At 63.7% G+C, this 51229-nt stretch carries 52 protein-coding genes (1 of these 52 running past the window's edge); 37 read left to right on the top strand and 15 right to left on the bottom strand.

Going from position 1 to position 51229, the window contains the following annotated elements:
- Positions 1-211: 211 nt before the first annotated feature.
- Together AWB70_RS08760 and AWB70_RS08755 are read left to right on the top strand one after the other, a co-directional pair.
- Positions 212-586: a phage holin family protein gene (locus AWB70_RS08760; RefSeq protein ID WP_014252427.1), complete on the top strand. Its 375-nt coding sequence runs from the start codon at positions 212-214 to the stop codon at positions 584-586.
- Positions 583-888: a hypothetical protein gene (locus AWB70_RS08755; RefSeq protein ID WP_045460887.1), complete on the top strand. Its 306-nt coding sequence runs from the start codon at positions 583-585 to the stop codon at positions 886-888. The genes AWB70_RS08760 and AWB70_RS08755 overlap by 4 nt, the downstream gene beginning before the upstream one ends.
- Before the next feature lie 30 nt (positions 889-918).
- On the opposite strand, the gene AWB70_RS38970 is transcribed toward AWB70_RS08755, so the two are convergent.
- From AWB70_RS38970 to AWB70_RS08735, 5 genes are all read right to left on the bottom strand, one after another.
- Positions 919-1095 (bottom strand): hypothetical protein, encoded by a 177-nt coding sequence (locus AWB70_RS38970; RefSeq protein ID WP_167351017.1) that lies wholly within the window; start codon positions 1093-1095, stop codon positions 919-921.
- 3 nt (positions 1096-1098) lie between these two features.
- Positions 1099-1641, bottom strand: coding sequence for a hemerythrin domain-containing protein (locus AWB70_RS08750; RefSeq protein ID WP_053571420.1), 543 nt, complete (start codon positions 1639-1641; stop codon positions 1099-1101).
- Between the two features lie 62 nt (positions 1642-1703).
- Positions 1704-2480 (bottom strand): alpha/beta hydrolase family protein, encoded by a 777-nt coding sequence (locus AWB70_RS08745; protein WP_053571419.1) that lies wholly within the window; start codon positions 2478-2480, stop codon positions 1704-1706.
- Positions 2477-3607, bottom strand: a complete 1131-nt coding sequence (locus AWB70_RS08740; RefSeq protein ID WP_053571418.1) for a DUF3182 family protein — start codon at positions 3605-3607, stop codon at positions 2477-2479. The genes AWB70_RS08745 and AWB70_RS08740 overlap by 4 nt, the downstream gene beginning before the upstream one ends.
- Before the next feature lie 72 nt (positions 3608-3679).
- A complete protein-coding gene (locus tag AWB70_RS08735) occupies positions 3680-4357 on the bottom strand; it encodes a dihydrofolate reductase family protein (RefSeq protein ID WP_053571417.1) in 678 nt (225 codons plus the stop codon).
- Between the two features lie 82 nt (positions 4358-4439).
- On the opposite strand from AWB70_RS08735, the gene AWB70_RS08730 reads away from it, so the two are divergent.
- From AWB70_RS08730 to AWB70_RS08715, 4 genes are all read left to right on the top strand, one after another.
- Positions 4440-4691 carry a hypothetical protein gene (locus tag AWB70_RS08730; RefSeq protein WP_053572086.1) on the top strand — a complete coding sequence of 84 codons (252 nt, stop codon included), beginning with the start codon at positions 4440-4442 and terminating at the stop codon, positions 4689-4691.
- 203 nt (positions 4692-4894) lie between these two features.
- On the top strand, positions 4895-5182 hold the full coding sequence (locus tag AWB70_RS08725; RefSeq protein WP_053572085.1) for a DUF3649 domain-containing protein: 288 nt from the start codon (positions 4895-4897) through the stop codon (positions 5180-5182).
- 47 nt (positions 5183-5229) lie between these two features.
- On the top strand, positions 5230-6807 hold the full coding sequence (locus tag AWB70_RS08720; RefSeq protein WP_053572084.1) for a PepSY-associated TM helix domain-containing protein: 1578 nt from the start codon (positions 5230-5232) through the stop codon (positions 6805-6807).
- On the top strand, positions 6804-7079 hold the full coding sequence (locus AWB70_RS08715) for a DUF3325 domain-containing protein (protein WP_053571416.1): 276 nt from the start codon (positions 6804-6806) through the stop codon (positions 7077-7079). The genes AWB70_RS08720 and AWB70_RS08715 overlap by 4 nt, the downstream gene beginning before the upstream one ends.
- Here the strand turns inward: AWB70_RS08715 and AWB70_RS08710 are convergent.
- Together AWB70_RS08710 and AWB70_RS08705 are read right to left on the bottom strand one after the other, a co-directional pair.
- Entirely contained in the window at positions 7067-8191 is a 1125-nt protein-coding gene (locus tag AWB70_RS08710) for a DSD1 family PLP-dependent enzyme (protein WP_053571415.1), read from the bottom strand. The genes AWB70_RS08715 and AWB70_RS08710 overlap by 13 nt on opposite strands.
- 12 nt (positions 8192-8203) lie before the next feature.
- Entirely contained in the window at positions 8204-9106 is a 903-nt protein-coding gene (locus AWB70_RS08705) for a DMT family transporter (RefSeq protein ID WP_053571414.1), read from the bottom strand.
- 168 nt (positions 9107-9274) lie between these two features.
- On the opposite strand from AWB70_RS08705, the gene AWB70_RS08700 reads away from it, so the two are divergent.
- The 13 genes from AWB70_RS08700 to AWB70_RS08640 all read left to right on the top strand — a co-directional run bounded on the left by AWB70_RS08700 (position 9275) and on the right by AWB70_RS08640 (position 23086).
- On the top strand, positions 9275-9580 hold the full coding sequence (locus AWB70_RS08700; RefSeq protein WP_045460867.1) for a non-heme iron oxygenase ferredoxin subunit: 306 nt from the start codon (positions 9275-9277) through the stop codon (positions 9578-9580).
- Positions 9581-9605: 25 nt separating this feature from the next.
- Positions 9606-10850, top strand: a complete 1245-nt coding sequence (locus AWB70_RS08695; RefSeq protein WP_053571413.1) for an NAD(P)/FAD-dependent oxidoreductase — start codon at positions 9606-9608, stop codon at positions 10848-10850.
- Complete coding sequence (locus tag AWB70_RS08690; RefSeq protein WP_053571412.1) at positions 10837-12129, top strand: aromatic ring-hydroxylating dioxygenase subunit alpha; 1293 nt, start codon at positions 10837-10839, stop codon at positions 12127-12129. Before AWB70_RS08695 ends, AWB70_RS08690 begins: the two co-directional genes overlap by 14 nt.
- The gene (locus AWB70_RS08685; protein ID WP_053571411.1) at positions 12130-12639 is read left to right on the top strand and encodes an aromatic-ring-hydroxylating dioxygenase subunit beta; all 510 of its coding nucleotides are present in this window, start codon (positions 12130-12132) and stop codon (positions 12637-12639) included.
- 31 nt (positions 12640-12670) lie between these two features.
- Positions 12671-15076, top strand: coding sequence for a xanthine dehydrogenase family protein molybdopterin-binding subunit (locus AWB70_RS08680; protein WP_053571410.1), 2406 nt, complete (start codon positions 12671-12673; stop codon positions 15074-15076).
- Complete coding sequence (locus AWB70_RS08675) at positions 15073-15909, top strand: FAD binding domain-containing protein (RefSeq protein WP_053571409.1); 837 nt, start codon at positions 15073-15075, stop codon at positions 15907-15909. Before AWB70_RS08680 ends, AWB70_RS08675 begins: the two co-directional genes overlap by 4 nt.
- 10 nt (positions 15910-15919) lie before the next feature.
- Positions 15920-17110, top strand: a complete 1191-nt coding sequence (locus AWB70_RS08670; protein WP_053571408.1) for a xanthine dehydrogenase family Fe-S subunit — start codon at positions 15920-15922, stop codon at positions 17108-17110.
- A 72-nt stretch (positions 17111-17182) separates the two neighbouring features.
- The gene (locus AWB70_RS08665) at positions 17183-18148 is read left to right on the top strand and encodes an amidohydrolase family protein (protein WP_053571407.1); all 966 of its coding nucleotides are present in this window, start codon (positions 17183-17185) and stop codon (positions 18146-18148) included.
- A 34-nt stretch (positions 18149-18182) separates the two neighbouring features.
- Positions 18183-18935 (top strand): maleate cis-trans isomerase family protein, encoded by a 753-nt coding sequence (locus AWB70_RS08660; RefSeq protein WP_053572083.1) that lies wholly within the window; start codon positions 18183-18185, stop codon positions 18933-18935.
- Positions 18936-18948: 13 nt separating this feature from the next.
- Positions 18949-19797, top strand: coding sequence for an alpha/beta fold hydrolase (locus tag AWB70_RS08655; protein WP_053571406.1), 849 nt, complete (start codon positions 18949-18951; stop codon positions 19795-19797).
- Positions 19784-20818, top strand: coding sequence for a 2,5-dihydroxypyridine 5,6-dioxygenase NicX family protein (locus AWB70_RS08650; RefSeq protein WP_053571405.1), 1035 nt, complete (start codon positions 19784-19786; stop codon positions 20816-20818). The genes AWB70_RS08655 and AWB70_RS08650 overlap by 14 nt, the downstream gene beginning before the upstream one ends.
- 17 nt (positions 20819-20835) lie before the next feature.
- A complete protein-coding gene (locus AWB70_RS08645) occupies positions 20836-21459 on the top strand; it encodes an N-carbamoylsarcosine amidohydrolase (RefSeq protein WP_053571404.1) in 624 nt (207 codons plus the stop codon).
- Between the two features lie 31 nt (positions 21460-21490).
- Entirely contained in the window at positions 21491-23086 is a 1596-nt protein-coding gene (locus AWB70_RS08640) for an MFS transporter (RefSeq protein ID WP_053571403.1), read from the top strand.
- A 12-nt stretch (positions 23087-23098) separates the two neighbouring features.
- Here AWB70_RS08640 and AWB70_RS08635 read toward each other — a convergent pair whose 3' ends face one another.
- Positions 23099-23605 (bottom strand): MarR family winged helix-turn-helix transcriptional regulator, encoded by a 507-nt coding sequence (locus AWB70_RS08635; protein WP_200826401.1) that lies wholly within the window; start codon positions 23603-23605, stop codon positions 23099-23101.
- A 383-nt stretch (positions 23606-23988) separates the two neighbouring features.
- On the opposite strand from AWB70_RS08635, the gene AWB70_RS08630 reads away from it, so the two are divergent.
- Positions 23989-25314, top strand: a complete 1326-nt coding sequence (locus AWB70_RS08630) for an MFS transporter (RefSeq protein ID WP_053571402.1) — start codon at positions 23989-23991, stop codon at positions 25312-25314.
- A gap of 71 nt (positions 25315-25385) precedes the next feature.
- On the top strand, positions 25386-26594 hold the full coding sequence (locus tag AWB70_RS08625; protein ID WP_053571401.1) for a benzoate/H(+) symporter BenE family transporter: 1209 nt from the start codon (positions 25386-25388) through the stop codon (positions 26592-26594).
- A 22-nt stretch (positions 26595-26616) separates the two neighbouring features.
- Here the strand turns inward: AWB70_RS08625 and ptsG are convergent, their stop codons facing one another.
- Positions 26617-28398: a PTS glucose transporter subunit IIBC gene (gene ptsG / locus AWB70_RS08620; RefSeq protein ID WP_053571400.1), complete on the bottom strand. Its 1782-nt coding sequence runs from the start codon at positions 28396-28398 to the stop codon at positions 26617-26619.
- Between the two features lie 24 nt (positions 28399-28422).
- Positions 28423-30954, bottom strand: a complete 2532-nt coding sequence (gene ptsP / locus AWB70_RS08615; RefSeq protein ID WP_053571399.1) for a phosphoenolpyruvate--protein phosphotransferase — start codon at positions 30952-30954, stop codon at positions 28423-28425.
- Positions 30955-31241: 287 nt separating this feature from the next.
- On the opposite strand from ptsP, the gene AWB70_RS08610 reads away from it, so the two are divergent.
- Positions 31242-31457: a hypothetical protein gene (locus AWB70_RS08610; RefSeq protein ID WP_053571398.1), complete on the top strand. Its 216-nt coding sequence runs from the start codon at positions 31242-31244 to the stop codon at positions 31455-31457.
- 67 nt (positions 31458-31524) lie between these two features.
- Here the strand turns inward: AWB70_RS08610 and AWB70_RS08605 are convergent, their stop codons facing one another.
- Positions 31525-32325: an SDR family NAD(P)-dependent oxidoreductase gene (locus AWB70_RS08605; protein WP_053571397.1), complete on the bottom strand. Its 801-nt coding sequence runs from the start codon at positions 32323-32325 to the stop codon at positions 31525-31527.
- Between the two features lie 246 nt (positions 32326-32571).
- Between AWB70_RS08605 and AWB70_RS08600 the strand changes: the two genes are divergently transcribed.
- From AWB70_RS08600 to AWB70_RS08590, 3 genes are all read left to right on the top strand, one after another.
- The gene (locus AWB70_RS08600; RefSeq protein WP_053571396.1) at positions 32572-33825 is read left to right on the top strand and encodes a CaiB/BaiF CoA transferase family protein; all 1254 of its coding nucleotides are present in this window, start codon (positions 32572-32574) and stop codon (positions 33823-33825) included.
- A gap of 71 nt (positions 33826-33896) precedes the next feature.
- Positions 33897-34823, top strand: a complete 927-nt coding sequence (locus AWB70_RS08595) for a LysR family transcriptional regulator (RefSeq protein ID WP_053571395.1) — start codon at positions 33897-33899, stop codon at positions 34821-34823.
- A 324-nt stretch (positions 34824-35147) separates the two neighbouring features.
- Complete coding sequence (locus AWB70_RS08590) at positions 35148-36425, top strand: MFS transporter (protein ID WP_235024174.1); 1278 nt, start codon at positions 35148-35150, stop codon at positions 36423-36425.
- Positions 36426-36456: 31 nt separating this feature from the next.
- Here AWB70_RS08590 and AWB70_RS08585 read toward each other — a convergent pair whose 3' ends face one another.
- Positions 36457-37281, bottom strand: coding sequence for an alpha/beta fold hydrolase (locus tag AWB70_RS08585; protein ID WP_167351024.1), 825 nt, complete (start codon positions 37279-37281; stop codon positions 36457-36459).
- A gap of 33 nt (positions 37282-37314) precedes the next feature.
- On the opposite strand from AWB70_RS08585, the gene AWB70_RS38965 reads away from it, so the two are divergent.
- Together AWB70_RS38965 and AWB70_RS08580 are read left to right on the top strand one after the other, a co-directional pair.
- Positions 37315-37536 (top strand): hypothetical protein, encoded by a 222-nt coding sequence (locus AWB70_RS38965; RefSeq protein WP_167351013.1) that lies wholly within the window; start codon positions 37315-37317, stop codon positions 37534-37536.
- Between the two features lie 64 nt (positions 37537-37600).
- A complete protein-coding gene (locus AWB70_RS08580; protein ID WP_053571393.1) occupies positions 37601-38014 on the top strand; it encodes a YybH family protein in 414 nt (137 codons plus the stop codon).
- A gap of 20 nt (positions 38015-38034) precedes the next feature.
- Here the strand turns inward: AWB70_RS08580 and AWB70_RS08575 are convergent, their stop codons facing one another.
- Positions 38035-38928 carry an alpha/beta fold hydrolase gene (locus tag AWB70_RS08575; RefSeq protein ID WP_053571392.1) on the bottom strand — a complete coding sequence of 298 codons (894 nt, stop codon included), beginning with the start codon at positions 38926-38928 and terminating at the stop codon, positions 38035-38037.
- Between the two features lie 283 nt (positions 38929-39211).
- Here AWB70_RS08575 and AWB70_RS08570 point away from each other — a divergent pair, with 283 nt between their 5' ends.
- Positions 39212-39817 carry a TetR/AcrR family transcriptional regulator gene (locus tag AWB70_RS08570; protein WP_087086251.1) on the top strand — a complete coding sequence of 202 codons (606 nt, stop codon included), beginning with the start codon at positions 39212-39214 and terminating at the stop codon, positions 39815-39817.
- Positions 39818-39857: 40 nt separating this feature from the next.
- Here the strand turns inward: AWB70_RS08570 and AWB70_RS08565 are convergent, their stop codons facing one another.
- On the bottom strand, positions 39858-41246 hold the full coding sequence (locus AWB70_RS08565) for a spinster family MFS transporter (RefSeq protein ID WP_235024170.1): 1389 nt from the start codon (positions 41244-41246) through the stop codon (positions 39858-39860).
- A 337-nt stretch (positions 41247-41583) separates the two neighbouring features.
- Here AWB70_RS08565 and AWB70_RS08560 point away from each other — a divergent pair, with 337 nt between their 5' ends.
- Genes AWB70_RS08560 through AWB70_RS08535 form a run of 6 tightly spaced genes read left to right on the top strand, consistent with a single transcriptional unit; the run spans position 41584 to position 47334 of the window.
- Positions 41584-42471: an HpcH/HpaI aldolase/citrate lyase family protein gene (locus AWB70_RS08560; RefSeq protein WP_053571390.1), complete on the top strand. Its 888-nt coding sequence runs from the start codon at positions 41584-41586 to the stop codon at positions 42469-42471.
- 29 nt (positions 42472-42500) lie between these two features.
- A complete protein-coding gene (locus AWB70_RS08555; RefSeq protein WP_053571389.1) occupies positions 42501-42962 on the top strand; it encodes a MaoC family dehydratase in 462 nt (153 codons plus the stop codon).
- Positions 42963-42989: 27 nt separating this feature from the next.
- Positions 42990-44156, top strand: a complete 1167-nt coding sequence (locus tag AWB70_RS08550; RefSeq protein WP_053571388.1) for an acyl-CoA dehydrogenase family protein — start codon at positions 42990-42992, stop codon at positions 44154-44156.
- Between the two features lie 37 nt (positions 44157-44193).
- Complete coding sequence (locus AWB70_RS08545) at positions 44194-45432, top strand: CaiB/BaiF CoA transferase family protein (protein ID WP_053571387.1); 1239 nt, start codon at positions 44194-44196, stop codon at positions 45430-45432.
- A 2-nt stretch (positions 45433-45434) separates the two neighbouring features.
- Positions 45435-46601 carry a CaiB/BaiF CoA transferase family protein gene (locus tag AWB70_RS08540; protein ID WP_053571386.1) on the top strand — a complete coding sequence of 389 codons (1167 nt, stop codon included), beginning with the start codon at positions 45435-45437 and terminating at the stop codon, positions 46599-46601.
- 46 nt (positions 46602-46647) lie between these two features.
- A complete protein-coding gene (locus tag AWB70_RS08535; protein ID WP_053571385.1) occupies positions 46648-47334 on the top strand; it encodes a nitroreductase family protein in 687 nt (228 codons plus the stop codon).
- A 40-nt stretch (positions 47335-47374) separates the two neighbouring features.
- Here the strand turns inward: AWB70_RS08535 and AWB70_RS08530 are convergent, their stop codons facing one another.
- Positions 47375-48304, bottom strand: a complete 930-nt coding sequence (locus AWB70_RS08530; protein ID WP_053571384.1) for a LysR substrate-binding domain-containing protein — start codon at positions 48302-48304, stop codon at positions 47375-47377.
- Between the two features lie 111 nt (positions 48305-48415).
- On the opposite strand from AWB70_RS08530, the gene AWB70_RS08525 reads away from it, so the two are divergent.
- The 3 genes in view from AWB70_RS08525 to AWB70_RS08515 are tightly spaced (at most 21 nt apart) and all read left to right on the top strand, a layout consistent with a single transcriptional unit that may run on beyond the window.
- Complete coding sequence (locus tag AWB70_RS08525; RefSeq protein ID WP_014252382.1) at positions 48416-49588, top strand: acyl-CoA dehydrogenase family protein; 1173 nt, start codon at positions 48416-48418, stop codon at positions 49586-49588.
- Positions 49589-49609: 21 nt separating this feature from the next.
- Positions 49610-50359 carry an electron transfer flavoprotein subunit beta/FixA family protein gene (locus AWB70_RS08520; RefSeq protein WP_053572081.1) on the top strand — a complete coding sequence of 250 codons (750 nt, stop codon included), beginning with the start codon at positions 49610-49612 and terminating at the stop codon, positions 50357-50359.
- Between the two features lie 18 nt (positions 50360-50377).
- Positions 50378-51229, top strand: the 5' portion of a protein-coding gene (locus AWB70_RS08515; RefSeq protein WP_053571383.1) for an electron transfer flavoprotein subunit alpha/FixB family protein. Its footprint extends 93 nt past the window's final position; 852 of the gene's 945 nt are visible here — the first part of the coding sequence; the start codon lies at positions 50378-50380; the stop codon falls past the right edge of the window.

The raw sequence follows: 51229 nt of genomic DNA, 5'->3' as shown, positions 1-51229 counted from the left end.
GCTGAGTCCTGTGATGTACAGAACTCAGCCCTTAGCGGCCTAGCCCAAAACTGTCCAACTTTGCGGGGTCAGTTCAGCGCCGGGGCTTTTTGCGTGAGCGCGAAGACGCTTCGATACCCCGCGTCAAAAGCGAACGAGGGCGCTGGCATAGCCGGTGCTGAGCGTCATGGCATGCCCGCTCTCTCCCTTCAACTTCGCTGGAGACGCAACGATGACCATCCAGAGAAAGATCTCGAACTGGCGCAGGATCGGCCATTTCTGCACGACGCGCCTCGTCGATTATGGCGAGCTGATTCCGATCGAACTCGCCGAAACCAAGAAGCGCGTGCTTCACGAAGTCGTCGCGATGGTCGCGCTCACGATCGGCGCGCTGTTCACGTTGTCGTTCGTGTCGATCGCGGTGATCGTGACCGCCGTCGGCACGCCGCATCTCGTGCTGACGGCGTGGTGCGTCGCGGGCGCGTGGCTCGCCGTCGCGGTGATCTCCGTCATCGTCATGATGTCGCGCAAGCCGGCCGAGCCGTTTCAATTGCTGCGCGACCAGTTGCGGCGCGATGTCGACACGATCAGGGAGGTGGCGCAATGAAGCATGCCGTGCAACAGGAGATGATTCTCGCGCGCATGGCGGAATCGCGCGCGGAACTGGTGGCGGCGCATGCGCTCGACGAACCGGTGCGCATCGCGCGCGTGCCGCGTGTGCGGCCGCCGGCTTCGGCGAATGCCGCGCCGTGGTTTCTGCGCACGCCGAATGCGGAACTGATCGCGCTCGCGCTCGTCGGCGTGGCGATTCTCGGGCTGCGGCGCACGGTGCAGACGGCGGTGGGCGCGGGACTGAGCGCATCGACGCACCGCGCCTTCGGCGATTTTCTGAACGCATTGCGCGAATAAAAATTCGCGCAATGCAAAGAATAAAGCGCCTCAGCGTTTGCTGCGGCGCTTTTTCGGCTTGCCCGGCGCGAGCGCCGCCGACCACAGGGAAGACGCCTGCCGCTTCGCTTGCGCGCTCGCGCGGCCTCGCGTCTTCCCGATGACCGCGTTCGCGCCGGAAAGCCACATGCTCAGAAAAGGATTCTTCTTGACCCAGGGATTTCGCATGAGTCAGTGCAGGCGCATGGTGTTGTCGCCCGCGTCCTTCGGCAGTTTCGATTCGAGCGCTGCCTTGCGCTGCATGAGTTTTTTGCCGAGCGCGTCCAGATCGGCTCCGGACTTGCGCAGTTTCGGAAATAGATCCGACTCCTCCTCTTCGATGTGATGGCGCACCATCTCGCTCATCACCTTGAAGGTCGCGTCGAAACCCTTATCGCCCGCGCGCAGCGTGGTGAACTTGTCGATCAGCACCTTGACCAGAAAGTGCTCGACATACGCTTCTTCCACGTCCGGCCGGTCGTCTTCGTCGAGCGCTTCCTGCGCGGCGGGGTAGAGCAGTTCTTCCTCGATCATCGCGTGCACGGTCAGCTCTTCGCAGGCGCGACGCACCAGCGTGGCCTTCGCGTCGAGATCCTCCTCCTTCGCTTTTTCGAATGCATCGAACAGCTTTTCGACGGCGCGATGATCGTCCATCAGCATTTGAATCGCGTCCTGGCTCGGGGCGGCGCGGCTCGTCGCGGAGGTCGAATTTTGTGTGGGGGTCTGGCGAGGCATCGTGTTCTCCTTGATGGTGTGGGGTGCTCACCATCCACAGCAAATGGCGGACCCGAGACCCGCTAGCGCGCCGCGAGTCCGGGCGCTTCGCCGCGGCTGCCCGCGCGCCGTCCGCCGATCATTTCCGCCAGCCAGTTGATGAGGAGCGCCGTGTACGCATGCTGGCTGCCTTCGTCGGACAAGCCGTGATCCGCGCCGTCGATGACGCGATACGTCAGCGAATGCGCGCGCAGAAACGCCTGAAGATAGCTCGCGAGCACCGTATGCGGCACGATCTGGTCGTGCTCCGATTCGACCAGCAGCACGTCGCCGTGGAAATCCGCGGCTGCGCGCAGCGCGCGGTTTTCGCTCGCGGCCACGATGCGCCTGCGGTACGCGACCAGATCGTGCTCGGTGTGCAGCGCGCGCTTGGCGATGGTCCATCCGTCGTCGAGGTAGAGCGCGGGCACGCGCAGGCCGAGCCAGCGAACCGGCCTGAGCGACGTGACGATCGACGCGAGATAGCCGCCGTAGCTGCTGCCGATCACGGCGATCGACGTCTGATCGACGAGCGGGTGCGCGGCGAGCGTGTCGTAGGCCGCGAGCACATCGGCGAGATTGGTTTCGCGCGTCACTGTTTCCTGCGCTTCCCGGGTGCGCGCGTGGCCGGTGAGATCGAAAGTGAGACAGACGCAGCCGAGCGCCGCCGCCTGCCGCGCGCGCTCCATGTACTGCGCCTGATCGCCGCCCCAGCCGTGCACGAACAGCACGCCGGGAATGGTCGTCCCGGGCGTGACCACCGTGCCGTCGAGATAGCCGCGTTCGACGGGAATCTGAATCTCCTGCCGGTCTGCCGTCATGCGCTCGCTCCTCCGGCGGTCGTATCGACCGTATGGAACTTCGTGAGCGGACCCGTGCGCGGGTCCGTGCCGCGATAGTCGATGCAGGCGTGCGCGGGCACATCGACGTCGTCGCCATACGCTTCGACCGTCGATGCGCGCACGCGCCGCAGCGCGGGATCGTTCGCGAAGACGCGCAACGCGCCGATTTCCGCGCCGCTCGCACCGCCGATGCGCCACGACTGCTCCAGCACGCCGCAGACATGATCGCCGTTGCCGGCCGCGCCGCAGGCGACGTCGTAATTGCGGCGCGACGCGAAAAAATCCGGAAAGGCGTCGTGAATGGCGGCATCGAACGCGCGTGCGCGCCCGATCGCCATGCGCGCGTCGTCCGGCATGTCGATGCCTTCCAGCGCGTCGAAACCACCGCGCACGACGACCAGATCGGAGCCGCCGTACACGCTGTGCCCGTGATTGTTGCGCGTCAGATGTTGCACGCCGAAGTAACTCGCTTCGTGGGCGCGCACGCGCACGTGCCCCACGCTGAACGTGGCGATGTCGCGCAAGTCGCGCTCCAGCACCACGCCTTCGGCGCGAAGCGTCGCGTCGCCGATATCGTCGAGCTGCGCGGCGAGCTCGCTTTCATTCGCGATGACGGACTGCCCGCTTCCGCCGATTCCCGACGGACGCTTGAGCCGAACCGCGCCGTCTTTCCACAGCAGCGCGGCGGCGGCGTGGGCATCGTCGCGGGAGAATGCGGAATATCCCGGCAGAACCAGATTGCTGATCCGTTCGCCGAGCGCGTCGGGCCATCCCGCCGGCTTCGCACGCGCGCCGGGCGGCAGTCCGTGCGCGATGACCTTCGTCGCGACGAACGGATACGGCACCACGCCGCCGAAGAAATCGTCTTCGCGCGCGATGCCCATGCGGGCGGCGTCGTCGAGCGAGAGCGTGTCGTCGGGTATCAGATAGGGATGCGGATGCCGCCGCGCATCGTCGAATTCGCCGCAAAAGGGCGCGTCGAGCAGCCGGGCGATCTGCACGGCGAGGGAGCGCTGCGTATCGATTTCATGTTGTCCGCCCGCGGCCTTCTTGCCGCCGCAGTGGACGAACACGACCAGACCGTGATCGACAGACGGTGCCTTCATGCGCGCGCTCCGGTGTTAGCCGCTTGCAGTGTGCTTACAGCAAGCTTCGTTCCGGGCTGAGGGGCCGAGATGCTATGTGCGCGTATAACGCAGCCAGACGACGTCGTTATCGAGCGTTTCGACCGAGTCGAGCTTCAGATACGTGGGCTTGCGCCACGCATCCATGGCGATTTCGAACGACGACGTATGGGCTTCGCGCCCGTCCACGAGCGGGATCAAAAGCACGCTGACTTCATCGGCGAGTTGCGCATTCACGAACGCGCCGGAGACATGCCCGCCACCTTCGACGATCAGTTTGCGAATCTTCAGTTCGCGTTCGAGCGTCTCGACCACGCGCTTCAGTTCGATATCGTCCTTGCCGCCGAACACATACGACGCGCCGATCGATTGCAGATACGCGAGGTAATCGTCCTCGACGCTTTCGGCGAGCACTTCGACGATATGCGAATCGAGCGCCGTGCTGCGCTTCCAGGCGACGCGCCCCTTCGGGTCGATCGATATCGCGTACTGGCTTGCGTCGCGCGTCGCGAAGTGGTCCGTGCGCGGGATCGGGCCTTTCGCCAGTCCGCGCGGATAGTCGCGATCCTTGCCGTGCGAAATTTCCTGCATCGTGACGCGGCCGCATGCCCACGCATCGGCCTTGAAGCGCGCGGCCGTCTCTTCGTACGTCGGCGAGGCGAAATCGAGATTCCAGTTATCGGTGAGACTGCGTCCGTCGATCGACGACATCATGTGGCAGACGATGTGCATGCGAAAGCTCCAAAGAAACGGGAATGCGTTCGCGCGTGCAAGCGCTATTCCCGCGGCGGCGCGTTATGCGAAAATTGCTGATATGAAAAAGACCACTTCGCTCGTCGTTCCGATCCTGCTGATCGCGCTCAGTCCGCTCGCGCACGCGAGCCTGGAGTCGGGTGCGCATCAGTTCAAGGAGGATGTCAAATACGCCGGCCGCCAGACCGGGCATGCGGCGCGCGACGCCGCCCACGCGATCGGCGACGGCGCGAAATCGGCCGGCCATGCGATTGCGGATACCTCGAAGCGCGGCTATCAGGCCACCAAGAAATGGGTCAAGGGCGAAGACTAATGTCGCCTTCGATGCCCGGACACTTCTAAGCGTTGACTTGACAACGCACCCGAGCGCCTGTTATTAATAATGGTTATCATTTACACTTTTCGAACGCCGGCTTGACCGGCGCTCGCATCAATGACGTCCACGCGCGAGCTTCGGATTGCGCGACCGTCTCCTTCATCGAAAATTTGAACGCTTCCTTCCAGAAAAACGGGCCGATGACCGCCGTCGCCAGGCGCGTGCCGCTCGTGTCGCGCATCGTGGCCGCACTATTCGGCGGCTACGCGCTCGCCGCACTCGCCAGCGTGGCGGCGCTCGCCTTGCCGATGGACAAGCCGCAAGCCGTGCTGACCGGCATGCTCGCGAGCTTCATCGTCTATGCGTGTGCGGTGGTCTGGGTCTTCGCGGTTCGAAGCGCCGGGCGCGCGTGGGCGGGGCTCGCGATCGCCGCCGTGCCGCTCTTGCTCGCGGCATTCAGCGTGTGGACCGGAGGGCGCGTTTCGTGACGCGCGTCGCCCCCGCGAAGCCGCAAGGCCGCGGCATTCGCCAGAGCATGTCGGACCTGCATACGTGGGCAGGCCTGCTCGCCGGCTGGATTCTCTACGCGATGTTCCTGACCGGCACCGTCAGCTATTTCAAGGACGAGACGTCGCAATGGATGCGTCCCGAGCAGCCGCATCAGCGCGCGACGGCCGATCCGGCGCTCGTCGCGCAACGCGTGAGCGCGACGCTAGGCAAGATCGCCGCGGGCAGCCCGCAATGGAGCTTCGAGTTGCCGAACGAGCGGTCGAGCGTCGCCGGCGCGTTCTGGCGCTTGCCCGGCGTGGCGAACGGACGACGCGCGTTCGAGGAAGCGAGCTTCGATCCCGTCACGGGCGAGCGCACGAGCGCGCGCAAGACCCTCGGCGGCGAATTTTTCTATCGATTCCATTTCCAGTTTTATTACATGCCGGTGCTCTGGGGACGCTGGCTGGCGGGACTCTGCGCGATGTGCATGCTGGTCGCGATCGTGAGCGGCGTCATCACGCACAAGAAAATTTTCATCGACTTCTTCACGTTCCGATGGGGCAAGGGACAGCGCTCATGGCTCGACGCGCATAACGCGCTCTCGGTGTTCGGCCTGCCGTTTCACGCGATGATCACCTACACCGGTCTCGTCACGCTGATGGCCATGTATATGCCCTGGGGCGCGCAGAGCGCGTTCAAGACGCCCGCCGAACGCCAGACGATGCAAGTGCAGCTCAGCGCGTTCATCCAGCCGGGCAAGCCGGGCGGACAGAAGGCCACGCTTGCGCCCGTCGATGCGATGGTGCGCGAGGCGCAGGCACGCTGGGGCGCCGGCAAGGCCGGCCGCGTGACGATCACGAATCCTGGCGACATCACGGCGCGCGTGGCCGTCTCGCGCGGCGAGGCGTCGCGTGTGTCGATGAGCCCGCAGTACATGCTCTTCGATGGCGTGACGGGCAAGCTCATCGACGTGAAGGACGGCGTCGGCGCGGCGGCGGAAACGCGCGGCGTGCTGTACGCGCTGCACCTCGGACGCTTCAGCGACCTGCAATTGCGCTGGCTGTATTTCATCGTCAGCCTCGCGGGCACGGCGATGGTCGGCACCGGTCTCGTCATGTGGACCGTGAAGCGCCGTCAGAAGCTGCCCGATCCGGCGCGGCCCTACTTCGGCTTCTGGCTCGTCGAGCGTTTGAACATCGCGAGCATCGCGGGGCTTTCCGTCGCGATGACGGCCTTTCTGTGGGGCAATCGGCTGTTGCCGCTCGACATCGCCGCACGCGACAACGCGGAGATCAACCTGTTTTTCGCGGCATGGGGCGCGACCTTGCTGTACGCGTTGCTGCGACCCGCGAAGCGTGCATGGATCGAGTTGCTATGGCTTGCCGCCGCGATGCTCGCGCTGCTGCCCGTGCTCGATGCGCTGACGACCGATCGACCGTTCTGGCGCAGCGTCGCGCAGGGCGACTGGGTATTCGCGGGCTTCGAGCTGACGATGTGGGCCTTCGCCGCGCTGCATGCGTTGCTGGCGATACGCGTGACGCATCATCGTCCGCGTGTGAAGCCTGCGGGAAAGCGCGCTGCCGTGCGCCCGCTCGCGATCGAGCGCGAGAAGGAAAGCGCATGACGATTGCATTCTGCGTCACCGCATTCGCCTTTCTCGCGATCTCGATGGACCGCCATCAAACGGCCTTGTTCGGGCGCGAGTTTGCAGACGGACGATCGCGCGTGTTTCGCATCGCCGGATGGTGCGGCCTTGCGCTCGCGTTGCGCTTCGTCGTCGGAAATGAAGGATGGGCGCTCGGGCTCGTCACTTATAGCGGCTGCACAAGCCTTGCGGCGGGGCTCGTGTATGGCGGACTCATCCTGTACGCGCGTGTGGCGCATCACCAGCCGTGAAAGCGCGGCCATGTGAGGGTGCTGCCGTCTGACGCAAGCGCGCGATACTCGGGATACTGCGCGCCCGTCGCGCATGCATGATTCGGCAGAATGCGCAGCTTCATGCCGAGCGGAAAGCGCCGTGCGAGATCGTCGGCATGTTCAACCGCGATAATGCCGTGCTCCTGATTCGCGCCGATTAGCGCGCAGCCTTCGAGCGGCGTGCCATCGAGCGCGCAGGCGAGACCGTAGCCATAGTCGCGCGCCTGCTTCGATGTGCCCCGGTCGCGGCTCATCGCCATCCATCCCGCATCGACGATGACCCAGCCCTTCTCGGGTTGATGACCGATGACGCTCGTGAGCACGCTCAACGCGATATCGCTCGTCGCGCACGCGCCGACATTCGCCATCACCAGATCGAAGAACACATAGACGCCCGCGCGCACTTCGGTGACGCCTTCGAGATGCTTCGCGGCAAGCGCGGTCGGCGTGGAACCGACGCTGACGGTCTTGCAGGCGATGCCGTCTGCGCGGAGACGTTGCGCCGCGCGCACGCAGCCCGCGCGTTCCTGTTCGGCGAGCGCGGCCAGCGCTTCGGGGTCGTTCAGTTCGTAGCTGGAGCCGGCATGCGTCATCACGCCGCCGACGTCGATGCCGCCATCGCGAAGCACGCGGGCTATCGCGAGCAACGCATCGTCGTCGGGCGAGAGGCCTGAGCGATGTCCGTCCGTGTCGATCTCCAGCCAGACTTCGAACGTGATGTTGGCGGTCTTGCAAAACTCGACGATCGCCGATGCCGCCGTCACGTTATCGACGATGATCTTCAGATCGCAGCCTCGCTGCTTCAGCGCCATCGCGCGCGGCAGTTTTGCGGGAACCATGCCGACTGCATACAGCACGTCCGTGATGCCCGTCGCGAAAAACTGCTCCGCTTCCTTGAGGGTCGAGACGGTAATGCCCTGAGCGCCCGCTGCGATCTGCGCGCGCACGACATCGAGACACTTGGTCGTCTTCACATGCGGACGGAAGCGCACGCCGAGCGCGTTCATGCGCACCTGCATGGCATCGATGTTGTGCTGCATCTTCGCGATATCGACGATCGCGGCGGGGGTGTCGAGTTGTTCGATATTCATGATGTGATGGCGTTATGCAATGGGGCCTTCAGGAATCTTGCGCTGCAACGCGACCGCGATCGCGCTGCCGACGATCAGCGCGATGCCCGCGAGCGAAAGCGGCGCGATGGTTTCGCCCCACACGATATAGGCGAACAACGCCGCCCAGACGATGCTCGTGTAGTTGAAGGGCGCGAGCGTGCCCGCATCGGCGCGTCGAAACGCGACCGTCATCAGGATCTGGCCGACCGTCGCCAATGCACCTAGCAGCGCCATCAAAAGCAGGGCGTCGAACGTCGGCGTCTTCCAGCCGAATGCGAGCGTGCCGCCCGCGACGACGGTGCCTACAGCGGTGAAGAAAAGCACGGTGGTGCGCGAGTCGTCGGTGGCGCGAATGCGCTTGATCTGGATGATGGACAGCGCGCCGCACAATGCGCTCGACAACAGAAGCACCGGCCCGAGCCAGTTCGATTCGCCGCCGCCGGGCCGCACGACGAGCAGCACGCCCGCGAAGCCGATCAATGCCGCGATGGCCGCGCGCAGGGTGAGCCGTTCCTTCAGGATGAAGGGCGCGAGCAGGACGACGATCAACGTCTCCGAATACGCGATGGCCACGGCCTCGCCGAGCGGAATATAAGGCAGGCCCGCGAAGAAGAAACCCGATGCGCCGAGCAGCGTCAGCGCACGCCATGTCTGTCCCTTGATGTCGAGACGCCGCACGCGGTCCAGCAGCGAACGTTCGCCGACACAGCATGCGGCGATGGCGGGAACGAGCCCGAACAACATGCGGAAAAAAGTCAGTTCATTCGCCGGATAGCGCAGCACGATGGCCTTCGCGAGCGTATCGACGATCGCGAAACAAAGCATCGAAGCAAGGATGAAGCCAATGCTCGCGAGAGGCAGAGGGCTCGGGCGCGAGATGCTGGTGGACGGCATGACGGAATCGGGTCGTGAGCGAGCCTCGAATCATCGCACATGCGCGCGCAAGCCCGTTCGTCTACGGGAAAGCCATTATTTTTGACCGGTTGACTCGCAGAAAAGTCCTGCTAGGATACATTCATCAGATTCATCAGCACACTGACAATATTTTCGAAGGGGCCAAACATGGCGCTTACGTTCGCGGCGAAACTCGCCGATCTGGTTGAAGACGAGCCGCTCGGCGTGACGATCGGCGAGGAGCGTATCGCGCTCTATTTGCTCGACGGCGAAGTGCATGCGACGCACAACGTCTGCACGCATCAGTTCGCGTTGTTGAGCGACGGCTATATGGAAGACGGCTGCATCGAATGTCCGCTGCATCAGGGACGATTCGACATCCGCACGGGTGCGGCGCAATGCGCGCCGGTCACGCAGCCGATCCGCGTGTACGGCGTGCAGGTGGAAGGCGGCGAGATCTACGTCGATCTTTGATGCGAACGAGTGCGGAGCGAAGAACATGACGCAGACCGTTTTGATTATCGGCGCGGGACAAGCCGGAGCGCGCGCAGCAGAGGCGCTGCGAACGCACGGCTTCGAAGGGCGCATCGTGCTCGTCGGCGACGAGCGTCACGCACCGTATGAAAGGCCGCCGCTGTCGAAAGACGTGCTCGTCGCGCAAGACGATGACGATTGCTTCGACAGCTGGGTGCACGCTGCCGCGCTGTATGCCGATGCGCGCATCGAATGGTCGAACGATCGCGTTCTTGCGCTCGACACGCAACGGCACATTGCGACGCTCGAACGCGGCGGGGAACTGCGCTACGACCATTGTCTGTTGACGACCGGCGGACGCGCACGACGCTTGCCAAATGCGCCCGAAGGTCCGCATACGTTCTATCTGCGCACGCTCGACGATGCCATGCGTCTGCGCGCCCGCCTCGCGACGGCGCGTTCGGTGGCGGTGATCGGCGGCGGCTTTCTCGGGCTCGAATTCGCGTCGAGTGCGCGAACGCGCGGCCTCGATGTGAGCGTGTTCGAATCCGCATCGAGCTTGCTGAGCCGCGCCTTGCCGCCGATGTTCTCCGAACGCTTGCGCATGAAGCACGAGACACATGGCGTGCGCTTCGTCTTCGATGCGGCGCAGTTGCACATCGCGGAGCACGCAAGCGGCGTGCAGATTGGCGAAGCGCACTTCGATCTGTGCGTGATCGCCATCGGGCAGGTGCCGAACGACGATATCGCGCGAGACGCGGGCATCGCGACGAACAATGGCATCAGCGTGGATCGTCATTGCCGCACGTCGGCGGCCGATGTCTATGCCGCCGGCGATTGCACGCGCTTTCCTTATGGCGCGAATGACCGCGCAACGCGTCTGGAATCGTGGCAGAACGCGCAGGAACAGGCGATCGCCGCGGCGCGCAACATCGCGGGCGATGCCGTGACGTATGCACCGACGCCGTGGTTCTGGACCGATCAATACGACTGGAACATTCAGATGCTCGGCTTGCCCGATAGCGCCGTCGATCGATGGATCGAACGCGCGGGCGCGGAGGGCAAGACGCTTTTGCTGGGGCTGAGCGACGGTGTCATCGTCCAGGCGCTCGCGATCAATCAGGGCGGCGAGCTGCGGGCGATCCGGCGGCTCGTCGAAGAAGCCGTGCCGGTGGACGCCGCCATGCTCGCGGACCCCACGGTCAAGCTGCGCCAGCTCGAACGGCTGACTCGCTCAACACACTCGGGAGATCAAGGTGTACTCGTCTGAAACGATCATCGGCATCCATACGCCGCAAACCAAGAATCCGCCCATAGAAGGGCTCGCGTGGCCGGAAGAAGGACTGCAATGCATTCCGGACTGGGTCTATACGAGCGAAGCGGTCTATACGCGCGAAGTCGAGCGGATCTTTCATGGCCGCACCTGGAACTTCGTCGCGCTGGAAGCGGAAGTGCCGAATGCGGGCGATTACAAGCGCTCGTACGTGGGGCCGACGCCCGTCGTCGTGTCGCGTGCGGAAGACGGTTCGATCAACGTGTTCGAGAATCGCTGCGCGCATCGCGGCGCGGAATTCTGCCGCCACAGCCGCGGCAACAACAAGGAATTCGTGTGCCCGTATCACCAATGGTCGTATGACCTGAAGGGCAATCTGCAGGGCGTGCCGTTCAGACGCGGCGTGAACAAGCTGGGCGGCATGCCGAAGGACTTCCGCAACGACGCGCACGGTCTGCGCAAGCTCGCCGTCGCGACCCGCAATGGCGTGGTCTTCGCGTCATTTACGCACGACATGGAGCCGCTCGAAGACTATCTCACGCCCGAGATCCTCGAAGACTTCGACGCCGTGTTCAACGGCAAGCCGCTGCGCGTGCTCGGTTTCTACAAGAACGAGCTGCCTTGCAACTGGAAGATGTATCACGAGAATCTGAAGGACCCGTATCACGCGACGCTGCTGCATTCGTTTCTCGTCGTGTTCGGCCTGCTCGTGGCGGGCAACCGCTCGGCGATGGTCGCGGACAGCAAGTACGGCATTCACGGCACGATGGCTTCGGCGAAAAGCGATTCGCTGTACGCGACCATCGACGAAGACAAAAAGAAGGAGATGCGCTCCTTTCACGACGGCATGACCTTGCGCGACGAGCGCTTTCTGGAGTTCGTGAAGGAATTCGATTCCGAATGGTCTGTGACGATGCAGACCATCTGGCCGAACCTCATCGTGCAGCGCGAGATGAACACGCTCGGCGTTCGCCATATCGTGCCGAACGGCCCCAACAGCATGATCATGCTGTGGACGATGTTCGGCTATGAAGACGACAGCGAAGACATGGTGCGTCACCGTCTGCGTCAGGGCAATCTGATGGGGCCTGCCGGCTTTCTTGGCCTCGAAGACAACGAGGCGATGAAGTTCGTTCAGGAAGGTGTGCGCCGCTCGGTGACGGACCGCAGCATCATCAAGCTCGATGGCGACAAGATCGGCACGGCCGATAACCTGATCTCCGAGGCGGCCATTCGCGCCATGTACAAACACTACCGTGAAGTGATGGGGTTCTAGATGTTGCCAGGATTCGAGAAACAGAACATCGCCCACGACAAGGCGCTGATTGCACGCGCTGCGGTCGAGGATTTTCATGCCGAGTATTGCGCGGCGCTGGATAGCGGCGATATCGAGCGGTGGCCGGAATTCTTCACCGAGAACTGCCTTTACCGCGTGACCGAGCATGAGAACGTGGTCAATAACTTTCCGGTCGGGCTCGTCTATGCGGAAGGGCGCGACATGCTGCGCGATCGCGCCGTGGCGATTGCACGCACGCAAATGTTCGCGCCGCGCCAGATGCTGCATTTCGTATCGAACGTGCGCATCCTGAACGCGACCGACGAGGAAATCGTCGCGCAGAGCAATTACATGCTGCTGCAAACGCTTGTCGAAGGCGCGACCACCCTGCATCAGGCGGGCAGGCTTTTTGACCGCTTCGCGCGCAATGGTAACGTGCTTCTGCTGAAAGAAAGACAGGCGGTCTACGACACGGCGATGATCGCCAACGATCTCGCCTATCCCGTTTGATGTCGCTGGACGCCCATTCCGGAGAGAGCGCATGAGTGATACGGAACATACCGAAGCGCCGGTCGAAAGCGGCGGCGTCGGCGCGCGCGTCAGGCGTCGCGAGGACGAACGGCATCTGCATGGCAAGGGCAAGTTCGTCGCCGACTACACGTTTCCCGATTTGCAGGAAGTCGCGTTTCTGCGCAGCCCCGTGGCGCATGCGCGCATCGTGCGCATCGGCAAGCCCGGCAATCATGCGGCGCAGGTCGTCGTGCGCGACGACATGCAAGGCGCCACCGATATCGTCGCCGATTCGAGCCTGCCCACCTACAAGCCTTCGTCGCATCCGCCGCTTGCGTCGGGCAAGGTGCGTTTCGTCGGCGAGCCCGTGGCGATGTGCTTCGCGAAGACGCGTGCGCTTGCCGAAGATATCGCGGAAGAAATCGAGCTGGACCTCGACGAGCTGCCCGCCTTCGCGAATGCGTTCACCGCGCGCGAACGCACCGATGTGCGCGTGCACGATCACTGGACCGACAATCTCTTTCTCGACCTCAAGGCCGACGTGAACTTCGACGAACTCGCGAAGGATGCGCCCGTCGTCGTGAAGCAGAAGGTCGATCTCGCGCGGCAATGCATGGTGCCGATGGAAGGCAAGGCCGTGCTCGCGTACTGGGATCATACACATTCGCAACTCGTTGTCATTACATCGACGCAAGTGCCGCACATGATTCGCACGGTGCTTTCGCAATGTCTCGGCATCGATCATGCGCAGGTACGCGTGATCTCGCCCGATGTCGGCGGCGCGTTCGGCTACAAGTGCGTGCTTCAGCAGGAAGAGCTTTGCATTGCGTGGCTCGCGCTCACCTACAAGAAGCCGTTTCGCTTCATCGAAGACCGGCGCGAGCACTTGATCGCGGGCGCGAACTCGCGTCAGCATCATTACGAACTCACCGCCTATGCCGATAAGAACGGCCGCCTGCTCGCGCTCGATGCCAATCTTCTCATCGACGGCGGCGCGTATTCGGCGTGGCCTTTCACCATCGGGCTCGAAACGGGACAGGCGCTCGGCAATCTTCCCGGCCCCTATGATTTCTCGGGTTATCGCTGCCGCACGCAATGCGCGGCGACCAACAAGCCGGGCTTTCTGCCGTATCGCGGCGTCGCGCGCACGGGTGTGTGCTTCGCCATCGAGCTGACGATGGATGCGATCGCGCGCGCGGTGGGGCGTGAAGCGTGGGAAGTGCGTCATGACAATCTCGTGCGCGGCGCGGACATGCCTTATACGAACGTCGTGAAAAAGCACTATGACAGCGGCGATTTCCAGGAAAGCCTGCGGCGCGCCGTGGCGCAACTCGATGTGCAGAAATGGCGCGCGCGCCAGAAGAGCGGCGAGAAGGATGGACGTCTCGTCGGCATCGGCTTCGCGACGTTCACGGAGCAGTCGGCGCATGGCACGGCGGTGTTCGCGTCGTGGGGTTTGCCGGTCGTGCCGGGCTACGACCTCGCAACCGTGCGCATCACCGCGGATGGCGGCCTCGAACTTCGAGCGGGTATTCATTCGCATGGGCAAGGCATGGAAACGACGCTCGCGCAGATCGCGAACGAAGTGCTCGGCGTGCCGCTGCACAAGATCAAGGTCGTGCATGGCGATACGGCGCTCACGCCCTATTCGACGGGCACGTATGCATCGCGCAGCATCGTGATGGCGGGCGGCGCGGTTGCAGCGACGTGCCGCGAGCTCTTGCCGCGCCTGCTTTTCATCGGTGCGCATCTGATCGGCGAAGAAGAGAACGCGGTGCGCTTCGAGCATGGCGAAGTGATCGGCGAGAAGGGACGCGTGACGATTCAGGAGATCGCCGCTGCATGGTATCTGCGTCCGGAGCGTTTGCCCGCCGGCGTGAATCTCGCGGGCCTCGAAGCGACGCAAGGCTTCAAGCCGAAAGTCGATACGGGCGCGTTCAGCTACGCGACGCACGCCGCAGCCGTCGCCGTCGATACGAAGACGGGCGATGTCGAGATTCTGGATTATGTGATCGTCGAGGATTGCGGACGCATGATCAATCCGATGGTCGTCGAAGGGCAGACCATCGGCGGTACGGCGCAGGGCATCGGCACGGCGTTCTACGAGGAAACGCTTTACGACGACAACGCGCAGCCGCTTACGTCGACGCTCGCCGACTATATGTTGCCGGGGCCGACCGAGTTGCCGTCGCTCACGATCATCCATATGGAAACGCCGTCGCCTTATACGGAGTTCGGTGCAAAGGGTGTGGGCGAAGGCGGGGCCATCGCGCCGCCCGCCGCGCTCTTCAACGCGGTGAACGATGCGCTCGTACCGCTGGGTGCGGTCGTCTCTGAAACGCCTTTGACGCCGCGCCGTCTGCTCACGGCGATCGAAGCGGCGAAGGCCCGCGAGCACGCCAGCAAGAACGAGTTGAGTCAGGAGATCGCAGGATGAAAGCCGCTGCGTTCGAATATGTGAGGGCGGCTTCGTTGCCCGATGCGCTCAGGGAATTGAGCAGCGCGAAGCCGATAGCCGGCAGTCAGTCGATGGGACCGATGCTGAATCTGCGTCTTGCACGGCCGGCGCGTGTGGTCGATGTATCGCGCATCGCGGATCTTCGAGGCGTCGCCGAAGCGGGCGAGTTCGTGCGCGTGGGCGCATCGGTGACGCATGCCGAAATCGAAGACGGCAAGCACGCGCTGCTGCGGCATCCGTATTTGCGGCATGTGGCGGGCGGCATCGCGTATCGCGCGATCCGCAATCGCGGCACGATCGGCGGAAGTCTCGCGCATGCCGATCCGGCCGCGGACTGGCCGCTTGCGTTGTCGGCGCTGGATGCGCCTCTGGAGTTGTCGAGCGCGAACGGCACGCGGCAGGTGCGCGCGAGCGAGTTCATGCTCGGCGCGTTCACGACGCGCCTCGAAGAGGGCGAAATCATTACCGCGGTGCTGCTGCCGAAGCTCGGCCCGACCTTGCGCTGGGGCTATTACAAGCTATGCCGCAAGACCGGCGAATTTGCGCATGCGAGCGCGGCCGCCGCGTTCGACGCGCGTTCGGGTCTCGCACGCATCGTGCTCGGCGCGCTCGATGGTCCGCCCGCTGCGCTCGACGATCTCGCGCGCCAGGTCGCGCAGCGCGGTCCGGCCGCCGCCACCGGCGATGCCCTCGCGCAAGCGGTGGCAAGCGCGATGCCGAACGCGGACAGCATCGACCGGTCGATTCATGCAGCGGCGCTCGAACGTTGCCTCGCGCAGGCGTTCGGCGCATCGAACGCGAATCCAGCTTAGAGAGACTGCAATGTCCGTTATCGAACTCACAATCAATGACCGTTCCGTGCGCAGCGATATCGAATCGCGCGTGCATCTCGGCGACTTTCTGCGCGATACGCATAACCTGACCGGCACGCACCTCGGCTGCGAGCACGGCGTGTGCGGCGCGTGCACCGTGCTCGTCGATGGCGAACCGGTCCGCTCGTGCATCACGTTCGCCGTGGCGTGCGACCAGCAGAAGGTTCGCACCATCGAAGGCTTCGACGACGACGAACTGATGAAGCGTCTGCGTCGCGCGTTTTCGATTCATCACGGGTTGCAATGCGGCTACTGCACGCCGGGCATGCTCATCACCGCGCGCGATATCGTGCGCCGTTTCCCCGATGCCGACGAAGCGCGCATCAGGCTCGAACTGTCGGGCAATCTGTGCCGATGCACGGGCTATATGGGCATCGTCGCGGCGATCAGCGCGGTGCTTCGGGAGTTGAAGGAAAACCCGATCGCAGACGTGCCGGCCGCACGCGAGATCGTTAGCGATGCAACGGCCAGCGCGCCTGCGTTCGAAACGTTCGCGGCGGCGCCCGCTGCGGTGCCGCAAGCGCCCGTCGCGGCGAGCGCGGCATCGAAGGATCAGCCCGCCACTCAACGCAAAGGCTGGACGGCAATCGACGACAGTTTCGTCGTGCCTTTCCCGCTGGAAAAAGTCTGGAGGTTCATGGGCGATCTGCCCTCGGTCACGTCGTGTTTGCCCGGCGCGGAACTCGTGGAACACGACGGCGAAAGCGTGAAAGGGAAGATCGCCATCAAGTTCGGACCGATGTCGGCGAACTTCGCGGGCGCGGCACGGCTGGAGCGCGACGACGCCGCGCATCGTGCCGTCATGCGCGGCGCGGGGCAGGACAACATCAGCCGCTCACGCGCGAACGGCGACGTCACCTACGCATTGAGCAGCGAAGCGCAAGGCGCGCAAACGCGCGTGGCCGTCACGCTCGAATACATGTTGCAGGGGCCGCTCGCGCAGTTCTCGCGCTCGGGGCTCGTGAAGGATTTCGTGCGGCGGATGATCGCGGATTTCGGCGCGCGCATCACGGCGCAACTCGGCGGCAATGCCGCGCCGGAGGCGTCGGCGTCGGCATCGTCGGCGAAGTTCAATGCGGGCAGCCTCGTGTGGAGCGTCATCTGGGGGCGTATCCGGCAACTCTTTGGAAAGGGCGGTTGAGCGGGACACGTCGAGCCTTCAATGGCTCGTCGTGCGGTCATATCGTCAGTCTACTGATTAAATGGAGTTCACATGAGCAAGCGGATTCGCAAGATCGCCCTGGAAGAGCACTTCGGCACGCCGGGTTTTCAGGGCTATTCGAAAAGTTTCACGCAGCATATCGCGCCTGAAGTATTGCGCGATCTCGCCGCGCGTCTGAGCGATTTCGACGAGCAACGCATCGTCGAAATGGATCGCGCGGGCATCGACTATACGATTCTTTCGCAGACGGGTCCGAGCGTGCAGGGCGAGCCCGATGCGGCGCTCGCGATCAGCCGGGCGAAGGACAGCAACGACTTTCTTGCGCAACAGATCGCGCGTCATCCATCGCGTTTCGGCGGCTTCGCTACTCTTCCGATGCATACCGCGAAAGCGGCATCGGACGAACTGACGCGCACCGTTCGCGAACTCGGTTTCAAGGGCGCGCTCGTCAACGGTCATACGCTGGGCGTCTATTACGACGACCGCGCCTACGATCCCTTCTGGGCGACGATGCAGGAACTCGACGTGCCCCTGTACCTGCACCCGACCGATGCCTTCGTGAATCCGCGCGTGCTCGACGGTCATCCGGAACTCGCCGGCGCGACCTGGGGCTGGGGCGTCGAAACCGGCAGTCACGCATTGCGCCTCTTGTTCAGCGGCATATTCGATCGCTTCCCGAAGCTCAAGATCATTCTCGGTCACATGGGCGAAGGCCTGCCGTTCCTGCGCTGGCGTTTCGATAGCCGCTTTGCCGTCTATTCGCATGGCGTCACGCTCGAACGCGCGCCGTCCGAGTACATCGGCACGAACATATTGATCACGACTTCGGGCGTGTGCTCGGCGCCCGCCCTCATCGGCGCGATCGGCGAAATGGGCGCGCACGCGGTGATGTTCTCGGTCGACTATCCGTACGAATCGACGGAACTCGCAGCGGAATTCATCGAGCGTGCGCCGCTCGACGAAGCCACGCGCGCGCTCGTCTGCCACGGCAACGCGGAACGCATTTTCCGCCTTTGAGATTTCAGAAGACCACAGAGACATGGAGCAGCAGATGACGAAGACTTACCGCATCGGCCAGATCGTGCCGAGCTCGAACACGACGATGGAAACCGAAATTCCCGCGATGTTGCTCGCGCGCCAGATGATTCGCCCGGAGCGCTTCACGTTCCATTCGAGCCGCATGCGCATGAAGAAGGTCGTGAAGGAAGAACTCGCCGCGATGGACGCGGAATCGGACCGCTGCGCGGTCGAGCTTTCCGACGCGCGTGTCGATGTGCTCGGTTATGCGTGTCTCGTCGCCATCATGGCGATGGGGCACGGCTACCATCGCGTATCGCAGAAGCGCCTGCACGAGTGCACGATCGGTAATGGCGGCGATGCGCCCGTCATCACGAGCGCGGGCGCGCTGGTCGATGCGTTGAAGGTGATCGGCGCGAAGCGCGTCGTGGTGGTGACGCCTTACATGAAGCCGCTGACCGAGCTCGTGGTCGATTACATTCGCAACGAAGACTACGAGGTGATCGATTATCGCGCGCTGGAGATTCCCGACAATCTCGACGTCGGCCGTCACGATCCCGAACGCCTGCCGGAAATCGTCATGTCGATGCGCTATCAGGACGCCGATGCCATCGTGCTGTCGGCGTGCGTGCAGATGCCATCGCTGCCGGTGATCGCGAAGGTCGAGGCGATGACGGGCAAGCCGGTCGTCACCGCCGCCGTCGCGACTACTTACGCGATGCTCAAGCAGCTCGGTCTCGAAGCGATCGTGCCGGGCGCGGGCGCGTTGCTTTCCGGCGCATACTGAGGCGGGGAAGACCATGTCGACCTATCTATACGGCGCGAACGTTCAGGCGAACGGCATCCGTCAGCATTATCTGCGCTTTGGCGGAGCACACGTGGGGCGCGATCCGGTGATCATCGTGCCGGGTATCACGAGCCCGGCCGTGACGTGGGCATTTGTTGCGGAGCATATCGGCAAGACTTTCGATACGTATGTGCTCGATGTGCGCGGGCGCGGCTTGTCCTCGGCATCCGATGCGCTCGACTACAGCCTCGATGCGCAAGCCGCCGATCTGAACGCGTTCGCCACTGCGCTCGGCTTCGAGCGCTACAGCGTGATCGGCCACTCGATGGGCGCGCGCATCGGCATTCGCGCGGCGCGCTCGCATCCGGCCGGCATGACGCGCCTCGCCATGATCGATCCGCCGGTCTCGGGTCCGGGACGCCGTTCGTATCCGTCGCAATTGCCGTGGTACATCGATTCGATTCGCCAGGCGCGCGAAGGCATGAGCGCGGAAGCGATGCGCGCCTTCTGCCCGACATGGACGAACGAGCAACTCGCACTGCGCGCGCAATGGCTGCATACCTGCGACGAACGCGCGATACGCACGAGCTTCGAAGGCTTCCATGCCGATGACATTCACGCCGATCTACCGCTTCTGAAGATGCCCGCATTGCTCGTGACGGCGGGCCGCGGCGACGTGGTGAGCGATGAAGATGTGACAGAGATTCGCGGGCTCGTGCCGCAACTGGAACATGTGCGCGTGCAAAACGCAGGCCACATGATCCCGTGGGACGACGAAGCGGGCTTTTACGCGGCGCTCGGCGATTTTCTCGGCGCGGCGCTTGCAACGTTCGACGAAGGAGGCAGACATGCCAGTCAGTGACTATCAGATGGTCGATGCATGGACGAAGGTGCTCAGGCTATCGCGCCTCGAAGCGGGACAGACCGTCACTATCCTGACCAGCGCGTCCACGCATCCGCAGACGCTCGCGACCGCGCTGATCGCGACGCAATCGATGGGAGCGATCGTCAATCGTCTCGATCTGCCGCCCGTGAACGGCGAAAAGGCCTTAAGCCGCGATTCGCTCGCGTACCTCGGCACGACACCGCTGACAGGCAACCGCGCCGCGATCGCCGCGCTGAAGGAAAGCGATCTCGTGCTCGACCTGATGACGCTGCTGTTCTCGCCCGAGCAACTCGATATCCTCAAGACGGGCACGAAGATTCTGCTCGCCGTGGAACCGCCCGAAGTGCTCACGCGTCTCGTGCCCACGCCCGCGGATCGCGAACGCGTGCTCGCCGCGCAGGCGCGCATCGCGCGGGCGAAAGAGATGCATATCGTGTCGGCGGCCGGCACGGACTTCCGTTGTCCGCTCGGCGAGTTCGAGCCGATTGCGGAGTATGGTTTCGTCGATGAACCCGGCCGCTGGGATCACTGGCCGAGCGGCTTCGCGCTGACGTTTCCGAACGACCATCAGGCGCACGGGCGCATCGTGATCGATCGCGGCGACATTCTGTTGCCGCAGAAGAGCTATGTGCAGGACCGCATCGAACTCACTGTCGAGGGCGGCTATGCAAAGCGCATCGATGGCGGCATCGACGCGCAATTGCTCAGCGAATACATGGCGACCTTCGACGATCCGGAAGCGTATGCGATCTCGCATATCGGCTGGGGTTTGCAGCCGCGCGCGCACTGGTCGACGCTCGGCCTCTACGATCGCGAGGCGACCATCGGCATGGATGCGCGCGCGTTCGAAGGCAATTTCCTGTTCTCGCTCGGACCGAACAACGAAGCAGGCGGCAGCCGCACGACCACCTGCCATATCGACATTCCGCTGCGTCATTGCGATGTCTTTCTCGACGGCGAGCCCGTCGTGCGCAATGGCGTGGTACTCGATCGCTGACTCACGAAAACACCGACATGTCCCACGATATCGAAACCTACAAGCGCCAGAGCTTCGGCTCGACGCTGGAACCGCAAGCGCCGGTCGGTCTGTTGATCGTCGATCTGGTGAACGGCTTCGCGAATCCCGAAGTCTTCGGCGGCGGCAATATTCCGCAGGCCATCGAGCACACGATTCCCTTGCTCGCGCACGCGCGCGAAAAGGGCTGGCCGGTCGCGCACAGCCGCATCGTTTTCGCCGATGACGACGCCGATCACAACGTCTTCACGATGAAAGTGCCCGGCCTGCTCGCGCTCAAGGAAACATCGCACGACAGCGCGATCGTGCCGCAACTCGCGCCGCGCAAGGGCGAACTCGTGGTGCGCAAGACGGTGCCGTCCGCATTCTTCGGCACGGGCCTCGCGGCCTGGCTCACGCAACACGGCGTGCGCACGCTGCTGATCGCGGGCGCGGTGACGAGCGGCTGCGTGCGCTCGTCCGTCGTCGATGCGATGCAATACGGCTTCCGTCCGTTCGTGCTATCCGACTGCGTCGGCGATCGCGCCATTGCGCCTCACGAAGCGAATCTCTTCGACATGGCGCAAAAGTACGCCGCCGTCATGATGCGCGACGAAGCGCTCGACTTGCTCGCGAATCTCTGATTGTCCGGGTTTTCATCCGCATGGAATCGACATGGCCACGTCTCTTTCGGAGCGCTCGCACCGCGCAGTCACGCGGCATGAGTTCACGCTGATCTTCGCGTCGTCGTTCGGCGCGCTGCTCGAATGGTATGACTTCTATATCTATGCGGCGCTCGCGGGCACGTTCAGCACGTTGTTCTTTCCGAGCGGCAACGATACGGTCGCGTTTCTCGCGAGCCTCGCCACGTTCGGCGCGGGCTTTCTCGTGCGCCCGCTCGGCGCGCTTTTCTTCGGACGGCTCGGCGACCGCATCGGCCGCAAGTACACGTTCATGGCGACCATCGTGCTGATGGGTGTCGCGACGGTCGGCGTGGGCTTGCTGCCTTCGTTCGAGAAGATCGGCATGATGGCGCCCGTGCTGCTGGTCGCGCTGCGCCTGTTGCAGGGCTTCGCGCTCGGCGGCGAGACGGGCGGCGCGGCGACGTATCTCGCGGAGCATTCGCCCGCCGACCGGCGCGGTTTTTATACGAGCTCGCTTCAGACCACGGCGACGCTCGGACTGCTCGCATCGATCGCGGTGGTCAGCATCAGCCGCGCCGGGATGGACGAAGCCGCGTTCCAGAGCTGGGGCTGGCGCATGCCGTTCCTCGTATCGATCGTGCTGTTGGCGCTCTCGGTCTATCTGCGCACGAAGCTCGCCGAATCGCCGACGTTCCGCGACATGAAGCAGGCGGGCAGGCTATCGACGTCGCCGATCGGGGAGAGCTTCGGCAAATGGGCGAATCTGAAGTACGTGCTCATCATGCTGTTCAGCACGGCATCGGGCGTTGGGGTCGTGTTCGGCACCGGGCATTTCTACTCGATGTATTTCCTGCAGAACACGCTGAAGGTCGCGCCGAATACGGTCAATCTTTTTCTGGCGATCGCGTTGATCGCGGTGTTCCCGTTTTATCTCGTGTTCGGTTGGCTATCGGATCGCATCGGACGAAAGTGGATCATGATGCTCGCGTGTCTCCTGCTCGCCGCGACCACGCAGCCGATCTTTCACGCGCTTACGCACTACGCGAATCCTCAGCTGGAAGCGTTCCAGAAGAGCGCGCCCGTCACGGTGCGCGCGAACGATTGCCGCTTCACGCTGTTTTCCGCGCCCGTGACCGAGTGCGACCGCATACGCTCGTTTCTGAGCGCATCGGGTGTCTCGTATGATCGCGCGCCGCAACGGGCGGGCGAGGGCGCATCGACGCAAATCGGCCCGCTCGTGGTGCAGGGCGCCGACAGGCACGAACTCGAAAAGGCGCTCGTCGCGTCGGGCTGGTCCGCGCACGCCGACCCCGCGAAGATCGACGCCCCGATGGTCGTCCTGCTGATGTGGCTCTTGCTGCTTTATCTCGCGATGGTCTATGGACCGATGGCCGCGTTCATGGTCGAGCTGTTCCCGGCGCGCATCCGCTATACGTCGCTCTCGTTGCCGTTCCATCTCGGCTCGGGCTGGTTCGGCGGCATGCTGCCGTTCGTCGTGTCCGCGATGGCGGTCGCGGCCGGCAACGTCTACTTCGGGCTGTGGTATCCGATTGCGATTGCCGTCGTGTCGTTCGCGGTCGGTGCGCTCTTCGTACCGGAGACGTACCGCCGCGACATTACGCAATAGCCCACGCAACAGTCAATCGAAATGCTTGAGTGAAGTGCGTCCGTACTGATTATTCCCTTCGACCAGTTGCATCATCATGCGCACGAAATGAACGCGATCTTCAGAGCTCAGCGGGGCCAGGAACTTCACCTGGGCTTCGCGCATGCTGCCGTACATGTCTTTCATCACGCGGCGTCCTTTCGCGGTGATGTTCGCGATCTTGAGCCGCCCGTCGTGCGGGCTGGGCTCGCGCTTGACGAGGCCGCGCTCTTCGAGACGCCGCAGCACGTCCGCCATGGTCGTGCGGTCGACGCCGACTTCCGCGCACAGCGATGTCTGGTCGAGCCCCGGACGTTCGGAAAGCGTCGTCAGCAAGCCGTATTGCACCGGCGTGATCGCGAAGTCCTTGCAGCACTCGAAGAAGAGCGCGATATGGATCTGATTGAGACGCCGGATCAGAAATCCAGGGCGCTGCCACAGATGTCCGGTTTCGATGCCGTCGTCGGAAACGGCTGCTTTTTTCTCGGCAACGGTGCCCATCCTTAACCTTTTTCGAAGAAGTTCTGTCACTCGGGAGTTTAGCGTTCGTGCGCCGTGTTTGTCCAAACGGTGCCGCACGCGTGCATGCGCAAGCGCGCGATACGCCGTAAAGATCGTAGGTGCAATCAGAGTTGCGCTTCCAATTTTTTCCGGATACAAATCATCCATCAGCGTACTGACGAATGCTGATGGCGCAAGCGCAAGTTGTCAATGATCGAAGTCATAAAACGAAGTTATAAAACGAAGTCAATAGAACGATGCGTCGCGCAGCTATCAGAGCGGATCTGCTCGTGCGTTTGCCGGATTGGAACGCCCGAATAATCAGCATGCTGATTAATTGGCGGATGCGTTAAACGTCACCTCATCAGAGTTTGGAGCCAAACATGAGTTCTACCCCCGTACAGACGGACGACATCGCCATGCAAGGGCGGTCGATGTCCCGCAACGATATCAAGACGCTGATGCTCGCGTCGCTGGGCGGTGCGCTGGAGTATTACGACTTCATCGTCGCGGTGTTCTTCACGAAGCTGCTTGCCACGGTCTTCTTTCCGCCGCAAACGCCCGAGTGGCTCGCGCAGCTCGAAGTGTTCTGCATTTTCGCGGCGGGCTATCTCGTGCGCCCCATCGGCGGTATTTTCTTCGCGCACTTCGGCGACCGCATCGGCCGCAAGAAAATGTTCGCGCTGAGTCTGTTTCTGATGGCCGCGCCGACGCTGCTCATCGGTCTGCTGCCGAGTTATGCGACGCTCGGCATGGTCGCGCCGCTGCTCTTTCTTTTGTGCCGCGTTTTGCAGGGGCTGTCCGTCGGCGGGGAAGTGCCGGGCGCGTGGATTTTCTGCTCGGAGCATGTGAAGCGCGATCGCATCGGGCTTGCCTGCGGTCTCCTGATGTCGGGCCTGTGCACGGGCATTCTGCTCGGCGCGCTGTCGGCGAAATTCCTCATCGGCAACATGGACCCGGCGGATCTGAAAAGCTGGGGCTGGCGTCTGCCGTTCATCGCGGGCGGTGCATTCGGTCTGATCTCGGTCTATCTGCGCCGCTACCTGCAGGAAACGCCCGTGTTCGAAGCGCTGCGCGCCAAGCGTGAAGCGGATGCGCGCCTGCCGCTCGCGGTCGTGCTGAAGGAGCATCGTGGCGCGGTGATCGTCTCGCTGCTCGCGACGTGGGTCTTCTCGGGCATCTTCGTGCTGTACTTTCTCTACACGCCGACATTCCTGCAGTCGCAATTCCACTTCGCGGCCAAGGACGTCTTCACCAACAACTCGTGGTCGATCTTCGGTCTGATTCTCGGCAGCACGTTCGCGGGATGGGCCGCGGACAAGATCGGCGGCGGCCGCGCGTATGCGATCGGCAGTGCCGCGATGCTACTCGTCACGGGCGCGTTCTATATCGGCCTCGCGTCGGGCAGCCAGTCGGTGTGGGCGCTGTATATCGCCGGGGGTTTTCTGATCGGGACCATCACGCTCGGGCCGTACATCATCGTGAAAAGCTTCCCGCCGGAAGTGCGCTTCACCGGTTTCGCGCTGTCGTACAACACCGCCTATGCGATTTTCGGCGGCACCGCGCCTGCGATTGCATCGTTCCTCGTGGGGCGGCAGGGCATCACGATGGCGCCTGCGTGGTACATTGGCGCGCTTTGCGTGCTCGGCGTGATCATCGGGCTGCTCTGGCGTGCGCCCGTGCATGCCGAGGCGGCGGCCACGCATTGACGCCGGGCGTCTGAACCTCTTGCGATCCCGCATCGAACGCGGCGCGGGATCGCTCTCTCCGAGCGCTATACATGTCCGTTGGCGACGCATCCAGGACCGGCATCGCCCGGTCGTGGCTTTTGTACTTCTCGCTCGCGTTCGCGAGCATGAGCTTCTCCGCGACGGGGCCGGTCGCGATCATCATCGCCGCGTCGCGCGAAGGCGGCTTGAGCTTCGCGCAAACGTCGTCGTGGCTCTTTGCGTCCATCGGCATCAATGGGTTGGCGAGCATTGCGATCAGCTGGAAGACGCGCCAGCCCTTGCTCTTTCTCTGGACGATTCCAGGCGCGATTCTCGCCGCGCCCGTGATTGCACAATTCGGCTTCGGCGCGGCAGTCGGCACGTATCTCGTCTGCGCTGCCGTGTTGCTCGTGCTCGGCGTGACGAACCTCGTCGCGCTGCTCGACCGATGGGTGCCGATGCCCATTGTCATGGCGATGATCGCCGGGCTCTTCATCAAGTACGTGCTGGCCGTCGTGCATTCGACCGTGGCCGCGCCGCTCATCGGCGTCGCCATGCTGCTGGCATTTTTCGGGCTGATGTGGCTGGAGCGCCGTAACGCCGCACCGCTTCCGCCGCTGATCGGCGCGATGCTCGCGGGCGCGGCCATGCTCTTCGCGACAGGCTTTCAGCTGCCGAGCCATACCGGCGGCGCATGGATCGCGACGCCCGCGCTCGTCGCGCCGCGCTTCGACCTCCACGCGATATCGCAACTGCTGCTGCCGATGCTCATCACCGTGCTGTTCGTGCAGAACGCGCAGGGCATTGCGGTGACGCGGGCATCGGGGTATCGCACGTCGCTGCGGCTCGTGACGATCACGAGCGGCGTGCTGACGGCCATTACCGCGCCGTTCGGCGGCTGTCCTTCGGTGCTGGCGGGACCGAGCAACGCGATTCTCGTGTCGGGCGGCACGCATGGGCGTCACTACTTCGGCGCATTGATCGCGGGCGTGCTATGCGTGGCGATCGGCCTCTTCGCCACGGCATACGTGTTCTTGCTGACGAGCCTGCCCGGCGCCTATATCGCGATCCTCGCGGGACTTGCGATGACGGGCGTGCTCGAAAAGTCCTTCGTCGCCGCGTTTCGTTCGGCGCTGCCTTTGAGCGCGATGATCGTGTTCGTCGTCACCCTGAGCGACGTGACGCTGCTCGGTATCGGCGCGGCGTTCTGGGGCGTGGTGGCGGGATGTTTCGTCTATTACGCGATCGAGAAGCCGCGTGCGGGCGACTCGATCGCGTAGCTGCGTTATCGTCAGCTCATCGTCAATTCATCGCGCCCGCCAGATTTTCCGCTTCCAGTCCGACGATCAGATCCATCTCGCCATTGCCAAGCGATTGCGTCGCGGGTACGCCGGCGGCTTTGAGGGCGGCGGCATCGACACGCGATGCATCGCCGAGCGCGACGCGCAGTCGCGTCGCCGCGAGCGGTTCGAGCTTCACGATATTGGCCGCGCCGCCCAGCGCCGCGCGAATCTTCTCGGCGCGCGCCTTCTGCTGCGCGCCTTCTTTCACAGGCGCTGCCGTCGCTGCGGCCGTCACCGTGTCCGGAGTCACGGCCGCGGCGCCCGCCGCCGGCAGATCCGCGTCGCTGCCCGCGGTCTTCAGATACTCCTGCATGTCGGTTTTCATGTTCTCCGACAGCGGCCCGAAAATCGCCTGCACGCCGTTGCCGACGCGCAGGACACCCGCCGCGCCGAGCGACTTCAGCCGGGCATCGTCGACGAGCGCCGGATTTTTCACCGAGATGCGCAGCCGCGTGATGCACGCATCGAGACTCGTGATGTTCGAGCGTCCGCCGAACGCGAGCACGAGATCGCGCGACCGGCCGCCTTCACCGCTCGACGAGACAGCGGCGCTCGCAACCGTATCGTCCTCGCGGCCGGGCGTCTTCAGATCGAAGCGGCTGATCACGAAGCGGAACACGCAATAGTAGATGCCCGCATAGATCGGCCCGAGGATGAAGACATACCACGCATGCGTCGCCTTGTTGCCGATCAGATTGAACATCAGGAAGTCGATCGCGCCTTGCGAGAACGTGAACCCCATGTGCATGTTCAGCGTATTGGCGACGAACTGCGCCGACGCCGCGAGACACGCATGAATGAAGTACAGCACGGGCGCGACGAACAGGAAGGCGAACTCGATCGGCTCGGTGATGCCCGTGAGAAACGACGTCAGCGCCGCCGACACCATCATGCCGCCGACCGCGACTTTCTTTTCCGGCTTCGCGCAATGCCAGATCGCGATGGCGGCGGCGGGCAGGCCGAACATCTTGAAGAGGAACGCGCCCGACAGAATGCCCGCGGTGGGATCGCCCGCGAAGAAGCGGTTGATGTCGCCGTGAACGACCTTGCCGGTCGTCGGATCGAGGAAGCTGCCGGCCTCGAAGAAGAATGGCACGTTCCAGATATGGTGCAGGCCGAACGGAATCAGCAGACGTTCGACGAAACCGTAGACGGTCGCCGCCGTGCGCGGGTCCGAAACCGCCGCCCAGTGCGAGAACGCATTGATCGCCCCGCCGATCGGCGGCCACACGACCGAAAGAATCGCGCCGAGCACGATCGAGCCGATCGCCGTCACGATCGGCACGAAACGTTTGCCCGCGAAGAAGCCGAGATAGGGCGGCAGCGCGATCTTGTAGTAGCGGTTGAACATCCACGCGGCGAGCCCGCCCGCGAGAATGCCGCCGAACACGCCGGTCTGGATCGACGGAATGCCCATGATCATCGAGGGCTCGACGCCTTGCGCCTTGGCGATCACGCCGAGCGTCGCGGTCATCACGAGATAGCCGATGGTCGCGGCGATGCCCGACACGCCGTCGTTCTCCGTGAAGCCGAGCGCCACGCCGATCGCGAAAATGAGCGGCAGATTGCCGAAGATCACGTCGCCCGCGTTCTTCATCAAATCAAGGATGATGACGGGCACGTAGCCGTGGAAATCGGTCGCGCCGAGGCCGAGCAGCAGACCGGCGACGGGCAGGACCGCGACCGGCAGCATCAGCGACTTGCCGACCTTCTGGACGACGCCGAAGGCGTTCTTGAACATGTTGATGGTCTCCTGTGAGTTCGCTTATTCCGCGTAGGGCGCGAGAAGGGCGCGCACTTCGGCGGCCGTGCCCAACGTGATCGCGCGCGCCGCGAGCGTGCGGGCTTCGTCCATCGTGAGGCGCGCGAGCTGCGCCTTGATCGAGCCGACGGCCGGCACGCTGACCGACAATTCGTCGACGCCGAGACCGACGAGCACGGGCACCGCCATCGCGTCCGACGCGATGCCGCCGCACACGCCGACCCATTTGCCGTGCTTGTGCGCGCCATCGACCGTCATGCCGATCAGGCGCAGCACGGCGGGATGCAGGCCATCGGCCTGTTTCGCGAGCTTCGGATGTCCGCGGTCCATCGCGAGGGCGTACTGCGTCAGATCGTTGGTACCGATGGAGAAGAAATCGACTTCGCGCGCGAGCGGCTCGGCGATCAGCGCCGCGGACGGCACTTCGATCATCACGCCGACTTTCACGCTCGCCATGCGGTCGCCGGCTTCCTCCTGAAGAATCTTTCTGGCTGCGCGGACTTCCTCGATCGATGCGACCATCGGAAACATGATGTGCAGATCGCCGATGGACGCCGCCCGCAGGATCGCGCGCAACTGCACCCGGAACATGTCCGGCCGGTCGAGGCTCACGCGCACGCCGCGCAGGCCGAGGAACGGGTTGTCTTCCTTCGGCAGCGGCAGGTACGAGAGCGGTTTGTCGCCGCCGACATCGAGCGTGCGCACGACGAGCGGACGTTCGCGCCCGAGCGCTTGTGCAACCGCGCAGTATTCGGCGGCCTGTTCGTCCTCGGATGGCGCGGTGTCGCGATTGTCGAAGAGGAACTCGGAACGCAGCAGCCCCACGCCTTCCGCGCCCGCCGCAACGGCGTCGCGCGCTTCCTCGGCGTTGCGGATATTCGCGGCCACTTCGACGCGATGACCGTCTGCCGTGACGGCCGTCTTGCTCGCCGCGACTTTCTCTTCCTCGCGCTTTTTCGCCTGCCGCTCGATGCGTTCGCGGGCCTTCGCGAGTTCGTCCGCGCCCGGATTGCGGCGCAGGCTGCCGGTCGAGCCGTCGAGCACGACGAGCGTGCCATCGGACAGATTCAGCGCGTCTTCGTCGATGCCGCAGATCGCCGGAATGCCGAGCGAGCGCGCGAGAATCGCCACGTGGCTGGTCGCGCCGCCGGTCGTCGTGCAAAAGCCGAGCACCTTGCTGCGGTCGAGCGAGGCGGTGTCCGAAGGCGACAGTTCTTCGGCGACGAGGATCGAGTCGGCGGGCACGTCGATATGCGCTTGCTTCACGCCCGCGATCAGCGCGAGCACGCGGCGGCCCACATCGCGAATATCGCCGGCGCGCTCGCGCAAGAGCGCGTTGTCGAGGCGCTCCAGGTTGGCCGCCTGCGCCTCGAACGCGGCGCGCCACGCGAAACCCGCGCTCTTGCCGTCGCCGATGCCGGCGATGGCGGCATCGTTCAGATCGGGGTCGTCGAGCAGTTCGAGATGCGCATCGAGAATCTGCGCTTTCGACGGATCGGTGAGCTTCGCCTTGAGCGCCTCGATCTGCTGGCGCGCCTCGTGCCGTACCGCGTCGAGCCGGGCGCGCTCGCGTTGCGGCGATTCGCCCGCTTCGGCCACGTCGATGACTTCCTGGCGGAACTGCACGATCTTGCCGACCGCCAGTCCCGGCGATGCCGATACGCCCGTGAACTCGTTCGCGTCGGTGGGCGCGGCGCGTTTCGCGATGACCGTTTCCGGCGCGGCCACGGCGGCGGCGGGTGCGTCGCCCGGTTTTTCGCCGGAACCCGACGCGAGCAGGCGGGCAAGCACGGCGGCGGCCTCGGCCGCGTCGGGGCCGGCGGCTTCGACGCGCAGCGTGTCGCCGAACTTCGTCGCGAGCGCCATCAACGCGACGACCGATTTCGCGTTCGCGATGTCGCTGCCGCGCACGATGCGGATATCGGACTTGTACTTCTTCGCTTCCGCCGCGACGACCGCGGCGGGCCGCGCGTGCAGGCCTTGCGGATTCGGCAGGGCGATGTCGTCGGAGCGGATCGCGCCGGACGCCGCTGCGCCCGCTTCCTCGGGCGCGCCACCGACGAACTCGACCGACAGCGCGACGTCCTGGCCCGCGGTGACGAGACCGGTCGCGGGCAGGTAGCGCGTGACGAGTTCGCCGTTGGCGATGACCATTTGCGTGAGCAGGCTCACGGCCCGCGCGCCGACGATGACCGGATCGAAGCGGATCAGCGGCTGGCCTGTGGTGACGGTGTCGCCTTCCTTGACGAGCGGCGTGAAGCCTTCGCCGCGCAGCATCACCGTGTCGAGGCCGATGTGGATGAGCACCTGAAGGCCGTTTTCTCCCGTCACCGTCACAGCGTGCGCCGCGCGATGCAACTGCGTGATCTTGCCGGCGAGCGGGGAGAGCAGTTCGGTGGAGGTCGGATCGATCGATACGCCGTCGCCGACCATTTTTTGCGCGAAGACCGGATCGGGCACGGTTTCGATCGGCACCATCACGCCGGAAAGCGGCGCCATCAAGTCGATTCGTGCCAGACGCTGAGGAGCTTTCATGTGAATTGTGTGTCCCTTGATGGTTTGAGGTCGATTCCCAGAAAGTGCCAGACGATGACCCGCACGAGGACTTGGACGAGGCCTGAGCTAATCATAGGCAACCCATCCGTGGTTCGCTGCGCGAATAAACGCGCGCGAGATTTTAAACACGCGGGCGAATTGATTCGGTTTCTGAAACGTTGAATTTTTAGATACGACGCTCGATTCGCGTCGATACGTCGCATCGAACGCGCCGCAGTCCTATTAAGCTTGTTTTCGACGAAACGCAAGTAAACGGAGCGCGAATCATGATCTACAGCAATAAAACCGAGGCCTATTGGGAACCGCTAATGGAGATTGCGCGGGATGAGCTGGGTATCGAATCGTTCGACGAGGCGGGCGCGGAGATTCGGATCTGCTGCGTCGAGGACATCGGGCGAGCGCTCGAACGGGCCTACGATCTCGGGCTGGTGGTGGGGCATGCGGTGACGCGGGGGGAATGGGCGGAGACGTCGCGGGTGTGAGGCGGCCGCAGATCGCGCGGCGCTGTCACGCGCGCCGCGCATTGTCATCACAACATTTGAATGCGCTTCAGTGAACGGTTAATCCCCCGGTCGGACTGAGCGTTGCGCCCGTGAGATAAGCCGATTCGTCGGAAGCGAGGAACGCCACCACGCGGCCGATATCCGTCGGCGCCGCGATGCCGAGCGGACAACTGGCGACGATCTTCTCGTACTGTTTGCGGTGATGCCCGGACACCTTGCTCTGCTCGCCGAACACGGCCTCCCAGGATGGACTGTCGCGTACGACCGTGACGCAGACGCAGTTGACGCGTATCCGGTCGCGCGCCAGTTCTCTGGCAATCACCTTGCTTGCGCGGATCAGTCCGCCCGCGAACGTCGACACGGCGGTTTGCCCCGGCGTCGGCACGCGGCCGCCTTCAGAGGTCAGGAAGATGACGCTGCCTCCCCCGCGAGGGCGCATGAAGGGCAGCGCCGCCTGAACCGGAAAGAGCTTCGCGCTCGTATTCTCGGCAACAACGGCGGCCACGCGCGCCAGATCGATTTCGGCGAACGGGCCGCGCACTTGCGGTGAACGTGCCTCCTCGTCGTTGCCGCCCGCGTTCGCCACGACGATGTCGATGCCGCCGTATCTGCGCGCGGTCTCTTCGGCCAGTGCCGTCATATCTTCTTTGGATCGCACATCGCCTGCGATGAAATCCACGGTGGCACCGGTCTGCCGCAGTTCGGCGAGAACGGCGTCGGCTTTTGCTGCGCTCCGCCCGCTGATCACCACAGTGGCTTTGCCCGCCGCGAGCTGCAACGCGACGCCTTTCCCGATGCCGCCCGTGCCACCTGTGACGATGGCCACCTTTCCTTCCAGATTGCTCATTGCTTTGCGCCTTCGATGGATTAACAAGTCGGCTCGCGCGAACCCGAAATCAAATCCTAGAGGCGCGTTCTGTCCAAAGCGATTGCCGTTTATCGAACATGTATTTGATGTTTCGTGAATGGCCGACTGATGAAGGCGTTCGTTTGTTTGCAACGCCGCTTTCACGAACCGTCAATAGTCGCAGCAGATTGCCGTGAGTAGCATTCGAGGCACATCGCAGAGAACAGACAAGTGAAGGAGAAAGACATGGAAGCCGCCGTTCAACCCAAGCGCATTACGCAAGCGACAGGAGCTGATCGTCCGCTGTCGGGCATTCGTGTTCTGACCGTAGAAAACTTCATCGCCGCGCCGTTCGCCTCGATGTGGCTTGCCGATGCCGGCGCCGAAGTCGTCAAGATCGAAGTGCCCGACGGCGGAGACTTTGCACGTAGCACCAGCCCGACGAAGCCCGGCATCGACGGACTGCCGAGCAGCTTGTCGTTCCTGCGCGCAAACCGCAACAAGAAGAGCGTCACGCTCGATCTCAAGCATCCTGAAGGCAAGCGCGTTTTCAAGTCGCTCGCGGCCGAGGCGGACGTGGTGCTGGAAAACCTGCGGCCGAACGTGATGGATCGCCTCGGCCTCGGTTATGCGGAACTCAGTCGCATCAATCCGCAGCTGATTTACGCCGCCATCTCCGGTTTCGGTCATGGCGACATCCAGCCCAGTCCGTATGGCGACTTGCCGGCCTTCGATATCGTCGGACAGGCGATGAGCGGCCTCATGTATCGTCCTGAACGCAGCGGCGACCGTCCTGTCTATCTCGGCTTTTCGCTCGCGGACATTCAATGCGGCAATCTCGCGCTGCACGGCATCATGCTGGCTCTGATTCATCGGGCACGCAGCGGCCGCGGCAAGAAGGTCGATATCTCGATGGTCGACGCATCGCTCGTTCTCAACGAAATCTCGGTCACCATGTATTCGGCGACGAAACAGGTCGCACCGCCGGGCGTGCATGCGGTCACCGCACCGTTCGGCGCATACCGTGTCGCGGACGGCTATATCGTTATCGCTGTGATCGGCGAGCACATCTGGAAGCGCTTCTGCGACGTCATCGGACGGCCTGAACTCGTCGGCGATGCGTGCTTTGACAGTGGCACATCCCGGCGGGAGCACATGAACGCGCTGAATGCGCATATCGACGCATGGCTCGACGGCAAGGACCGCGATGAAGCGCTGGGCTTGCTTCGCGCGGGCGGCGTGCCATGCGCGACGGTCAACGACGTAGCCGATCTCTTTGACTGCCCGCACGTCGCCGCGCGCAACATGCTGATGCAACTCGACGATCCCGTGTGGGGCAACATTCACGTCGCAGGCAACCCGATCAAGATGTCTGACGTGCCCGAGCCGGAAAGCAATGTGCCGCCGCTGCTCGGCGAGCACAACCGTGACGTCTTGCGCGACTGGCTCGGCATGAGCGAAGCGCAGATCGGCGCGCTCCGTGAGCAGCACGCGATCTGAGTGTGTCCGGTTCCATGCCGATTGACGACCGGATAGGGCGGGCATAGGCTCTGAGCCATTGGAGAGCCGCCATGACCGGACTGAGCATCCACACACTGACGCGACGCGTCGACCTGTTCACGCTGCGCCTGTTTCTCTCGGTCGTCGAGGAGCAGCAGATGCGGCGCGCCGCTCAGCGCGAGAACATCACGCCTCCCGCCGCAACACGGCGCATCCAGGACCTCGAAGAAGTCGCGGGCATTGCGTTGTTCGAGCGCATGCCGGGCGGCATGACGCCGACTCCCGCGGGCGAAGTGCTCGCGCGTCACGTGCGTCTGATGTTCGCCAATTTCGATGTCATGCGCCGCGAGATCGCCGAATATACCGAGGGTGTGCGCGGGCAGGTCGGCATCAGTTCGACGAGCACGATCATCGTTCATTTTCTGGCGCGGGAGATTGCCGACTTCCGGCGCGACTTTCCGCTCGTGGAGATTGATCTGCACGAGGATGCCAACATCAACGTCGTCGGCGCGGTGCTGTCGGGCAAGGCCGATCTCGCGATGTTCTACGCGACGAACGACGTTGGCCGCGAAGGGCTCGATATCGTCGAATACCGCACGGACCGGCTGGCCGCGATCGTGCCGCGCAAACATCCGCTCGCCGAACGCGCAAGCGTGACCGCGCCCGATCTGCTCGACGAAGACCTGATCGGCATCTCGCCGACCACGTCGATGATGACGCAATTGCGGCAGGCGGCCGCCGCGCTTGGCCGGGACCTGCGCCTGAAGTACACGGTGACGACGATCGAAGCGGCGCGCAGTCTCGTCAAGGCGGGGCTCGGCGTCACGATTCAGCCGGAGAGCATGCTGCCGAAGGAAGAACTCGCCGCACTGGCGATCGTTGCGCTGGACGAACCGTGGGCGAAACGGCAACTGTGCATCGGCACGAAGCGCGGCGCGTCGATCACGCCTGCGACGCGGGCGCTCATCACGCAACTCACGGCTTCAGCCGGCGAGTGAGCGATTAGTCTTGGAGCCGCGCCGAGCGTCGCGCTTCGACGACGCGGCTGTCATCGCCTGATCTAAAAGCACTCTAGGCGCGCCATCCCAGCCCGGCAATTGCAATGATTTGAATCGACGATTCGCGTCATTCGAATCGACAGGCCGTAGCGGAATTCGGGAACATCGAAGCGGCGATTCAAGCGTCGTCACCAGGACGGTTCATTTCACCTGCCTGGATCGAACGGCTCATTCGAAACGCCCGCCATCAGGCATCCAAATATACAGACAGGAGACGATGTGAACCCTTCTTCATCACCAACACGAAGCAGTCTGTTCGTGGTCATGCTGTGCTTCCTGACGATCGCCGTCGACGGCTACGATCTCATCGTCTACGGTGCGACCATTCCGCGCTTGCTGGAAGAACCCGGCTGGAATCTGAGCCCCGCGAGCGCAGGGATGATCGGCAGCTGGACGCTCGCCGGTCTGATGGTCGGCCTGATTTGCGCGGGACCGATGGCCGACCGTATCGGACGGCGCAAGCTGATTATCGCGGGCGTATTGTGGTTCTCGCTCGGATCGCTGCTCTGCGCGATCGCCCATTCGCCGCAGACGCTCGGCATTGCGCGCTTCTTCACCGGGATCGGGCTCGGTGCGGTGGTGCCGTCGTCGGTGGCGCTCGTCATCGAATACGCGCCGCGCAGCCGTCGTCAGCTCTACAGCGCGGTCGCTCTCACCGGCTATCCGGTCGGCGGCGTGCTGTGCGCGCTGCTCGCCATCGCGATGCTCCAAAGTCAAGGCTGGCGCCCGCTGTACGGCTTCGGCGCGCTGTACGTGCTGATCGTGCCGGTTATGTGGTTCTACCTGCCCGAATCGGTGAGCTATCTGCTCGGCCGTGGCCGCTCGGAAGAAGCACGTGAACTCGCGGCACGCTACGCGATCGATCTCGATGAACTCGCGCGCGATGAAGAGCAACATCGCCAAACGCGCGTCGCGGCTGCTGGCGCGCGGGGATATCGGCTGCTGACATCGCCCGAATTCCGCTCGGCGCTGCTGCTGTTCGCGCTGATGTGCTTCTGCGGGCAACTCGTCGTCTACGGCCTCAACGCGTGGCTGCCCCAGTTGATGCGCAAATCGGGCTATGCGCTGGGGTCGTCGCTGCAGTTTCTGCTGGTGATGCAGTGCGGCGCCGTATTGGGCAACCTGACAGGTTCGTGGCTCGCCGACCGGTTCGGCCCCAAGCGCGTGCTCGTGCCGTTCTTCCTCATCGGCGCGATCTCGCTCCTCGTACTGAGCCAGAAGCCGGATGACGCGTGGCTCACGCTCGCGGTGTTCGGTGCGGGTATCGGTTCAATCGGCTCGGTGACGCTCGGCTACGGTTATATCGGCGCGTACTTTCCCGCATCGTGCCGCGGTTCCGCGATCGGTGCGGCACAGGGACTCGGGCGCATCGGCTCGATTCTCGGACCGATGATCGGCGGCTGGGTGCTGGGCTCGAACCTCGATCATCACTGGAACTTCTATGCCTTCGCGATTCCCGCCGTGATCGCCGCCGTGGTTGTGACGCTGATGCCGAAAGCCACGCCATGCGAAGTCGCGTTTGTGGAAGCAAAAAGCACGTGACGGGGACGGCCTGAGTGCAGGAAGACAGCGGTCACGCGCAATCGTATAGGCGCCGGGTGCGCGGCCGTTCAGCTTCCGCATGTCTGATGATGTATCGCATCGCCTCGTCACCAAATACGTCGTTGCCTTCCAACGCGTCTGCGTGTCCCGCGTTCTGCAAGGTCACATAGTCGGCATGTGGGCAGAGCCTCAGAAACTCGGCGACGCCCGTTTCGCTGACGACGTCCGAGTGTTCACCGCGCATGAGCAACGTAGGCAAGGTCAGCTTGCGCGCGCACGCGCACATCCGCCGGCGACGGCGTCCCATGTCACGCGGCCATGCGACGAAATGCGGGTCCCAGTGCCGGCGATGACGATGCTCGTCGTCCGGCCGCAGCACGCACGCACTCGGTGAGTGAGCGGCATCTTCGCGCGCTTCGACGCGACCGGACCCGCGCCGCAGCGATGACTGGATGCGCGCCACGCCTGCCGGTTCCACCTGCGGCGCGATGTTGACGAGAACGAGGGCACGCGCATCCACATAACCTTCTCCGACTGCGAGCAGACTGGTCGCGCCGCCCGTCGCAGCGCCGACGAGCACGGGACGCATTAAGCCCAGCGACGACACGATGCTTTCCAGATCGCGCACCATGGCGGCCTGACTGTAGTTTGCGTCTACCGGCCACCCGGAGTCTCCGTGACCGCGGGCATCGAATGAGACGGCGAAGAAGCCTGCTTGGCCGAGCATCATGCCCGTCCGGCTCCATGAGTGACGCGTTTGTCCCGCGCCATGCAGCAAAAGCACGGGAATGCCGTGGGGGTCGCCCCACGAGTCGCCCGCCAGGAGGACGCCGTCCGCACTTCTCAACCGGTGCATGGGTTGGGAAGCGCTTATCGGACGCGTGCTTGCATGAATTGGAAGCTGCATGTTCATCTGTCTGCTCTTGACCATATGACCAATTTCAAGGCAAAGCATGCGCGGGTCAACGACGACGAACAGGTCGTTCCGTACTCTGAAGCAGGTGAGAGGCTTGAGCGAGCGATGCCAATGCGCGGGCTGCGGCTATGTGTGGGTCCGCAAGCGCCTTATCGCCAGTTTCAGAATACGGAACGGCGTGATCGAATCAATTGACCCGGATATGAGCGCACGTCATGCTAGAAAAAGCTGCTCGCTCAACTGATCAGGAGACGACTCAATGAAGGGAGACACCGGTGCGGCCCGCTCAGCGCTTGCCGTCATCCAGGCTTCGTGGAACGCGTCCGCGCGCAACTGGAACGCGCAAGCCCTGACCGCCGTTTACACGGAGGACGCGCTGTTCTTCGGCGGACGGCCCGGACATGCCATCGGCGCGAGCGGGATTCACGACTATTTCGCTTCGTATGAAGGCGTGATCGAATCGGCCACGCTGGACCTCGTGGAGCAGCACTTCATTGCGCTCGCGGATGATTGCTTTCTCGCTCAAGGCTTCGGCGAGTTTCTGTTCATGCTCAGCGACGGCCGCGAGTCGCGTTCCCGGCTGCGAACGACGCTCCTGATCGCGCGGCACCGGGGTGAATGGAAGATCCGCCAGCACCACTTTTCGGCCTCTCCGGCGTCGCCCCCCATCTGAACGCGGCGTCCGTCGCGCGCTTACTTCGATGCGGCGGTTCCCGCGACGCCGCCTTGCCGCGCGAGAAAGTCCATCGCCGCGTCGCCGAACAGGTCGTTGCGGTCCCCGGCCACCATGTGACCCGCCTGCGCGATGTTCACGTACGCCGCATGCGGACACAGCTCGATGAACTCCTTCACGCCGGCTTCGCTCACGATGTCGGAACTGCCGCCTCGCACCAGCAGCGTCGGCAGCGCGAGGCGTCTCGCGGAGTCGGCGAGACGCGCGTGGCGTGCGCGATGCTCCATCGGTCTTGCGAGGAACTTCGGGTCCCAGTGCCAGCGGTATCGGCCATCGTCGCCGAGCCGCACGTTTTTCGCGAGACCATCGAGATTGCGGCGCCGCGCTTGCGATGGCCGATAGAGGGCGATGGCGTCGGCGACTTCATCGAGTGAACCGAATCCCTCCGGATGCTGTGTCATGAAGGCGCGAATCCGGTTGACGCCAGCGGGTTCGGAGTACGGCACGATATCGACGAGAATCAGCGCGCTCGCCTCCACCTGTTTTTCCGCGATCGCCACGAGACTCGTCGCGCCGCCCAGCGAGGCGCCAATGAGCGCAGGGCGGCGTATGTCCAGCGCCGCGAGCACGCAGCCGAGGTCCGCGGCGAGCGCATCGAGGCTGTAGTCGCCGTGGGCGCTCCAGTCGGAATCGCCGTGTCCGCGCGCGTCGTAGGCAATGGCGAAGTAGCCGGCACGGCCGAGCCGTTCGCCCGTGCCGCCCCATGCGTGGCGTGTCTGCCCGCCGCCGTGCAACAGCACGACGGGCGGTCCGCCGGGATGGCCCCACGTATCGCCCGCTAACCGGACACCGTCGGATCCCGGCCAGGCATGCAGCGGCTTCGGTGCGACGGACGCGGAGCGTGCTCGTTTCATCAGGAATCCTCGGATTGAGGGTGAAGGACGGCGTGCCGGCGCCGTGGAACCGGCGGCGTACCGTACTGAAACTTCTCCGAACCGAGGCGGCGTGTCAATGCACAGCCGCCGATGGTTCCGTACAATGAACGCGCTAGCTCGCGCCGACCAAATGCGGTAATCTTTCAAACAAACATTAGATTGTGCAGCGCGCGCCCGGACGGCCGCGAAACCAGGACATCGAAGAGCAGAGACAGACGTGCGAAAGAGAAACGTAAATCCTAGCGCAGATACCCGGGAGGTTCTGCTTCGGCTGGCAGCGCGCTTGTTTGCGACGCAAGGGTATTCGGCCACGACCATGCGGTCCATCGCGGAGCAGGCGAATATCGAGGCTGCGAGTATCTACTATCACTTTTCGTCGAAGGAAGAGCTTGTCGATGTGGTGATGGAGCACGGCGCGGACAGCATCTTTCAGCATATCAACGGGCATTTCGAGGCCTTGCCTCCGAACGCGAACGCCGAAGATCGCTTCAGGGCGGCGCTCGTCGGACAGATGAGCGCGCTGCTGAAGTTCGGCGACTACGCGCTGGCGCATGGCCGCCTGTTGAGCCAGTTGCCCGACGCAGTGCGCGAGCGCCAGATCAAGCGGCGGGAGCGGCATCAGCGTGTCTGGACGACGGTCTTCGACAATCTGCGCAAGGAAGGTTTCTTGCGCGAGGACGTCGATGTCTCGCTGTGCCGTATTGCCGTTCTCGGCTTCATCAATTCCGTTCAGACGTGGTTCGATCCGAAGAAGGGTTCCCTCGACAAGATCGCCGATCAGTTCATCACGATGTTCTTCGAAGGCGTCCAGCCGGCGGCCAAATCGCGGCGCAGCGGCCGCAAGAAGGAGCTGGCCGCTTCATCCTGAACGGCAGGCCGACTTCGTTCGCGCCGCCGCCGTATCTGTCTCAACTCGCCTGCGCCGACCGCTCTTCCGCCAGCAAGCGACGATAATGCGGAAGCGCGCTCAGCAGCAGCCACGCTGCGAGCGCCGCTGCGATTGCGCACACGATAGCGATCGAATGCCCGACCATTTTGGGATCGTGGAACACGCGATCGGTCAGGAGCGCGATCAGCGTGGGGCCGGCGCCAAAGCCGATCAACTGAGCAACAAACGAATAGATCGCGCCGACGGTGCCGCGCATGCGGCTCGGGGCGACGATCTGCAAGGCCGCGCCCATACAGCCGGTGGGCAGGCTGAAGAAGAAGACGGTACCGGCGGCTGCCGCGAGTGCGCCCGTCACGCCCGGCGCGAACGGAATGCTCGCGCAGCAGAGGAGCATCGGGATCATGGACATGGCGGCGGTGCGCAGCGGCGCATCTTCATAGCCGCGCTTTTCGAGCTGACGCGCAATCCACGGTCCGGTCAGCGCGCCCGCGATGCCGAAGCTCACCACCAGTGCGCCGAAACGGAAACCGACGAGCGCCGCGGGTAATCCATGCGTGCGAATCAGATACGTGGGCATCCACGCGGGCATGCCCAGTACAACGATCGCGAGCATGCCGACGCCGAGCAATATCCGCGCATAAAAGCCGCGTCTTTGCCACAGATAGGCGGCGGAGGCGCCCGTGGTGTACTCCCGTTCGTCCTCGCGTTCGCTCATCACGCTGCTGCGCACGGGTTCGCGAACGGTGAGCAGGACCAGTAGTGCAAAGAGCATCCCCGGCAACCCGACGATCACGAAGGCCAGTTGCCAGGTCTGAAACTGCGCAAGGACGGGGAACTGCTCGTGAAACGCGCGCGCGAACTGGATCACGAAGCCGCCTGCGACCAGCGAAAGACCGCCGCCGAGCATGGGGCCGAGAATGAAGATGCTCATCGCGCGAGGAATGCGCGAGGCCGAGAAGCAATCGGCAATCATCGAGAGCGCGAGAGGAAATACGCATGCTTCGCTGGCGCCGACGCCGAGACGCGCGAGGAAGAGTTCCTGATACGTGTCGGCCTTGCCGCACAGTGCGGTGAAGGTGCACCACAGGCAGATGGAAACCAGAAGAAGATTGCGCCGGTTGGTGACATCGACCAGACGGCCGAACAACGGCGAGGCCGCCAGGTACGCGGCAATGAAGGCGAAACCCTGGACGAGGCTGAGTTGCGTGTCGGAGATGGCTAGCGAATGCTTGATCGGCTCGACCAGCAAGTTGAGGATCTGGCGATCGATGTAAGCCAGGGAATACGCGAGCGTGAGTATCGACAGGATGTACCAGGCTCGCCCGCTGTCATGGGCTACCCGATCCCGGGACGGCCGTGTCCGTGCGTGCGCGCTCGTGCCGGCGCCGTCGGACGGCATATCGTTCATGGCGTCTCTCATTTCTTCTCCAGTAGGTTCATTCCAAAATGATCGAATCTGCGTGCCCGTCGCCTTCATGCGAGATGCAGCAACGGACCCGAGTAAACTACCTAATGTTTGGTAGTTTGTGTCGTGTCTGGAGGTTGTTCCATGAGTGTTATCCATGAGCGATGTGGATCGATACATGCGCGAGCACGTGCAGGCTTGCGAAGGAAACACGCGCACGTTTAGAACTTAGGTGTAAACCCCCGATGACAGTTTTTCCTTCTCGCTTCAAACTAACTACCAGTTGTTAGGTAATAGCCTAACGTCGGTTCGATGAAGTCATCAACAGGCTCAGACACTCATGACGACGCAGATGAAACCCATACGCTCCTTTCTCTTTGTGCCGGGCAACAAGCCGACCTGGATCGAGAAGTCGATCCATTCCGGGGCCGATGCATTGATCCTCGATCTGGAGGACAGCGTGCCGCCCGCACAGAAAGCCGAAGCGCGTGAAATCGTCAGATCCAGGCTTGCGTGGCTGGCCGATCAGAAGCAGCGCATCTGGGTGCGCATCAACCGCAGCGCTCATCTGTACGACTTCGACGACATCCTGGCGGTCGTGAGCCCCGTGATCGAGGGCATCGTGATCTCCAAACCTTGCGGTCCTGAAGACATCCACACTGTCTCTTCGATGCTGGCCGAGGCCGAGTACCGCGCGGGCGTCCCGGTAGGTCATACCAGAGTGATTCCGCTGCTGGAGACCGCTCGCTCCTTGCAGCTTGCCTACGAGATTGCCCAGCACGAGCGCGTGCCCGCCATCGTGGGCGCGACGGCCAAGAACGCCGACGTTGCGCGCGCGCTCAAGACCGTCTGGTCGCCAGGCGGCCGCGAAACCCAGTACCTGAAGTCGCGAATCGTCATGGCGGCGCGGGCCGCAGGCAAGCTGCCGATAGGCGGTGTCTGGCAACAGGTGCACGATCTGGAAGGGCTTGAGGCGTCATCGGCCAATGACCGGCAACTGGGCATGAGTGGCGAGCTCGTGCTGCATCCGTCCAACGTCGAGATCGTCAACCGGACATACAGTCCGGACGCCGAAGAGTTGGCCTTCTACAAGGGGATGATCGACGCGCTGGACAAAGCGCAGAACGAGGGCCGTGCCTCATGCATCTACGACGGCGAACACATCGATATTGCGCACGCCAAGACGGCGCGAGAAATCATCGAGTTCGCTCAGTCGTTCAACAGTTGATCGCCCATCAGCACACAAGGGAAGAGAAAATGGCAGGCCTTTATTTCGAAGCGTTCAAACCCGGCATGGTGATCGAGCATGCCATCCGCCGCACCGTCACCGAGACGGACAATATCCTGTTCTCGGCCATGACCTACAACTGCGCGCCGCTGCATATCGACGCGGAATACAGCAAAAACTCCATCTACGGCCAGCGGCTCGTGAACAGCATGTTCCTGCTGGCGCTGGTGGCGGGCATCACCGTGTACGAAACCACGCTGGGCACCACGCTGGGGAACCTGGGATTCGGTGAAATCGCCTTTCCGAAGCCCACGTTCCATGGCGATACCGTGCGCGTCGAGACGGAGATCGTCGAGACGCGTCTGTCGAAGAGCCGGAAGGACTCGGGCATCGTCACCTTCAGGCACGTCGCCAGGAACCAGCGCGACGAGATCGTTTGCACCGCCGTGCGCACGGGGCTGATGATGCTGCAACCGGCCAACGAAGCGTGATTCATATCTGCAGGAAGACTTGACGCCATGGACTATCAACTCACCCCCGATCAGCTTGCCATTGTCGATGCAGCCGAAAAGATCTGCACCGACTTTCCGCTCGAATACTGGCGCAATAAGGACAGGAAACACGAGTTCCCGCATGAGTTCTTCGAGGCCGTCGCCAGCGGCGGCTGGCTCGGCATCTGCATGCCCGAAGACGTGGGCGGCGCGAATCTCGGTGTAACGGAGGCGGCGCTGTTCATGCGCGCGGTCGCCGAGTGCGGCGGGCAGGCGGCGGCTTCAACCATCCACATGAATATCTTTGGCCTGCAGCCGGTCGTGCACTTCGGCACCGAGGCGCAGAAGAAGGCGTGGCTTCCGCCTTTTGCTCGTGGCGAGCACAAGGCGTGTTTCGCGGTGACCGAGCCGGACACGGGCCTCGATACCACCAAGCTGAAGGTGGTCGCGAAGAAGCAGGCCGACGGAAGCTTCCTGCTGTCGGGCAAAAAGGTGTTCATCTCGACCGCGCAGGTGGCCGATCATATGCTGATCCTTGCGCGCACCACGCCGATCGAGGAGGTGAAGAAGCACAGCGAGGGCTTGAGCCTGTTCTACACGAAGCTCGACCGCGACTATGTCGAGATTCGCGAGATCGACAAGCTCGGGCGTGCCGCCGTCGATACGAACGAACTCTTCATCGACAACTTGCCGGTTTCCAGCGATTCGCTGATCGGCGAGGAAGGCAAGGGACTGAGCTACATCTTTCACGGCATGAACGCCGAGCGGGTGCTGGTCGCCGCCGAGCAGATCGGCATCGGCCGCGCCGTGCTCAAGCTGGCGACGCAATACGCGAAGGAGCGCGTGGTGTTCGGCCGTCCGATCGGCAAGAATCAGGGCGTGCAGCATCCGCTGGCGCGCAACTGGGCCGAACTCGAAGCCGCGAACCATATGATGTTCGCCGCCGCGGATCTCTACGACAAGGGACTCTCCTGCGGCTCCGAAGCCAACGCCGCCAAGCTGCTGGCGTCCGAGGCGTGCATGAACGCCTGCCAGACATCGATTCTCACGCATGGCGGCTTCGGCTATGCGAAGGAGTATCACGTGGAGCGCTTCATGCGGGAAGCGTGGATCGGTTACATCGCACCCGTCACGCCGCAGCTCATTCTGTCGAACATCGCAGAGCGTAAGCTTGGCTTGCCGAAGTCGTATTGAGCACGGCAGGCCGGCGCAGGAGGTTCAGGAGACAAGCATGTCCGCTACAAGACCGTTGGAAGGTATTCGCGTTCTCGATCTCACCGTGGCGCTCGCCGGGCCCTATGGTTCCTTGCTGCTGGGCGGGCTGGGTGCGGAAGTCATCCGCATCGAGTCGCCGGGCGGCGGCGATATCGCGCGCAACAACCCGCCGTATGTCGGCAAGGAGGGCGTCCACTTCGGCGTGAGGCGCGAAGACGAGGTGTCGCTGACTATCCTGAACCGCGCGCGCAACAAGAAGAGCATCACGCTCGATCTGAAATCCGCTCAGGGGCGCGCGTTGTTCATGGAGTTGGCCAAGGAATCCGACGTGGTCATCGAGAACGCCAGCGAGGGCGTCATGGCGCGGCTGGGCGTCGACTACGACAGCGTGGCAAAGGCCAACCCGAAGATCATCTATGCGTCGATCAAGGCCTTTGGCGAACCCAGCCCTTACCCCAATCTCAAGGGCATGGACATCATCGTCCAGGCGTTGTCCGGCATCATGGATGTGACCGGCGTCGCCGATGGCCCGCCCACGCGCTGGGGTCTGCCGATTGCCGACCTGGTCGCGCCGCTCTACGCGGTCAACGGCGTTCTCGCCGCGCTGATTCATCGCGGGAAGACAGGCGTGGGGCAACGCGTTCAGGTGTCGATGCTCGACTGCCTGTCGTCGATGGTGGCGGAGGAGCATTTCGACGTATTCGTCGGACATGGCTATCCCAAGCGCTCGGGTAATTTCCATGATCGCCTCGTGCCGTTCGGCGTGTACGGCACGCTCGATGGCCACGTGGCGATGGTCGCCTTCCAGCCCGACTGGTTCCGCAACCTCATGGAAGCGCTGGGCAGGCCCGAGTTGGCCGCGGACCCGCGCTATGCCACGCGGGGTCCGCGCATGAAGCACGCGGCCGAACTCAACGCGATGATCGAGGCGTGGACCACGCAGCGCAGCACGGCGGAAGTCATTCGGGAATTGCAGGAGAAGCGCGGCGTGCCCGCGGCTGCGGTGCGCTCGCCGCTCGATGTGCTGAAGGATCCGGTCTTGCAGGAGCGCGGCGCGGTGGTGAAGCTGGAGCACCCCGGTCTCGCGGAAGTCGATGCCATGGGCATGGGTCTGCCGATCAGGTTTTCGAAGACGCCCGCGCAGTTCGACCAGCCGGCGCAGGAACTCGGCGCATCCAACGACGAGATCTATCGCGGGCTGCTCAAGCTGCCGGACGAGCGGCTGCAACGACTGCGCGACGAAGGAGTGATCTGAACATGTCCGCAGCCTCTTCGCGTCGCGGCCCGCTCGCCGGCGTCAAGGTCGTCGAGATAGCGGGCATCGGTCCGGGGCCGCTGGCCGCGATGTTTCTGGCCGACCTGGGCGCGACCGTCATCCGGGTGGATCGCAAGGAACCTTCGGGTCTGGGCGCGCCGCGTCCGCTGCAGTTCGACCTGGGGCTGCGCAACCGCAAGTCCATCCGCGTCGATCTGAAGGACGCTGACGCCGTCGAGATGGTGATGGAACTCGTTGCAGACGCCGACGCGCTCATCGAGGGCTTTCGTCCCGGCGTGATGGAGCGGCTGGGCCTGGGTCCCGACGTATGTCTCGCGCGCAACCCGCGGCTGGTGTATGGGCGCGTCACGGGCTGGGGGCAAGACGGTCCGTTGTCACAGGTGGCCGGGCACGATCTGAACTACATCGCCATCACCGGTGCCTTGCATGCCATGGGCCGGGCGGGGCAGGCGCCCACGCCGCCGCTGAACGTACTGGGCGACTACGCGGGCGGCTCGCTGTATCTGGCCTTCGGACTGCTGGCGGGCGTTCTGGAAGCACGCGGCTCGGGCAAGGGTCAGGTGGTGGACGCGGCCATGGTGGACGGTGTGGCCTCCATCATGACCGTGACGATGGGCCTGCATGCGGCGGGCATGCTCGGCAAGGCGCGCGGCACCAATCTGCTCGACACCGGCGCGCACTTCTACGAGGTGTATGAGTGCGCCGATGGCAGATATGTGAGCGTGGGCCCTATCGAGAGCAAGTTCTATCGACTGTTGCTCGAAAAGCTCGGGTTGCAGGACCATCCGGTGCTGCAAAAGCAGATGGACCGTGCGCAGTGGCCGGAGGCGAAACAGGTGCTGGCCGCCCGATTCAGGCAACGCACGCGCGATGAATGGACGCAACTGCTCGGTGAATCGGACGTATGTTTCGCCCCCGTGCTCGATTTCGACGAAGCGCCGGACCATCCGCACATCAAGGCGCGCGGCACGTTGATCGACATTGACGGCGTCACGCATCCGGCGCCCGGCCCGCGGTTTTCGCGAACGCCCGCGGCGCGGCCGGACGCGCCGGCTGAATCGACCACCGACAACGCCATTGCCGCGCTGCGGGACTGGCTGCCCGAGGCGCGCGTTCAGGCCTGGCTCGCGCGAGGTGCGTTCATCTGATCGGCCGGCAGGTTGGCCGGACGGCAGTGGCAAGGACTCTACTCATATGACATCGCATACTTTCGATCTCTCCGCGCTCGATCGCCTGACGACCGGTCGTTCCACCTGTCGCGCCTATCAGAACAAGGCGCTGGACGCCGGGCTGATCCGCAGTATCGTTAGCATGGCGAGCCGCTCGGCGTCGTGGTGCAACGTGCAGCCGTGGCAACTGGTCATCACGGAAACGCCGGAGAGCACGGAGCGCTTTCGCAATGCGCTGATGCAGCGCGCTCAGAGCCAGCCGGAACCCGAGTCCGATCTGCCGTTTCCGCCCGGCTACCGGGGCATTTATGGCGATCGCCGGCGCGGTGCGGGGATTGCACTGTATTCGTCGCTGGGTATCGGTCCGAAAGACAATGAGCGCAGCGCCGAGCAGGCATTCCGCAATTACCGCATGTTCGATGCGCCGCACGTGGCGATCGTCACGGCGCCGGCCGAGCTCGGACCGTATGCGCTCGTGGACGCCGGCGGTTTCATCTCCTCGTTCCTGCTGGCGGCCTACGCGCATGGCGTGGCCACCACGCCGCAAGGGGCGCTGGCCCGTCACGCGCATTTCGTGCGCGGCTACTTCGGGATTCCCGATACGCAGCACATGATTTGCGGCATCTCGTTCGGCTATGCGGAGCCGGAGCACCCCGTGAACCGCTTCCGCACCACGCGTGCGGGCGTGGACGATCTGGCGCGCTTCGCCTGAGCGAAGCCAGCGGGCGAGAACGGTTTGACATCGCCCCGGTTTAACCGAGCCAGCGTGCGTCGGGCCAGCGGCCATCGTCGAATGTGGTCCTGACGCAGTCCAGCAGCGCCCCGACGACGCAGCGCACGGGCGCCGTGGCCTGCCGGCTGCTGGGCGCGGCGAGCACGATCGTGCGCTTGAGCCCAGGCGATGCCAACGGAGCCGCAGACAGCAGGCCTCGCTCCACTTCGTCCGTGACCCCGACGGCGGGAAGAATCGTCCATCCGTGACCTTGCGCAACGAGCTCTTTCTGCACGCTCAGCGCATTGGTTTCGGCAAACACGCGCAGCGTCACGCCGGCTTCGGCCGCGGCGTGTTCGATCACCGCGCGCAGACCCTGTGGCGCGGCGGGCAGGATGAACGACTCCCGCGCCACGCGCGACAGCGCCATCGGCCGCTTGCGCGAGAGCTGCGCGGACGGTGCAGCCACCACCCACAGGCTTTCCTCCAGCAAGGCCTTCACATGCAGCGCGGGCGTTTCCTTCTGCCCATAGAGGAGAGCGGCATCGATATCGCCGGCTTCGAGCCAGTCCTGCAAGTGCCCCGCGTACCCGATGGTCAGGCGCAGGCGGATATGCGGATAGCGCCGCGCGACCTCGCCCGCCAGCATGGTGGCGAGAAGATCCGATGTGCTCGCCAGCAGACCGATGCTCACGATGCCCGAGACCGGCCCTTCGGTCGGCTGAATCTCGGCCTTGGCGCGCGCCACTTCATTGAGGATACGGCGCGCGTATTCGAGCATGGTCTTCCCTGAAGCCGTGAGCTGCATGCCGTGGCGGCTACGGTCGAACAGCTCCGTGCCCATGTCTTCCTCCAGCAGCCGCAACTGGCGCGACACGGCGGGCTGCACGAGATTCAGGAGACTGGAAGCGCGCGTGACGTTCCCCGTTTCGGCCACGGTGACGAAGGCGCGCAGTTGCTTGAGGTCCATGGCGAATAGCTCGATACCGAAAAATGATGAATCGATCAGGAAATTCTATTTTTTCAAATATCCATCAAAACTTATGATGGTGCAACCCAAGTCACTTACCGGACCTGATTCATGAGCGCCTCCATTTTTTCTGCCCCCGGCCCGTACCAGGAAATTCGCGATGCCGTGCGCGATCTGTGCAATCAGTTCCCGGCCGAGTACCACCGCAAGATCGACGAGGCGCGCGGCTATCCCGAAGAGTTCGTCAACGCGCTCACCAAAGCCGGCTGGCTGGCGGCACTGATTCCGCAGGACTATGACGGCCCGGGTCTCTCGATGGCCGAAGCCTCGGTCATCATGGAAGAGATCAATCGCTCGGGCGGCAACTCCGGTGCCTGCCACGGACAGATGTACGTGATGAACACCATCGTGTTCAGCGGCACCGAGGCGCAGAAGCAGCGCTATCTGCCGCGCATCGCCGCGGGCGAGTTGCGCGTGCAATCGATGGGCGTCACCGAGCCCACCACGGGCAGCGACACCACGAAGCTCAAGACCACGGCCGTGAAGCGTGACGGGCGCTGGGTCATCAACGGCCAGAAAGTCTGGATCTCGCGCGTGCAGCACAGCGACCTGCTGATCCTGCTCGCGCGCACCACGCCGATCGACCAGGTGCAGAAGAAGAGCGACGGACTCTCGTGTTTCATCGTCGAGCTGAGCAAGGCTATCGGCAATGGCCTCACGGTGCGGCCCATTCTCAACATGGTCAATCATGAGACCAACGAACTCTTCTTCGACAACCTGGAACTGCCCGAGGACGCGCTGCTGGGCACCGAGGGCAAGGGGCTGAAGGTGATCTTCGACGGCCTCAACGCCGAGCGCACGCTGATCGCCGCCGAGTGCATCGGCGATGGTTACTGGTTCCTGGAGAAGGCGCGCGACTATGCCAGCGAGCGCAAGGTATTCGGCCGCCCGATCGGGCAAAACCAGGGCATTCAGTTCCCGCTGGCCGAGTCGTACATCGAACTGGAGGCCGCCAATCTGATGCGCTGGCGCGCCTGCGAAAAAATCGATGCCCGCCAGAATGCGGGCGTGGAGGCCAACATGGCCAAGTATCTGGCGGCCAAGGCCAGCTGGGAAGCGGCCAACGCCTGCCTGCAGACACATGGCGGCTTTGGCTTTGCGTGCGAATACGACGTCGAGCGCAAGTTCCGCGAAACGCGCCTGTATCAGGTCGCGCCCATTTCCACCAACATGATTCTCGGACACGTGGCCGAGCACGTGCTGCAACTGCCCCGTTCCTACTGATCGAATGAAGGATTGCGCATCATGAAGATTTTCGTACCGGTCAAGCGTGTGGTGGACTTCAACGTCAAGGTCCGGGTCAGGAGCGACGGCACGGGCGTGGACCTTGCCAACGTCAAAATGAGCATGAATCCGTTCGACGAAATCGCCGTCGAGGAAGCCGTGCGTCTGAAAGAGGCGGGCGTGGCGACCGAAGTCGTCGCGGTGTCGGTCGGTGTGGCGCAGGCGCAGGAGACGCTGCGCACGGCGCTGGCCATCGGCGCGGATCGCGCGATTCTCGTCGAGGCGGGCGACGGCGTCGAACCGCTCGGCGTGGCGAAGGTGCTCAAGGCACTCGTGGACAAGGAGCAGCCGCAATTGATCATCCTGGGCAAGCAGGCCATCGACGATGATTCGAATCAGACCGGCCAGATGCTCGCGGCGCTGGCCAATCTGCCGCAGGCGACATTTGCGTCGAAAGTCGCGATCAGTGAGGGCAAGGCCACGGTGGCCCGCGAAGTGGACGGCGGTGCGGAAACGCTGTCGCTCACGCTGCCTGCCGTGATCACGACCGATCTGCGCCTGAACGAGCCGCGCTACGTCACGCTGCCGAGCATCATGAAGGCCAAGAAGAAGCCGCTGGAGACGGTCAAGCCCGCGGACCTCGGCGTCGATGTCGCGCCGCGCCTGAAAACCCTGAAGGTCGCCGAGCCCCCGAAGCGCAGCGCGGGCGTGAAAGTGCCGGACGTGAAAGCGCTGGTCGAGAAGTTGAAAACGGAAGCCAAGGTTATCTGATCGGGGGAGATTACGGACATGACGATTCTGGTTATTGCTGAACACGACAATGCGACCGTCAAGGCCGCCACCCTGAACACCGTGGCCGCCGCGCAGAAGATCGGCGGCGACGTGCATGTGCTGATCGCGGGACACGACGCGCAGGGAGCGGCCGACGCCGCGGCGCGGATCGCGGGCGTGGCGAAGGTGCTGCTGGCCGATGCGCCGCAGCTCGCAGCGGGCCTCGCTGAAAACGTCGAGGCGACGGTCCTGGCGCTCGTGCGGAATGCTGCGTCGAACTACTCGCATATCCTCGCGCCGGCCACGGCGGCGGGCAAGAACGTGGCGCCTCGTATCGCGGCGAAGCTGGATGTGGCGCAAATCTCGGACATCACGGCCGTGGCATCGCCGGACACTTTCGAACGTCCGGTCTACGCGGGCAATGCGATTGCAACGGTGCAGTCGGGTGACCCCGTCAAGGTGATCACGGTACGGACCACCGGTTTCGATGCGGTGGCGGCCGAAGGCGGCGGCGCTTCTATCGAGAAGGTGGAAGCGGCGGCGGACAGCGGCCTCTCGCAGTTCGTCAGCCGCGAAGTGACGAAGCTGGACCGTCCGGAACTGACGGGCGCGGCGATCATCGTCTCGGGCGGCCGTGGCCTTGGCAGCGGCGAAAACTACACGAAGGTGCTGGAGCCGCTGGCGGACAAGCTGAACGCGGCGCTCGGCGCCTCGCGTGCCGCGGTCGATGCTGGCTACGTACCGAACGACTATCAGGTCGGTCAGACGGGCAAGATCGTCGCGCCGCAACTGTACGTCGCGGTCGGCATCTCGGGGGCGATCCAGCATCTGGCCGGCATGAAGGACTCGAAGGTGATCGTGGCGATCAAC

The organism is Caballeronia cordobensis, from assembly GCF_001544575.2.
Classification (GTDB): Bacteria; Pseudomonadota; Gammaproteobacteria; order Burkholderiales; family Burkholderiaceae; genus Caballeronia; species Caballeronia cordobensis.
This window is presented reverse-complemented; position numbering and strand designations above follow the sequence as displayed.

What these genes read in the sequence shown, in the direction of transcription:
- AWB70_RS08760 (WP_014252427.1), top strand. Translation starts at nt 212, where the DNA reads ATGACCATCCAGAGAAAGATCTCGAACTGGCGCAGGATCGGCCATTTC.
- AWB70_RS08755 (WP_045460887.1), top strand. Translation starts at nt 583, where the DNA reads ATGAAGCATGCCGTGCAACAGGAGATGATTCTCGCGCGCATGGCGGAA.
- AWB70_RS38970 (WP_167351017.1), bottom strand. Translation starts at nt 1,095, where the DNA reads ATGCGAAATCCCTGGGTCAAGAAGAATCCTTTTCTGAGCATGTGGCTT.
- AWB70_RS08750 (WP_053571420.1), bottom strand. Translation starts at nt 1,641, where the DNA reads ATGCCTCGCCAGACCCCCACACAAAATTCGACCTCCGCGACGAGCCGC.
- AWB70_RS08745 (WP_053571419.1), bottom strand. Translation starts at nt 2,480, where the DNA reads ATGACGGCAGACCGGCAGGAGATTCAGATTCCCGTCGAACGCGGCTAT.
- AWB70_RS08740 (WP_053571418.1), bottom strand. Translation starts at nt 3,607, where the DNA reads ATGAAGGCACCGTCTGTCGATCACGGTCTGGTCGTGTTCGTCCACTGC.
- AWB70_RS08735 (WP_053571417.1), bottom strand. Translation starts at nt 4,357, where the DNA reads ATGCACATCGTCTGCCACATGATGTCGTCGATCGACGGACGCAGTCTC.
- AWB70_RS08730 (WP_053572086.1), top strand. Translation starts at nt 4,440, where the DNA reads ATGAAAAAGACCACTTCGCTCGTCGTTCCGATCCTGCTGATCGCGCTC.
- AWB70_RS08725 (WP_053572085.1), top strand. Translation starts at nt 4,895, where the DNA reads ATGACCGCCGTCGCCAGGCGCGTGCCGCTCGTGTCGCGCATCGTGGCC.
- AWB70_RS08720 (WP_053572084.1), top strand. Translation starts at nt 5,230, where the DNA reads ATGTCGGACCTGCATACGTGGGCAGGCCTGCTCGCCGGCTGGATTCTC.
- AWB70_RS08715 (WP_053571416.1), top strand. Translation starts at nt 6,804, where the DNA reads ATGACGATTGCATTCTGCGTCACCGCATTCGCCTTTCTCGCGATCTCG.
- AWB70_RS08710 (WP_053571415.1), bottom strand. Translation starts at nt 8,191, where the DNA reads ATGAATATCGAACAACTCGACACCCCCGCCGCGATCGTCGATATCGCG.
- AWB70_RS08705 (WP_053571414.1), bottom strand. Translation starts at nt 9,106, where the DNA reads ATGCCGTCCACCAGCATCTCGCGCCCGAGCCCTCTGCCTCTCGCGAGC.
- AWB70_RS08700 (WP_045460867.1), top strand. Translation starts at nt 9,275, where the DNA reads ATGGCGCTTACGTTCGCGGCGAAACTCGCCGATCTGGTTGAAGACGAG.
- AWB70_RS08695 (WP_053571413.1), top strand. Translation starts at nt 9,606, where the DNA reads ATGACGCAGACCGTTTTGATTATCGGCGCGGGACAAGCCGGAGCGCGC.
- AWB70_RS08685 (WP_053571411.1), top strand. Translation starts at nt 12,130, where the DNA reads ATGTTGCCAGGATTCGAGAAACAGAACATCGCCCACGACAAGGCGCTG.
- AWB70_RS08680 (WP_053571410.1), top strand. Translation starts at nt 12,671, where the DNA reads ATGAGTGATACGGAACATACCGAAGCGCCGGTCGAAAGCGGCGGCGTC.
- AWB70_RS08675 (WP_053571409.1), top strand. Translation starts at nt 15,073, where the DNA reads ATGAAAGCCGCTGCGTTCGAATATGTGAGGGCGGCTTCGTTGCCCGAT.
- AWB70_RS08670 (WP_053571408.1), top strand. Translation starts at nt 15,920, where the DNA reads ATGTCCGTTATCGAACTCACAATCAATGACCGTTCCGTGCGCAGCGAT.
- AWB70_RS08665 (WP_053571407.1), top strand. Translation starts at nt 17,183, where the DNA reads ATGAGCAAGCGGATTCGCAAGATCGCCCTGGAAGAGCACTTCGGCACG.
- AWB70_RS08660 (WP_053572083.1), top strand. Translation starts at nt 18,183, where the DNA reads ATGACGAAGACTTACCGCATCGGCCAGATCGTGCCGAGCTCGAACACG.
- AWB70_RS08655 (WP_053571406.1), top strand. Translation starts at nt 18,949, where the DNA reads ATGTCGACCTATCTATACGGCGCGAACGTTCAGGCGAACGGCATCCGT.
- AWB70_RS08650 (WP_053571405.1), top strand. Translation starts at nt 19,784, where the DNA reads ATGCCAGTCAGTGACTATCAGATGGTCGATGCATGGACGAAGGTGCTC.
- AWB70_RS08645 (WP_053571404.1), top strand. Translation starts at nt 20,836, where the DNA reads ATGTCCCACGATATCGAAACCTACAAGCGCCAGAGCTTCGGCTCGACG.
- AWB70_RS08640 (WP_053571403.1), top strand. Translation starts at nt 21,491, where the DNA reads ATGGCCACGTCTCTTTCGGAGCGCTCGCACCGCGCAGTCACGCGGCAT.
- AWB70_RS08635 (WP_200826401.1), bottom strand. Translation starts at nt 23,605, where the DNA reads ATGGGCACCGTTGCCGAGAAAAAAGCAGCCGTTTCCGACGACGGCATC.
- AWB70_RS08630 (WP_053571402.1), top strand. Translation starts at nt 23,989, where the DNA reads ATGAGTTCTACCCCCGTACAGACGGACGACATCGCCATGCAAGGGCGG.
- AWB70_RS08625 (WP_053571401.1), top strand. Translation starts at nt 25,386, where the DNA reads ATGTCCGTTGGCGACGCATCCAGGACCGGCATCGCCCGGTCGTGGCTT.
- ptsG (WP_053571400.1), bottom strand. Translation starts at nt 28,398, where the DNA reads ATGTTCAAGAACGCCTTCGGCGTCGTCCAGAAGGTCGGCAAGTCGCTG.
- ptsP (WP_053571399.1), bottom strand. Translation starts at nt 30,954, where the DNA reads ATGAAAGCTCCTCAGCGTCTGGCACGAATCGACTTGATGGCGCCGCTT.
- AWB70_RS08610 (WP_053571398.1), top strand. Translation starts at nt 31,242, where the DNA reads ATGATCTACAGCAATAAAACCGAGGCCTATTGGGAACCGCTAATGGAG.
- AWB70_RS08605 (WP_053571397.1), bottom strand. Translation starts at nt 32,325, where the DNA reads ATGAGCAATCTGGAAGGAAAGGTGGCCATCGTCACAGGTGGCACGGGC.
- AWB70_RS08600 (WP_053571396.1), top strand. Translation starts at nt 32,572, where the DNA reads ATGGAAGCCGCCGTTCAACCCAAGCGCATTACGCAAGCGACAGGAGCT.
- AWB70_RS08595 (WP_053571395.1), top strand. Translation starts at nt 33,897, where the DNA reads ATGACCGGACTGAGCATCCACACACTGACGCGACGCGTCGACCTGTTC.
- AWB70_RS08590 (WP_235024174.1), top strand. Translation starts at nt 35,148, where the DNA reads ATGCTGTGCTTCCTGACGATCGCCGTCGACGGCTACGATCTCATCGTC.
- AWB70_RS08585 (WP_167351024.1), bottom strand. Translation starts at nt 37,281, where the DNA reads ATGCACCGGTTGAGAAGTGCGGACGGCGTCCTCCTGGCGGGCGACTCG.
- AWB70_RS38965 (WP_167351013.1), top strand. Translation starts at nt 37,315, where the DNA reads ATGAATTGGAAGCTGCATGTTCATCTGTCTGCTCTTGACCATATGACC.
- AWB70_RS08580 (WP_053571393.1), top strand. Translation starts at nt 37,601, where the DNA reads ATGAAGGGAGACACCGGTGCGGCCCGCTCAGCGCTTGCCGTCATCCAG.
- AWB70_RS08575 (WP_053571392.1), bottom strand. Translation starts at nt 38,928, where the DNA reads ATGAAACGAGCACGCTCCGCGTCCGTCGCACCGAAGCCGCTGCATGCC.
- AWB70_RS08565 (WP_235024170.1), bottom strand. Translation starts at nt 41,246, where the DNA reads ATGAACGATATGCCGTCCGACGGCGCCGGCACGAGCGCGCACGCACGG.
- AWB70_RS08560 (WP_053571390.1), top strand. Translation starts at nt 41,584, where the DNA reads ATGACGACGCAGATGAAACCCATACGCTCCTTTCTCTTTGTGCCGGGC.
- AWB70_RS08555 (WP_053571389.1), top strand. Translation starts at nt 42,501, where the DNA reads ATGGCAGGCCTTTATTTCGAAGCGTTCAAACCCGGCATGGTGATCGAG.
- AWB70_RS08550 (WP_053571388.1), top strand. Translation starts at nt 42,990, where the DNA reads ATGGACTATCAACTCACCCCCGATCAGCTTGCCATTGTCGATGCAGCC.
- AWB70_RS08545 (WP_053571387.1), top strand. Translation starts at nt 44,194, where the DNA reads ATGTCCGCTACAAGACCGTTGGAAGGTATTCGCGTTCTCGATCTCACC.
- AWB70_RS08540 (WP_053571386.1), top strand. Translation starts at nt 45,435, where the DNA reads ATGTCCGCAGCCTCTTCGCGTCGCGGCCCGCTCGCCGGCGTCAAGGTC.
- AWB70_RS08535 (WP_053571385.1), top strand. Translation starts at nt 46,648, where the DNA reads ATGACATCGCATACTTTCGATCTCTCCGCGCTCGATCGCCTGACGACC.
- AWB70_RS08530 (WP_053571384.1), bottom strand. Translation starts at nt 48,304, where the DNA reads ATGGACCTCAAGCAACTGCGCGCCTTCGTCACCGTGGCCGAAACGGGG.
- AWB70_RS08525 (WP_014252382.1), top strand. Translation starts at nt 48,416, where the DNA reads ATGAGCGCCTCCATTTTTTCTGCCCCCGGCCCGTACCAGGAAATTCGC.
- AWB70_RS08520 (WP_053572081.1), top strand. Translation starts at nt 49,610, where the DNA reads ATGAAGATTTTCGTACCGGTCAAGCGTGTGGTGGACTTCAACGTCAAG.